Origin of the sequence: Streptomyces sp. NPDC050147 (assembly GCF_040660195.1) — a bacterium.
Lineage (GTDB): Bacteria > Actinomycetota > Actinomycetes > Streptomycetales > Streptomycetaceae > Streptomyces.
Window position 1 is genome coordinate 53,674 of record NZ_JBFALJ010000023.1, and the last position, 54,537, is coordinate 108,210.

The 54,537-nt window shown below is 70.5% G+C and carries 55 protein-coding genes, 1 tRNA gene and 1 pseudogene (2 of these 57 cut by a window edge); 30 read left to right on the top strand and 27 right to left on the bottom strand.

From position 1 onward, the window contains the following. Window positions 1-541: the 5' portion of a helix-turn-helix domain-containing protein gene (locus AB0I94_RS29960; protein ID WP_363312921.1), read on the bottom strand. Its footprint begins 101 nt before the window's first position; the window shows 541 of its 642 coding nt (coding positions 1-541); its start codon is at window positions 539-541; its stop codon lies off the left edge, out of view. Between the two features lie 310 nt (window positions 542-851). Between AB0I94_RS29960 and AB0I94_RS29965 the strand changes: the two genes are divergently transcribed. The 3 genes from AB0I94_RS29965 to AB0I94_RS29975 all read left to right on the top strand — a co-directional run bounded on the left by AB0I94_RS29965 (window position 852) and on the right by AB0I94_RS29975 (window position 4,237). Then, window positions 852-2,957 carry an AAA family ATPase gene (locus AB0I94_RS29965; protein WP_363312819.1) on the top strand — a complete coding sequence of 702 codons (2,106 nt, stop codon included), beginning with the start codon at window positions 852-854 and terminating at the stop codon, window positions 2,955-2,957. Window positions 2,958-3,056: 99 nt separating this feature from the next. After that, the gene (locus AB0I94_RS29970; protein ID WP_363312820.1) at window positions 3,057-3,374 is read left to right on the top strand and encodes a metalloregulator ArsR/SmtB family transcription factor; all 318 of its coding nucleotides are present in this window, start codon (window positions 3,057-3,059) and stop codon (window positions 3,372-3,374) included. Next, entirely contained in the window at window positions 3,371-4,237 is an 867-nt protein-coding gene (locus AB0I94_RS29975; RefSeq protein ID WP_363312821.1) for an SRPBCC family protein, read from the top strand. Before AB0I94_RS29970 ends, AB0I94_RS29975 begins: the two co-directional genes overlap by 4 nt. 24 nt (window positions 4,238-4,261) lie before the next feature. Here the strand turns inward: AB0I94_RS29975 and AB0I94_RS29980 are convergent, their stop codons facing one another. Next, window positions 4,262-5,737: a penicillin-binding protein 2 gene (locus tag AB0I94_RS29980; RefSeq protein WP_363312822.1), complete on the bottom strand. Its 1,476-nt coding sequence runs from the start codon at window positions 5,735-5,737 to the stop codon at window positions 4,262-4,264. Window positions 5,738-5,836: 99 nt separating this feature from the next. Then, a complete protein-coding gene (locus AB0I94_RS29985) occupies window positions 5,837-6,811 on the bottom strand; it encodes an NAD(P)-binding domain-containing protein (RefSeq protein ID WP_363312823.1) in 975 nt (324 codons plus the stop codon). A gap of 110 nt (window positions 6,812-6,921) precedes the next feature. On the opposite strand from AB0I94_RS29985, the gene AB0I94_RS29990 reads away from it, so the two are divergent. Both AB0I94_RS29990 and AB0I94_RS29995 read left to right on the top strand, forming a co-directional pair. Beyond that, window positions 6,922-7,938 carry a helix-turn-helix domain-containing protein gene (locus AB0I94_RS29990; RefSeq protein WP_363312824.1) on the top strand — a complete coding sequence of 339 codons (1,017 nt, stop codon included), beginning with the start codon at window positions 6,922-6,924 and terminating at the stop codon, window positions 7,936-7,938. 11 nt (window positions 7,939-7,949) lie between these two features. Then, a complete protein-coding gene (locus tag AB0I94_RS29995; protein ID WP_363312825.1) occupies window positions 7,950-8,411 on the top strand; it encodes a pyridoxamine 5'-phosphate oxidase family protein in 462 nt (153 codons plus the stop codon). Window positions 8,412-8,446: 35 nt separating this feature from the next. Here the strand turns inward: AB0I94_RS29995 and AB0I94_RS30000 are convergent, their stop codons facing one another. The 4 genes from AB0I94_RS30000 to AB0I94_RS30015 form a co-directional block, all read right to left on the bottom strand. Next, entirely contained in the window at window positions 8,447-8,863 is a 417-nt protein-coding gene (locus AB0I94_RS30000; RefSeq protein WP_363312826.1) for a VOC family protein, read from the bottom strand. Between the two features lie 10 nt (window positions 8,864-8,873). Further along, window positions 8,874-9,347 carry a helix-turn-helix transcriptional regulator gene (locus AB0I94_RS30005; RefSeq protein ID WP_363312922.1) on the bottom strand — a complete coding sequence of 158 codons (474 nt, stop codon included), beginning with the start codon at window positions 9,345-9,347 and terminating at the stop codon, window positions 8,874-8,876. A 67-nt stretch (window positions 9,348-9,414) separates the two neighbouring features. Further along, on the bottom strand, window positions 9,415-9,939 hold the full coding sequence (locus tag AB0I94_RS30010) for a hypothetical protein (RefSeq protein WP_363312827.1): 525 nt from the start codon (window positions 9,937-9,939) through the stop codon (window positions 9,415-9,417). A 545-nt stretch (window positions 9,940-10,484) separates the two neighbouring features. Beyond that, entirely contained in the window at window positions 10,485-11,315 is an 831-nt protein-coding gene (locus tag AB0I94_RS30015) for a class I SAM-dependent methyltransferase (RefSeq protein WP_363312828.1), read from the bottom strand. Between the two features lie 61 nt (window positions 11,316-11,376). On the opposite strand from AB0I94_RS30015, the gene AB0I94_RS30020 reads away from it, so the two are divergent. Together AB0I94_RS30020 and AB0I94_RS30025 are read left to right on the top strand one after the other, a co-directional pair. After that, entirely contained in the window at window positions 11,377-11,976 is a 600-nt protein-coding gene (locus AB0I94_RS30020) for a helix-turn-helix domain-containing protein (protein WP_363312829.1), read from the top strand. A gap of 16 nt (window positions 11,977-11,992) precedes the next feature. Beyond that, a pseudogene (locus AB0I94_RS30025) lies at window positions 11,993-12,109 on the top strand (VOC family protein); the annotation flags it as partial. Here AB0I94_RS30025 and AB0I94_RS30030 read toward each other — a convergent pair. The 4 genes from AB0I94_RS30030 to AB0I94_RS30045 are packed head-to-tail and all read right to left on the bottom strand — an operon-like array spanning window position 12,096 to window position 16,871. Continuing rightward, window positions 12,096-12,989, bottom strand: a complete 894-nt coding sequence (locus AB0I94_RS30030) for a hypothetical protein (protein ID WP_363312830.1) — start codon at window positions 12,987-12,989, stop codon at window positions 12,096-12,098. The pseudogene AB0I94_RS30025 and the gene AB0I94_RS30030 sit on opposite strands and share 14 nt — an antisense overlap. A 3-nt stretch (window positions 12,990-12,992) precedes the next feature. Beyond that, window positions 12,993-14,048, bottom strand: coding sequence for an ATP-binding protein (locus AB0I94_RS30035; protein WP_363312831.1), 1,056 nt, complete (start codon window positions 14,046-14,048; stop codon window positions 12,993-12,995). After that, window positions 14,039-16,123: a transposase gene (locus AB0I94_RS30040; protein WP_363312832.1), complete on the bottom strand. Its 2,085-nt coding sequence runs from the start codon at window positions 16,121-16,123 to the stop codon at window positions 14,039-14,041. Before AB0I94_RS30040 ends, AB0I94_RS30035 begins: the two co-directional genes overlap by 10 nt. Next, window positions 16,089-16,871 carry a TnsA-like heteromeric transposase endonuclease subunit gene (locus tag AB0I94_RS30045; protein WP_363312833.1) on the bottom strand — a complete coding sequence of 261 codons (783 nt, stop codon included), beginning with the start codon at window positions 16,869-16,871 and terminating at the stop codon, window positions 16,089-16,091. The genes AB0I94_RS30040 and AB0I94_RS30045 overlap by 35 nt, the downstream gene beginning before the upstream one ends. A 261-nt stretch (window positions 16,872-17,132) precedes the next feature. On the opposite strand from AB0I94_RS30045, the gene AB0I94_RS30050 reads away from it, so the two are divergent. The 3 genes from AB0I94_RS30050 (at window position 17,133) to AB0I94_RS30060 (ending at window position 18,706) form a co-directional block, all read left to right on the top strand. Further along, on the top strand, window positions 17,133-17,591 hold the full coding sequence (locus AB0I94_RS30050; RefSeq protein ID WP_363312834.1) for a helix-turn-helix transcriptional regulator: 459 nt from the start codon (window positions 17,133-17,135) through the stop codon (window positions 17,589-17,591). Window positions 17,592-17,642: 51 nt separating this feature from the next. Then, entirely contained in the window at window positions 17,643-18,245 is a 603-nt protein-coding gene (locus AB0I94_RS30055) for a hypothetical protein (RefSeq protein WP_363312835.1), read from the top strand. 125 nt (window positions 18,246-18,370) lie between these two features. Continuing rightward, window positions 18,371-18,706: a DUF2516 family protein gene (locus AB0I94_RS30060; protein WP_363312923.1), complete on the top strand. Its 336-nt coding sequence runs from the start codon at window positions 18,371-18,373 to the stop codon at window positions 18,704-18,706. Between the two features lie 65 nt (window positions 18,707-18,771). Here the strand turns inward: AB0I94_RS30060 and AB0I94_RS30065 are convergent, their stop codons facing one another. The 3 genes from AB0I94_RS30065 to AB0I94_RS30075 form a co-directional block, all read right to left on the bottom strand. Continuing rightward, complete coding sequence (locus tag AB0I94_RS30065; RefSeq protein WP_363312836.1) at window positions 18,772-20,112, bottom strand: SpoIIE family protein phosphatase; 1,341 nt, start codon at window positions 20,110-20,112, stop codon at window positions 18,772-18,774. 288 nt (window positions 20,113-20,400) lie between these two features. Further along, window positions 20,401-21,450, bottom strand: coding sequence for an NlpC/P60 family protein (locus AB0I94_RS30070; protein ID WP_363312837.1), 1,050 nt, complete (start codon window positions 21,448-21,450; stop codon window positions 20,401-20,403). 230 nt (window positions 21,451-21,680) lie between these two features. Continuing rightward, the gene (locus tag AB0I94_RS30075; protein ID WP_363312838.1) at window positions 21,681-22,478 is read right to left on the bottom strand and encodes a class I SAM-dependent methyltransferase; all 798 of its coding nucleotides are present in this window, start codon (window positions 22,476-22,478) and stop codon (window positions 21,681-21,683) included. A gap of 208 nt (window positions 22,479-22,686) precedes the next feature. Between AB0I94_RS30075 and mshA the strand changes: the two genes are divergently transcribed. From mshA to AB0I94_RS30095, 4 genes are all read left to right on the top strand, one after another. Then, window positions 22,687-24,033 (top strand): D-inositol-3-phosphate glycosyltransferase, encoded by a 1,347-nt coding sequence (gene mshA / locus AB0I94_RS30080; RefSeq protein ID WP_363312839.1) that lies wholly within the window; start codon window positions 22,687-22,689, stop codon window positions 24,031-24,033. Beyond that, window positions 24,026-24,529 carry a YbjN domain-containing protein gene (locus AB0I94_RS30085; protein WP_363312840.1) on the top strand — a complete coding sequence of 168 codons (504 nt, stop codon included), beginning with the start codon at window positions 24,026-24,028 and terminating at the stop codon, window positions 24,527-24,529. The genes mshA and AB0I94_RS30085 overlap by 8 nt, the downstream gene beginning before the upstream one ends. Before the next feature lie 157 nt (window positions 24,530-24,686). Continuing rightward, a complete protein-coding gene (locus AB0I94_RS30090) occupies window positions 24,687-24,902 on the top strand; it encodes a hypothetical protein (protein ID WP_363312841.1) in 216 nt (71 codons plus the stop codon). Window positions 24,903-25,032: 130 nt separating this feature from the next. Next, window positions 25,033-25,821: a spermidine synthase gene (locus AB0I94_RS30095; RefSeq protein ID WP_363312842.1), complete on the top strand. Its 789-nt coding sequence runs from the start codon at window positions 25,033-25,035 to the stop codon at window positions 25,819-25,821. 88 nt (window positions 25,822-25,909) lie between these two features. Here AB0I94_RS30095 and AB0I94_RS30100 read toward each other — a convergent pair whose 3' ends face one another. Beyond that, window positions 25,910-26,671, bottom strand: coding sequence for a phosphoglyceromutase (locus tag AB0I94_RS30100; RefSeq protein ID WP_363312843.1), 762 nt, complete (start codon window positions 26,669-26,671; stop codon window positions 25,910-25,912). Window positions 26,672-26,877: 206 nt separating this feature from the next. Between AB0I94_RS30100 and AB0I94_RS30105 the strand changes: the two genes are divergently transcribed. Beyond that, window positions 26,878-28,161: an MFS transporter gene (locus tag AB0I94_RS30105; protein WP_363312844.1), complete on the top strand. Its 1,284-nt coding sequence runs from the start codon at window positions 26,878-26,880 to the stop codon at window positions 28,159-28,161. On the opposite strand, the gene AB0I94_RS30110 is transcribed toward AB0I94_RS30105, so the two are convergent. Continuing rightward, window positions 28,151-30,142 (bottom strand): Ig-like domain repeat protein, encoded by a 1,992-nt coding sequence (locus AB0I94_RS30110; RefSeq protein ID WP_363312845.1) that lies wholly within the window; start codon window positions 30,140-30,142, stop codon window positions 28,151-28,153. The two genes, AB0I94_RS30105 and AB0I94_RS30110, sit on opposite strands and share 11 nt — an antisense overlap. A 248-nt stretch (window positions 30,143-30,390) precedes the next feature. On the opposite strand from AB0I94_RS30110, the gene AB0I94_RS30115 reads away from it, so the two are divergent. Beyond that, window positions 30,391-30,549 carry a hypothetical protein gene (locus AB0I94_RS30115; RefSeq protein WP_363312846.1) on the top strand — a complete coding sequence of 53 codons (159 nt, stop codon included), beginning with the start codon at window positions 30,391-30,393 and terminating at the stop codon, window positions 30,547-30,549. A 91-nt stretch (window positions 30,550-30,640) separates the two neighbouring features. Here AB0I94_RS30115 and phoU read toward each other — a convergent pair whose 3' ends face one another. Continuing rightward, window positions 30,641-31,321, bottom strand: coding sequence for a phosphate signaling complex protein PhoU (gene phoU / locus AB0I94_RS30120; protein ID WP_363312847.1), 681 nt, complete (start codon window positions 31,319-31,321; stop codon window positions 30,641-30,643). 282 nt (window positions 31,322-31,603) lie between these two features. On the opposite strand from phoU, the gene AB0I94_RS30125 reads away from it, so the two are divergent. Then, the gene (locus AB0I94_RS30125) at window positions 31,604-32,863 is read left to right on the top strand and encodes an ATP-binding protein (protein ID WP_363312848.1); all 1,260 of its coding nucleotides are present in this window, start codon (window positions 31,604-31,606) and stop codon (window positions 32,861-32,863) included. Further along, on the top strand, window positions 32,860-33,540 hold the full coding sequence (locus AB0I94_RS30130) for a response regulator transcription factor (protein ID WP_018527980.1): 681 nt from the start codon (window positions 32,860-32,862) through the stop codon (window positions 33,538-33,540). Before AB0I94_RS30125 ends, AB0I94_RS30130 begins: the two co-directional genes overlap by 4 nt. Window positions 33,541-33,647: 107 nt before the next feature. On the opposite strand, the gene AB0I94_RS30135 is transcribed toward AB0I94_RS30130, so the two are convergent. Beyond that, entirely contained in the window at window positions 33,648-34,373 is a 726-nt protein-coding gene (locus AB0I94_RS30135) for a DUF461 domain-containing protein (protein WP_363312849.1), read from the bottom strand. A 634-nt stretch (window positions 34,374-35,007) separates the two neighbouring features. On the opposite strand from AB0I94_RS30135, the gene AB0I94_RS30140 reads away from it, so the two are divergent. The 7 genes from AB0I94_RS30140 to AB0I94_RS30170 all read left to right on the top strand — a co-directional run bounded on the left by AB0I94_RS30140 (window position 35,008) and on the right by AB0I94_RS30170 (window position 41,881). Next, on the top strand, window positions 35,008-35,490 hold the full coding sequence (locus AB0I94_RS30140; protein ID WP_003953493.1) for a CarD family transcriptional regulator: 483 nt from the start codon (window positions 35,008-35,010) through the stop codon (window positions 35,488-35,490). A 290-nt stretch (window positions 35,491-35,780) separates the two neighbouring features. Continuing rightward, entirely contained in the window at window positions 35,781-36,518 is a 738-nt protein-coding gene (gene ispD, locus AB0I94_RS30145; protein ID WP_363312850.1) for a 2-C-methyl-D-erythritol 4-phosphate cytidylyltransferase, read from the top strand. Then, a complete protein-coding gene (gene ispF / locus AB0I94_RS30150) occupies window positions 36,508-37,014 on the top strand; it encodes a 2-C-methyl-D-erythritol 2,4-cyclodiphosphate synthase (protein ID WP_363312851.1) in 507 nt (168 codons plus the stop codon). Before ispD ends, ispF begins: the two co-directional genes overlap by 11 nt. 120 nt (window positions 37,015-37,134) lie before the next feature. After that, window positions 37,135-37,539 carry a PPOX class F420-dependent oxidoreductase gene (locus AB0I94_RS30155; protein ID WP_363312852.1) on the top strand — a complete coding sequence of 135 codons (405 nt, stop codon included), beginning with the start codon at window positions 37,135-37,137 and terminating at the stop codon, window positions 37,537-37,539. 91 nt (window positions 37,540-37,630) lie between these two features. Further along, window positions 37,631-39,031: a cysteine--tRNA ligase gene (cysS, locus tag AB0I94_RS30160; protein WP_363312853.1), complete on the top strand. Its 1,401-nt coding sequence runs from the start codon at window positions 37,631-37,633 to the stop codon at window positions 39,029-39,031. Window positions 39,032-39,155: 124 nt separating this feature from the next. Beyond that, window positions 39,156-40,115, top strand: a complete 960-nt coding sequence (rlmB, locus tag AB0I94_RS30165) for a 23S rRNA (guanosine(2251)-2'-O)-methyltransferase RlmB (RefSeq protein WP_363312854.1) — start codon at window positions 39,156-39,158, stop codon at window positions 40,113-40,115. A gap of 125 nt (window positions 40,116-40,240) precedes the next feature. Next, window positions 40,241-41,881, top strand: a complete 1,641-nt coding sequence (locus tag AB0I94_RS30170) for a DoxX family protein (RefSeq protein WP_363312855.1) — start codon at window positions 40,241-40,243, stop codon at window positions 41,879-41,881. 128 nt (window positions 41,882-42,009) lie between these two features. Here AB0I94_RS30170 and AB0I94_RS30175 read toward each other — a convergent pair whose 3' ends face one another. The 3 genes from AB0I94_RS30175 to ugpC all read right to left on the bottom strand — a co-directional run bounded on the left by AB0I94_RS30175 (window position 42,010) and on the right by ugpC (window position 44,647). After that, window positions 42,010-42,732, bottom strand: a complete 723-nt coding sequence (locus AB0I94_RS30175; RefSeq protein ID WP_363312856.1) for a nucleotidyltransferase family protein — start codon at window positions 42,730-42,732, stop codon at window positions 42,010-42,012. 76 nt (window positions 42,733-42,808) lie between these two features. Beyond that, on the bottom strand, window positions 42,809-43,264 hold the full coding sequence (locus AB0I94_RS30180) for a hypothetical protein (protein WP_363312857.1): 456 nt from the start codon (window positions 43,262-43,264) through the stop codon (window positions 42,809-42,811). 246 nt (window positions 43,265-43,510) lie between these two features. Then, window positions 43,511-44,647 carry a sn-glycerol-3-phosphate ABC transporter ATP-binding protein UgpC gene (gene ugpC, locus AB0I94_RS30185; RefSeq protein ID WP_363312858.1) on the bottom strand — a complete coding sequence of 379 codons (1,137 nt, stop codon included), beginning with the start codon at window positions 44,645-44,647 and terminating at the stop codon, window positions 43,511-43,513. A 202-nt stretch (window positions 44,648-44,849) separates the two neighbouring features. Between ugpC and AB0I94_RS30190 the strand changes: the two genes are divergently transcribed. Continuing rightward, window positions 44,850-44,923, top strand: a tRNA-Thr gene (locus AB0I94_RS30190). 55 nt (window positions 44,924-44,978) lie between these two features. On the opposite strand, the gene AB0I94_RS30195 is transcribed toward AB0I94_RS30190, so the two are convergent. Then, window positions 44,979-46,382: an FAD-dependent oxidoreductase gene (locus AB0I94_RS30195; RefSeq protein WP_363312859.1), complete on the bottom strand. Its 1,404-nt coding sequence runs from the start codon at window positions 46,380-46,382 to the stop codon at window positions 44,979-44,981. A 125-nt stretch (window positions 46,383-46,507) separates the two neighbouring features. Here AB0I94_RS30195 and AB0I94_RS30200 point away from each other — a divergent pair, with 125 nt between their 5' ends. The 3 genes from AB0I94_RS30200 (at window position 46,508) to AB0I94_RS30210 (ending at window position 48,796) form a co-directional block, all read left to right on the top strand. Next, window positions 46,508-47,269: a thioredoxin domain-containing protein gene (locus AB0I94_RS30200; protein ID WP_363312860.1), complete on the top strand. Its 762-nt coding sequence runs from the start codon at window positions 46,508-46,510 to the stop codon at window positions 47,267-47,269. Window positions 47,270-47,382: 113 nt separating this feature from the next. Continuing rightward, a complete protein-coding gene (locus AB0I94_RS30205; RefSeq protein ID WP_363312861.1) occupies window positions 47,383-48,270 on the top strand; it encodes an aminoglycoside phosphotransferase family protein in 888 nt (295 codons plus the stop codon). A 43-nt stretch (window positions 48,271-48,313) separates the two neighbouring features. Then, window positions 48,314-48,796 carry a GNAT family N-acetyltransferase gene (locus tag AB0I94_RS30210; protein WP_363312862.1) on the top strand — a complete coding sequence of 161 codons (483 nt, stop codon included), beginning with the start codon at window positions 48,314-48,316 and terminating at the stop codon, window positions 48,794-48,796. A 61-nt stretch (window positions 48,797-48,857) separates the two neighbouring features. Here AB0I94_RS30210 and AB0I94_RS30215 read toward each other — a convergent pair whose 3' ends face one another. After that, window positions 48,858-49,880, bottom strand: a complete 1,023-nt coding sequence (locus tag AB0I94_RS30215) for a zinc-binding dehydrogenase (protein ID WP_363312863.1) — start codon at window positions 49,878-49,880, stop codon at window positions 48,858-48,860. A 75-nt stretch (window positions 49,881-49,955) separates the two neighbouring features. Further along, window positions 49,956-51,152 (bottom strand): NAD(P)-binding protein, encoded by a 1,197-nt coding sequence (locus tag AB0I94_RS30220; protein ID WP_363312864.1) that lies wholly within the window; start codon window positions 51,150-51,152, stop codon window positions 49,956-49,958. 179 nt (window positions 51,153-51,331) lie between these two features. On the opposite strand from AB0I94_RS30220, the gene AB0I94_RS30225 reads away from it, so the two are divergent. Then, complete coding sequence (locus AB0I94_RS30225) at window positions 51,332-52,024, top strand: pentapeptide repeat-containing protein (RefSeq protein WP_363312865.1); 693 nt, start codon at window positions 51,332-51,334, stop codon at window positions 52,022-52,024. A gap of 565 nt (window positions 52,025-52,589) precedes the next feature. On the opposite strand, the gene AB0I94_RS30230 is transcribed toward AB0I94_RS30225, so the two are convergent. The 3 genes in view from AB0I94_RS30230 to AB0I94_RS30240 are tightly spaced (at most 44 nt apart) and all read right to left on the bottom strand, a layout consistent with a single transcriptional unit that may run on beyond the window. After that, window positions 52,590-53,087, bottom strand: coding sequence for a hypothetical protein (locus AB0I94_RS30230; RefSeq protein WP_363312866.1), 498 nt, complete (start codon window positions 53,085-53,087; stop codon window positions 52,590-52,592). A 44-nt stretch (window positions 53,088-53,131) separates the two neighbouring features. Continuing rightward, window positions 53,132-53,788, bottom strand: coding sequence for a response regulator transcription factor (locus AB0I94_RS30235; RefSeq protein ID WP_363312867.1), 657 nt, complete (start codon window positions 53,786-53,788; stop codon window positions 53,132-53,134). Beyond that, window positions 53,785-54,537, bottom strand: the 3' portion of a protein-coding gene (locus AB0I94_RS30240; protein WP_363312924.1) for a sensor histidine kinase. The gene runs 390 nt beyond the window's last position; only the last 753 of its 1,143 coding nucleotides appear in the window; its start codon lies beyond the right edge, outside the window — the gene reads right to left on this strand; the stop codon is at window positions 53,785-53,787. The genes AB0I94_RS30235 and AB0I94_RS30240 overlap by 4 nt, the downstream gene beginning before the upstream one ends.

Here is a 54,537-nt window from a genome sequence, read left to right on the forward strand (position 1 = left end):
TGCGGTGCCAGTTCTCCAGGGCGAGGATGCGTTGTACGGCGATGATCTGGCCGGCGGCCAGGCGCGCGGCGAGTGCCTGGCCGTCTGGCGGCGTCTCGCCGAGGGGTTCACCGAGCGTCTCGCCGAGGGGCTCACCGACGGTCTCGCCCAATGCCTTGCCGAGCGCCCGCTCCGACCGCTCCTGATACGCGTACAGCCGCGCCACCAGCGACGGTGTTCCGTACAGCAGACGGTGGAAGGCCAGTACGTGGGCGTTGTCGCACAGGCCGGTCACCGGATCCCGGCGCTCCAGGCCGTCGAGGAAGTGACACTGCAAGGCGTCCAGGGGTGAGCGTTTCGCGGGGCGCTCGGTCACCACGCGTGCCGCCTCGTCCACATGGTCCGCGAAACGGTGGAGTACGAGGTCCTCCTTGGCCGGGAAGTACCGGAAGAGGGTCGGCTTCGAGATGTCGGCGGCCGCCGCCACCTCCGCGACCGGCACCTTCTCGAAGCCCTTCTCCAGGAAGAGCGCGATCGCCGCGTCGGAGACCGCTTGGTACATCCGCTGCCGCTTGCGCTCGCGGAGGCCGGGGGTGGCGGGGGCGCCGGGGGCCTGGGGGACGCCGGGGGTGCGGGGGGCGTCAGCGCCGGTGTCGGCGCCCGTGCCTGCGCCCGTCCCAGCGCTCGCGCTCGCGCCCGTGCCCGTGCCCGTGCCCGTGCCCGTGCGAATCGTAGGGCCCTCTGCGTCCGTCATGGCGGGAGCCTATCGCACCGCTGATGCACGGTAATGAATTTAACCCGGGCATGAATCCGGCTCAGGCCTGAATATTACTCGGCGACAAACGTAACTCGGTTACATTATTCTCGACCGTATGACGCGCCTCGACGAAGCCCTGGCCCATGAACGCCGCTACCACGACACCTGCCGCGCCGCCCTCACCGGCATGGTCGACGGCGCCGAGGAGCACGTCGTCAACGGAGCCGACGTCTCCGCGTCCGGCGCCGACGCCGAAGTACTCGGATACCAGTTCCGCAGCCACGCCAAAGCGATGCGCGAACTCCCCGAAGCCCCGCTCTTCTTCGGCCGTCTCGACTTCGCCGCCGATGGTCCCGTAGCCGACGAAGCCGGTGATCACCGCGGGCAGAGCTACCACATCGGCCGCCTCCGCATCACCGAACACCCCTCGGCGCCTCCCCTCGTGGTCGACTGGCGCGCCCCCGTGTCCCGCGCCTTCTACCAGGCGGGGGCCCGCGGCCCCCAAGGCGTCGCCGTCCGCCGCCGGTTCGGCTGGGCGCCCGGCAGCAAGGGCGACTCCGCCGACCTCACCGGCCTGGAGGACGAACCGCTGGCCGATCCCACCGCCAACACCCCGCCCGCGCCGAGCACCCCGCCCGCGCCCAACACCCCGCCCGCGCTGCCCCCGCAAGGCAGCCGCATCCTCACCGGGGAGATCGAGCGCCCCCGCGTCGGCCCCATGCGCGACATCGCCGCCACCATCCAGCCCGAGCAGGACGACCTCGTCCGCGGTGAGCTGACCGCATCCGTCTGCGTCCAGGGCGCCCCCGGCACCGGCAAGACGGCCGTCGGCCTGCACCGCGCCGCGTATCTCCTCTACACCCACCCGCAGCGCGTGCAGCGCGCCGGGCTGCTCATCCTCGGCCCCAACCGCACCTTCCTCCGCTACATCGCCGAGGTGCTCCCCTCCCTCGGCGAGACGGGCGTGCGTCAGTCCACCGTCGCGGACGAGATCGCCAGGGCCACCGCGCCCGTGCGCGCCAAGGACGACGAGGCCGCGGCGAGCGTCAAGCACGACGTCCGCATGGCGGAGGTCCTGCGCCGCGCGCTGTACTCGCGCATCACGCCGCCCACTCGCTCCATCGCGGTACCGGACGGTTCGTACACCTGGCGGGTCGCGCTCGACGACCTGGAGCGGATCATCGCCGACGTGCGTGCCGATGAGCCCCCCTATGCCGTCGGTCGCGAGCGCGTGCGCACGCGTGCCGTCCGGCACATCCAGGAGCAGGCCGAGCGCCGCGCGGGCGCCGTGAACAACGCCTGGCTGCAGAAGATCTCCCGCGCCCGCCCGGTCTCCGCCTTCGTCGACGAGGCCTGGCCCAAGGCCGGACCGGAGGAGGTGCTCGCGGCCTTGCTCGCCGACCCGGGAGCGCTCGCAGCCGCGGCCGACGGCATCCTCGACGCCGCCGAGCAGCGGGCGATCCGCTGGGCCAAGCCCCCGCGCTCGTACAAGTCGGCGAAGTGGTCCGCCGCCGATCTCGTCCTGCTCGACGAGATCGCCGGGCTGCTCGAACGGCCCGGCGGGTACGGCCACATCGTCGTCGACGAGGCGCAGGACCTCTCCCCGATGGAGGCCCGCGTGATCGCCCGCCGCGCAGGTTTCGGCTCGCTCACCGTCCTCGGCGACCTCGCCCAGGGCACCACCCCCTGGGCGGCCCGCGGGTGGCCCGAGCTCCTCGCCCACCTCGGCAAACCCGACGCTACCGTCACCCCTCTGACCACCGGCTTCCGTGTCCCGAAGGCGGTCGTGGGGCTCGCCAACCGCGTCCTCGCCTCGCTCGACGTCGACGTACCGCCCGCGCGATCGCTGCGTACGGACGGCGAGTTGAGCATCCGGGAGGTCCGGGACGTCGGCGCCGCCACCGTCGACGCGGTGCGTGCCGCGCTGGCCCGTGAGGGCTCGGTCGGCGTCATCGCCGCCGACGCCGAGACCGCGCGGCTGCGTGCGGCCCTCACCGCCGCCGGCGTCGACAGCGCGGGCCCGGACGACCTGGGCGCGCGCGTGACGGTACTGCCCGCGTCCATGGCGAAGGGCCTGGAGTACGACCATGTCGTGGTGGTCGAGCCCGCCGCCATCGCGGAGGCGGAACAACGCGGACCCAGCCGCCTCTACGTGGCCCTGACCAGGGCGGTGTCCCGGCTCGACGTGCTGCACAGCAGGCCGCTGCCGTGGGAGGAGTGATCCGCCGACGAGGCGCGTGAAGTCGCCGTTCACGCTCTTCACGCTGATCATGCTATTCATGCTGTTGCGGTTATATAGCCGTCGGGTTATGTTCGGAGTGTGCCCATACCGTTCGATGTCCTCGCCGAGCCCAGCCGCCGCAAGATCCTCGACCTGCTGCTCGAACGCCCGCACCTGGTCGGTGAGATCACCGAGCGGCTCGGTCTGAGCCAGCCCGGCACGTCGAAGCACCTGCGGGTCCTGCGCGACGCGGGTCTCGTGCGGGTGCGGCAGGACGCGCAGCGCCGCTGGTACGAGCTGCGGCCGGAGCCCCTCGCCGAGCTCGACGCATGGCTCGCGCACTACCGGCACCTCTGGACGGGCAGGCTCGACGCCCTCGAACGGCACCTCGACGTCATGGACGGTGACCCCTCATGAACCCGCACTCCGACACCCTCGGCCCCGACGAGGAGGGCGACCGCAGCGTCCTGCGGATGGAGCGCCGCCTCGCGCACCCGCCCACCAAGGTCTGGGCCGCGATCACCCGCCCCGAGCACCTCGCCCAGTGGTTCCCCTCCGAGGTGACGTTGGAGCTGCGGCCCGGCGGCGCGATGGGCTTCCACTTTCCCGGCGACGAGGGCCCCGGCATGACCGGCGAGGTCACCGACGTGGACGAGCCCCGCCTCTTCGCCTTCAGCTGGGGCGACGACCATCTGCGCTGGGAGATCACGCCGGACGGTCCCGACGGCCGTGGCTCGCTCCTCACCCTCGTCCACACCTTCGGCGACCGCTTCGGCGCCCCGAGCTTCGCCGCGGGCTGGCAGCTGTGCGTCTCGGCGCTCGGCCAGTTCCTCGACGGCGGAAAGGCCGAGGTCAGCCGGGACGTGGGCGAGCTGCACGAGGCGTACCTGGAGCAGTTCGACCTGGGGCACGGACAGGTCACCGGCGACGGCATCCGCTTCGAGCGGCAGCTGGTGCGGTCCGCCGACGCGGTGTGGGCCGAACTCTGCGCGGGCGAGGTCCCGTTGGAGGGCGACACCGCGCCGGACGGCTTCCTGGCGGACGGCGTCTCCGCGGGCCCGGTCACGGCGCTGCGGGCGCCGGAGTTTCTTACGTACGCCGTGTATCCCAAGGGTGAGGTGCGCTGGGAGTTCGGCGAGGGCACGGGTTACGGCACCCGGCTCGTCCTCACGCAGACCGGCCCCTTCGACAGTGCCGGCGGTGCGGCGGCCACGGACGAGGCGCTCGCCGCCTGGCACGCCCGCATCGAACGGCTGGCGGGCAGGCTTCTGGAGGGCTGACACCGACCGCAGCGGGGGCGGCGCTCAGTCGTCAAGGACCGCTTCCATGACCGCCTTCGCGATCGGCGCCCCGAGCTTGCCGCCCGCGATCTCCGAGCGCGGGATGTTCATGTCCTTCGGGTCGACGAACACCGCGACCGCGACCGGCGACGAACCGTCGTCCTGCTTGGCGTATGAGACGAACCAGGCGTAGGGCCGCTCGTCGTTGACGTCCGAGCCGTGCTGGGCGGTGCCGGTCTTGCCGCCGACCGTGACGCCGTCGATCCGCGCCTTGTTGGCCGTGCCCTTCTCGACGGTGTGCTCCATCATCTCCTGCACCTTGCCCGCGGTGTCCTCGGAGACGGCCTGGGAGAGTTCCTGCGGCTTGCCCTTCTCGATCGTCGAGAGGTCCGGACCGCGCAACTCCTCCACCATGTACGGCTTCATCACCTTGCCGTCGTTGGCGAGGCCCGCCGCGACCATCGCCATCTGCAGCGGCGTACTGGTCAGGCTGCCCTGGCCCATGCCGGTCAGGGCGGTCTGCGGCTTGTCGAGGCCGTCCGGATAGCTGCTCGCGGACGAGCGCACGGGGACGAACTGCTCCTTGTTGAAGCCGAACTTCTCCGCCGTCTCGCGCATGTCGTCGTCGCCGACCTTGAGCGCGGTGTCCAGGAAGACGTTGTTGCACGACCACTGCATGCCGACCTTCAACGAGGCCTTGTCACAGGGGGCGCCCGGCACGTCGTTGCCGATCGTCGTCGAGCTGAGCGGCAGCTTGTAGGGGGCCTTGGCGTCGGTGCGGTCGTCGATGTCGTCGATCACGCCGTGCTCCAAGGCGGCCGCCGCAGTGAGGATCTTGAAGGTCGATCCGGGCGGATAGATCTCGCGCAGCGCCCGGTTGGACAGCGGCTTGTCCTTGTCCTTGCTGAGCCGCGTGAACTCCTTGCCCTCCTTCTGCGAGATCCCCGCGAAGACGGAGGGGTCGTACGAGGGGGTGCTGGCCATCGCGAGCACCTTCCCGGAGCGCGGGTCGAGCGCGACGACCGCGCCCCGGGCGTCGAGGTCCACCAGGCCCTGGTAGGCGGCCTTCTGGGCCTTGGGGTCGATCGTCGTGATGACGTCGCCGCCCTTGCGCTTCTCGCCGGTCAGCATGTCCAGGGTGCGGCGGATGAAGAGGCGGTCGTCGTCGCCGCTGAGCACGTCGTTCTCGACACCCTCCAGGAAGGTCGCGCCCTGGGCCTGCGAGAAGTAGCCGGTGACCGGCGCGTACATGGGGCCTTCCTTGAAGACCCGCTGGTACTTGAAGTCGGTGCCGCTGACTTCCTTCGAGCCGGTGATCGGCTTGCCGCCGACGATGATGTCACCGCGGGGGTGGGAGAAGGCCTCGATCTGTACGCGCCGGTTCTTGTCGTGCTTCGCCAGCGACTCGCCCTCGGCGAACTGCACCCAGGTCGCGCGCAGGAGCAGGGCGAGCGTCAGCACCCCGCAGAAGACGGCTATGCGACGCAGCGGCTTGTTCATCCGGTCCCCCCAAGACCCGTGACACCATGACACCGGGTTGTGATGAAGCTTCATCATGCGCCCGGAGTCGCGGATCTCCTGCCTGTTGTTGCCGAATGGTCACACTTGCATCGTGTCCCGCCGGCCCTCCCGCAGAACCTCGATCACGCTCGCATAGCTGTCCAAGCCGTGCCCGGCGGCACTCGCCCGCTCCATGGTGGCCTTCAGGAGTTCCGGCAGCGCGTTGTCGACACCGCGGTCGGCCGCCGCGTGGATGAGATGTCCGATCGCCGTGATCTGTACGTCGACGGTGGCGTCGTCGCCCGGATAGTGCCCGGCGTCCACCTGGGTCGCGTAGGTGTCGAGGAACCCGGCGACGGCGTGCCGCATCCAGCGGATGGCGACGGGCGTGAAGTCGGTTGCTTTGGTGCCGTCGGACTTGGTCGTGTCCGCGCCGACCAGGGCCGTGCCGTGCAGCCAGCCCGTGAACGTGGACCACATCAGGCCGAGCAGGGCGACGTCGTAGAGCGAGGCGCGGCCCGGTTCCGCGCCCAGGTACAGGGGGTCGCCAAGGGCGGCCAGAGTGGCGCGGTGCGCGTCGAACACCTCGGCCGAGCCGCTGTAGAGGAACATCATCTCCGGGTTCCCGACCCCCGGCGGCGTGGTCATGATCGCCCCGTCGAGATAGCCGAGCCCCAGGGACTCGGCCCACTTCGCCGCCTCGTCGGCCTGCTCCGGAGAGCCGGAGGCGACGTTGACCAGAGCTTTTCCGGCGAGGTTCTCGGCGGCGGGGTCCAGGACGGCGTGCAGGGCGCCGTAGTCGAGAACGCAGGCCAGGACCAACGGGCTCGCGGCGACGGCCTCTTCGGGGGTGGCGGCGAGGCGGGCGCCCCGCGCGACGAGGAGCTCGGCCTTGGCGGGGGAGCGGTTCCAGACGGTGGTGGGGTGGCCGTGCTCCAGGAGGGTGGCGGCGAGGGCGGCACCCATGTTGCCCAGGCCGATGACGGTGACGGGGGTCTTGTTCCCTGCGCTGATGCTGCCTGCGTCGGTGTTCTCTGCGTACGTGGTGCTTGCGTCGGTGTTCTCTGCGTTCATGCGGACCACGCTCGCAGCGGGCGGCGGCGCCGGACAGTGACAGGGGTGACGGCGGCCACCAAATTCCTGCCACACCCTGGCGCGGCTTCGTTGCGGCCTAGTCTCACCGTATGAGCGCTGGTTCCGTGGCCCTGGTCGTGACCGAGGAGATAGCGATCCCGTCATGGGATCTGTACGAACTGAGCATTCCCTGCACGGTGTTCGGCAAGCCGCAGCCGGATCTGTCGGACCACTGGTACGACTTCCGGCTGTGCAGCGCGTACGGGGGTGATGGCGCGTACGGGGATGACGGCGCGGGCGTGGCGGACACCGGCCTGACGGTGCGTACCCCGTACGGCCTCGATGACATCGTCGGGGCGGACACGGTCATCGTCACGTCGGTGCCGGACGCCTGCGTGGAGGAGGGCCGCCCGCTGCCGGACGGCCTGACCGCGGCGCTGCGTCGCGCGTACGACGGGGGTGCCCGCATGGTCTCCCTGTGCACCGGCGCCTTCGCGCTCGCCGAGGCGGGGCTGCTCGACGGCCGCCGGGCCACCGCGCACTGGATGCACACCGCCCAACTCGCGGCCCGCTACCCGAAGGTGGAGGTCGACGACTCCGTCCTCTACGTGGACGACGGTGACGTCCTGACCAGCGCGGGCGTCAGCGCGGGCCTCGACCTGTGCCTGCATCTGGTCCGCCGCGACCTGGGCGCGCACGTAGCCAACCAACTGGCCCGCCGCATGGTCGTACCCGCGCACCGCCCGGGCGGCCAGGCCCAGTTCATCGACCTCTCCGTGCCCGCGACGGACGACGAGGGCCTCGGCCCCGTCCTGGACTGGGCGCGCGCCCGCCTCGACCGCCCCCTGACGGTCGACGACCTGGCGCGGCGCGCGGCGATGAGCCCGCGCACCCTCTACCGCCGACTCCAGGCGGCCACCGGCACGACCCCGCTCCAGTGGCTGCTCAACCAGCGCCTGGCCCGCGCCCAGAGTCTTCTCGAATCGACCGCCGCCCCGATCGACAAGATCGCCGAACTGAGCGGCCTCGGCACGGCGAACAACCTCCGCCACCACTTCCTCAAGCAGGTGGGGGTCTCACCGGGGGACTACCGGCGGGCCTTCGGGGCGGGCGCGGCCAACCGTTAAGGTCTGCGCTCATGCGGAACACGGAGACCGTTCGACGTGAAGGACCCGAGCGCAGGCGCCAGACGCTGGAACGCCTCGACCGGGAGCGGGACATCTGGCTGTCGACGTCCCACCCGGAGCACGGGCCCCACCAAGTGCCCCTGTGGTTCTGGTGGGACGGCCGCGCGCTGTGGATGTGCACCGGCGAGACCTCCGTGACGGTCCGCAACGCGCGCCAGGAGCCCCGGGTGCGCCTCGCGCTGCCGGACACCTCCGATGTGGTGCTCGTGCAGGGCGAGGCGGAGTGCTTCCCGGCCCGCGACGTCCCGCGGGACGCCGGGGACGGGTTCGCCGCCAAGTTCGGCTGGGACCCGCGCAAGGAGGAGAGCTCCTACGTGTATCTGCGCGTGACCCCGCGAACGGTGCGTGCCTGGCGCGGCGAGCACGAGCTGAGCGGCAGGGTCCTCATGCGTGACGGGGCATGGGTGGCGTAACCGCTGTCTGGCCCCGCCGAGGGGCCTGACGCTCTCTACTTCTCGCGGGCCTGGTTGAACCGGAGCATGTTGCCGGCCGGGTCGCGGAAGGCGCAGTCGCGGACGCCGTACGGCTGGTCCATCGGCTCCTGCAGCACGTCGGCGCCCGCGGCGCGGATCCGCTCGAAGGTGGCGTCGACGTCAGCGGTGCGGAAGATGACGCCGCGCAACATGCCCTTGGCCATCAGCTCGGCCGCGGCCTGGCGGTCGGCGTCCGACGCGTTCGGGTCGGCGAGCGGCGGTTCGAGGACGATCTCCACGTCCGGCTGCGACGGCGAGGCGACGGTCACCCAGCGCATTCCCTCGAAACCGACGTCGTTGCGCACCTCGAGACCGAGCACGTCGCGGTAGAAGGCGAGCGCCTTGTCGTGGTCGTCGACGGCGATGAAGCACTGTGCGAGGTTGATTTCCATGCGTACGACGCTACGGACCGGCGTCGGGTTTCGCTTCTCCGTTCCTGATCGGCTCGTTCGGCTCGTTCCTGATCGGCCCGTTTTTGGCCGGTCCGTTTCTGACCGGCCTGGTGTGGATCTTGGCGACGCAGGCGGGGATGGCGGCGCTGTCGCCGTGGTCGCGGGCGCGGTACGCGCTCGGGCTCTCGCCGACCAGTTCGGTGAACCGTGAGCTGAAGGAGCCGAGCGACGTACAGCCGACCGCCATGCAGACCTCCGTCACCGACAGGTCTCCGCGCCGCAGCAGTGCCTTGGCCCGCTCGATCCTGCGGGTCATGAGATAGCTGTACGGCGTCTCTCCGTAGGCGGCGCGGAAGCTGCGCGAGAAGTGCCCCGGCGACATGAGGGCGGCGCGGGCCAGCGCCGGGACGTCGAGGGGCTCCGCGTAGTCGCGGTCCATACGGTCACGGGCCTGGCGGAGCCGGACGAGGTCGGGGAGAGACACAGACACACCGGGAACGTTACCGACCGCCGCGAGAAGCGGGCGGCCGGTGACGCGCCCGGCGCAGGGGTCAGGCCGCGGGGCAGAGCGCGGCGGGCGCCACGGTCGTGTGCACGGGGCGCACGGTGGGCGCGGTGCGGGCGGTGGCCGCGGCCTCGGCCGCGCTCCGCGAGCGGTTGCGGGCGAAGACGACCAGCCGCAGCACGGCGAACCGTGCGACACCGGCGAGCGCGGAGGCGGAGAGGTAGACGACCTGTTCGAGCACCGCGCCGGGCGCCGCCACCAGCTGCTGAAGGGCCAGCATCGCCAGGCAGGTCACCGCGTACGCGGCTGCCGCGGAACCGGCCGACTGCGCGTGCTGACGCCCGGTCGCCCGCCCGCCGGCACCGAAGGTGAAGCGGGCGTGCAGCTCGGTGGCCAGGAGCGTGGAGACCACCGTGATCAAGGCGTTGGCCAGGGCCCAGGGAACCCAGGAGGCCAGGGCGGCGACGGCGAAGCTGGAGACGACCCCCACCCCGCCACCACAGAGCACGAAGCGGGCGAAGGCGCTGAACGCGCCGGGTGCCGCCGACTGCTGACGCTGTGCTGATTCCATGATCGATCCCCTCCCCGGTTGCTTCAGGCGGCGGCGTTCTCCGCTTCAGTGGTGCCATGGTGGCACACTCATGGTGTCACGTCGAGGCATTATTGGCGTCAGGTGTGGCGCCGCGGGCGGCAACGACCGTCACTGCCCCATAAAGCCGCAGGTCAAGGGCTAGTCGCTGGTGGTGTCACGCGTGCGCAAATTCTCGGCATGTTCCCCTCGTCGGGCGGGAAAGGGCGACGTTGATGGCACCAAGTGGCACACCGTGGTTGTCCTGTCCCAGATAACTGTGGGCAGGGCGAGGTTCTGACCTGCGGTGCCTACGGTTGAGTGGGACAGGCTGGCCGTCGATGTCCCGCTCAACCGTAGGCAGCCGCCTCCTAGGGTGCTCATCGCGGAAGTCCACTGGTCGGCGCGGAGGTGCCGGGCCCGCCGAGGCCCGGCGGCAAGAAGTCGGGGAACCTTCCCCGCTTGCAAGTCCTCTTCCCCGCCTCCCTGGGGACGTCGCCGAGTTCACCAGTCTGCTCGCGCCCGGCGACGCCCGACGTTTGCGGCGGTCAGGCCGTATGGGAGCGGGTAGAGGTGATCACGACGGATGTGTAGGGCATGGTGGCGTGGCCGCCGAGCATGTCGATCGCAGTCCCGGCGCTGTCCAGGATCTCCGCCATTTTGTCTGCGGGAAGTTGGGTGAGGCCGCCGAAGGTGGGGAGCTGGTCGAGCCACTCCTCTCGGGAGTAGGTGCGCTCCCAGGCGAAGCGCCACTGTTCCGGCTCGCTGAAGCTGCCCGTCTGCCGGATCCCGTCGGCGATTCTCGTGAACAGTGGCTGGTAGGCGTCCACGGCCGATCCTCTCAGCAGGCCGGGGTTGAACGGGGAGTCGGGGGCGACCCGTTGGAGTGTTTCAGCGAGGGCGTCGATCAACTGGGCCGGGAGCTGGGGGACGTGGTGGAAGGGGGCGAGTCGGCCGCCGGGCCGGAGCACCTGGGCCGCCTTGGCCGCGCCGGCGACGGGGTCCACCCAGTGCCAGGCGGTGCCGGCGATGACCGCGTCGAACTGCCGCCCGGCCGGCTGCCAGTCCTCGAACCTGGCGACCTCGACCTCGACACGGCTGCGTCGCGCGAAGGAGGCCATCCGCTCGTCGGGCTCGACACCGAGCACCGTGCAGCCGGCCGCCTGGAATTGCCGGGCCTCGATGCCGGTCCCGGCTCCGACGTCGAGGACGTGCCGACCGGGGCTTGCCGCGACGATCCTGTCTACCAGGGCCTGGGGATATGTCGGTCGGGCGCGGTCGTAGCGTTCGGCGTCCACACCGAACGACTCGGCAGTCTGCCGGTGGCGGTGGGGCTCGGGTCCGGACTTGTCCGGCTGTCCCTGCGATAAAGTGGGCATGCGCCCACACTAATGGGCGGACGCCCACTTGTTAAGGCGGGCCGGCGCGGAAAGGAAGACAATGCCGTCAGGGGTGCACATCCACAACGTGCGCGGCCAGCTGTTCGAAGCCGCCGAGCGCGTCCTGCTTCGGGACGGACCCGACGCGTTGACCAGCCGGGCGGTCACAGAGGAGGCGAACTGCGCCAAGGGTGTGCTGCACCGGCACTTCACCGACTTCGACGCTTTCCTGGCGGAACTGGTCCTCGACCGCGTCCGCGGCATCGAGGACCGAACCACGACTCTGCGCGCGGCCGCCGGCACCGGGGGCGTGGTGGACAACCTCGCCGACGCACTGCAGGGCCTGTTCGGGCCGGTCACGGTGGCAATCGTCGCGCTCATCACCTTCCGCGACGGCCTCCGCGCCCGGCTGCGCGAGGCCGGTCTGACTGGCATCCCACTGGCCATGCAGGGCACCGCCATGATCGCCGCATACCTCACCGCCGAGCGGGAGTTGGGGCGTCTGGCCGGTGACGCCGACATCGACACACTCGCCCCCACCCTCGTCGGGGCCGGGCACCTGCTGTTCGCCGACCGGACAAGCGCCCCACCGCAGACCACCGCCATCCGCAAGATGGTGACCACCGTAATCGCCGGCGCTTTGCGACCACCCCAATCGTGACCTGAGCGCCCAGGTCGCGAATGCCCGGCTGCTGGAGCTGGGTGCGGGCAAGTCGGATCACCAGCCGCATGGGGACAAGGCGCGGGTCCTCCCCGATCCGGTTGGGCATCCCATTTGTATCAGCCTGCGCTGATTGCCGGATTCACGAGGCCCTCGACCTGTCTGGCAGTGGCCTCGATGGTGGTGCTGAGCCATGTGCGGCTGGTGCCTCGCAGGGGCGCTTGCAGCGGGAAGCGGCGGTGGAATTCGGTGATGGCCCGGGTGACGACGAGGAGGTCGTCACTGAGGATCGACCGTCGCCAATGATCTGACGCGAACAGGCTGATCAGCGTGATGTGTTCGGGGTATCCAGCGGCTTCCAGCCATGGGGCCTTTTTGTCCGGTTCGACGGTGGGTGCCTTGACCACGACCAGGTCGTGGAGGAGTTCGGCGCGGTGGGTGAGCCGGTAGTGGCGGTGGGCCAGACCGCTCCAGAGCTTGCCGGTGGCGACGTAGCAGGCGTCGATGTGAGTCGGGTCGTATCGCTGTCGGAGTCGCCAGTAGTGGCGTTGAGCGCGAATGACGTCGGGGGTTCGGGACAGGTCAAGTTGCTGTTCGGGGGCGAGGACGTTCTTGCCGATCCAGAGGTTGTGGCGGATGCAGACGTCGTCGTGGATGGAGGCCCAGACTTGGGCGGGCAGCGTCGAACCGGTGCGGGCGACGACGCAGCGGCGGCAGGCCCAGCGAAGCACGTGGCCGGGGGCCGGGACGTGTGTCTCCGTCGTGGGTGAGGCGTCGTCCGTGCGGAGGTCGGGGATGGCTTCGGCCAGGGTCTTCCGAGACTGGCCGCTGAGGACGCAGAGGGTGTCGAGGCTGGTGAGACGGGAGTCCAGCCAGCGTGAAGGAGAGCGCAGGCGGGCCAGGGGGACGTGGTTCGCCAGGGCCAGCCGGTTCCAGTAGGACGATTCGCACTCGCCGGGGAACGGCGGCAGCGTGATGGGCAGCGGGCGGATGAGTGCCGGGCGGAACGTCATGGTTCAGCCGGTGGGAGGCAGAGAGGTGGTGCGTCCACGGGCGGAGGATTCACTGCTGTGGTCGATGCGAATGTTCTTGACCGTGGTCCGGGTGATGCGCTCGGTGCTGTCCAGGATTGCGGAGATCGCCGCCGCCCGGATGAGGTGGGAGAGGCTTCCGATCATGCCGCCCGTCCGCTGGTGCAGGTGTTTCGCCATCTTCACCAGGGAGTTCGGCTCGTGCCGGTGGAGGCGGAGGGTGTTCTCCATGGAGGCGATCAGGGACCGCCACTCGGAGTTGAGGGGAAAGGGGCCGGTGCGGATGAGGACACAGCGGCCGGCGAGTTGCTTGCCGCGGATGCCGGTGAACAGCCCGGACTGTTCGACGTTGATGCCGGCATAGACGAATGTCGCGGGCAAGTGCTCGGTGAAGTACTTCAGGTGATCGGAGAGGTCCTCGCCGGCGATGGTGGCGTGGTTGAGCAGGTGGATCTCGTCGACCAGGACCAGGTCCGTGCGTGCCTCGATGAGCACCTGGCAGACGGCGCTGGTGACGTCGATGGTGTTGTGCCTCGGGCCGATCACGGGCAGGCCGAGGAACCGGGCGAACTCCATGGCGAGTTTGCGCGGGGAGCCCTTGGGCGGGGCGGTGATGTAGACGACCGGAATGCGGTCGCTCCCCGGATAGCGCTGCCGGACGCGCAGTTCGTGCAGGCGGCCGAGCTGCTTGAGCGCGGTCGTCTTCCCGGTGGTCCACTCCCCGGAGACGACCATCCCGCGGCGGGCGCCGTGCTCGCGCTGGTTGAGCAGGGTCAGCAGCCGTCCCTGGTGGGCGATCTCCTTGACCGCGGACGTGCGCACGACCTGGAGTTCGGAGTGGTAGGCGATGCGAGCCTCGTCGTAGGCGCCCCGCAGCTGCGGGCTCAGGGCCTGCCACTGCTGCTCGGGCAGCAGGTCGAAGGCGGCCGGGTCTTCCTCGACGAACCGGCGCCAGCCCTCCAGCCGCGTGGACGGGTCCGTGCGGTCCTCGCCGGGCTCGGGTACTTCCTCGCCGTCCGGCTCCGGCGTGTTCACCACCACCGTTCGGCCTCCTTGCGTGCGTCGAAGATCTCCAGTGGGATCACGTCGGCGAGTTCGTCCTCGTCCGTCTCCACCGGTTCGGCCGTTGACTCGCTGGCCGGCTCGTCCGGCCGGGGCCAGGAAGGTTCGGCGGTGGCCCGGGTCCGGGCGGCGACCTTGCGGTCCCGGCCGCTGCGGCGCGATGCGTCGGACGGTTTCGCGGGTTTGTCCGCCGGGCCGTCGGCGGCGCGGTCCAGCAGGGCGACGGCGGCCTGGGCGATCTCGTCCTCGGTCACTCGATCGGTGCCGCGCTGGGCCAGGATGCGGCGGGCGTGGTCCCAGGCCAGTTCGCCCATCGGCATCGGGGCGGTGCGAAGGTGCCGCCAGATGGCGGTGATCCAGCCGCCTTCGAGGTGGTTGCGTACCCAGATGCGGGAGATGTCGTAGGGGTCGTAGTGGACCTCCCAGCTCCGCCCGTCCGGGCCGACGCCGGACGGCTGGCGGCGGAACGGGTTCAACTCCGCGCTGTCGTAGGTGCGGTGGGCCAGGCGGATGCCGTAGGAGTTGATCCTCCGTCGGCAGCGGGGCAGCAGCTCGATGTACTCCTCCGGGCTGAGCGCGACCGGGACGTGCCCGGCCGCCGCGACCAGCGCGGCGTACTTCTCGCTCGGAGTCAGCGCTTTGCCGGGCATCAGCGGGTCCCGCAGCCCGTCGTGCGGCCGGTTCTGCCAATGGACGATCCACTCCTGCAGCAGCTCCTGGAGCCGGTGGATCGTCCAGAGGGCCTCCGCGGCCGGATCGGTGCCGCGGTGTTCGGTGCTGCGGCCCTTGTGGCCGGGCAGGTGCTGGACGAACATCGTGGCCACCGAGCCCAGCGTCGTCTCGATGTGCGGCTTGTCCGTCGGGGTGTCGGGATGGGCGGGCTGGAAGGAGATGCCCAGCGACTGGCAGGCCGAGCGGAACGTGTCGGAGATGTAGGCCTTGCCCCGGTCGCAGACGATCGTCTCCGGCGTGATCACCGGAACCGCCGCCGCCTGGGCCAGCCGTTCGTCCAGCGCCATGAGCGAGGCGTGCGGCATCACCGAACGGGACATCCGCAAAGCGTCCGCCCAGCCCGGCCGCATCGGCTCCGGCGTCATCGCCCGCGCCAGCAGCAGCGCGGCGTCCACCGCCTTCGTCGACGGCCGCAGCACCGCCGCGGCCAGCGTGCGGGTCGCGATGTCCACGATGCCGGTCAGCTCGACGGTGTCCACCGTGCCGTCGTCGTGAACGACCAGCACATCCAGCGGAGTCGAGTCGATCTCCATCACCTCGCCCGGCCGGGTCGCGGTGAGCTGGCCGAACATGCCGTCCGGCTGCTTGGCCAGCGACCGGCGGGTGCGGGCCGAGCCCAGCGTGTGACGGCCGGAACTGACTCCCTTCAGCAGCCGGTAGAACGCCGTGCGCGACGGCAGCGGGACCACTCCGGACCCGTGTTCGGCCTCCAGGACGCGTTCCATCCGGCGCCGCAGCACCTGTGCGGAGACCGTGGACCGGCCCGTTTGCTCGTCCACGACCCTGTGCAGGGCTTCGACCACCCGCCGGTCTGCGCGGCCCGTTCCGTCCGAGACGGTCCGCAGCCGCGGGTCGATCAGGCCCAGCACCCCCTCGTCCTCGAAACGGCGTCGCATCCTCTGGATCAGCGCCAGCGACGTGGTGTGTCCGGCCGCCGCCAGCTCGGCGGCCTTGGCCAACTCCCGCTGCCGCAGCGACTTCACCGCCGGGTCGTACTGGGTTCGAACCGGCCCCTGCGGATCATTCAGCGGACGGCCGGTGAGCATCTCCACCAGGTGCCGCTGCCACCACTCCGCCCGCTCCACGGCCTTGGCGGGAAGCCCCTCCAGCACCCCGGCCGCCGGCACCACCGTCCGCACCGAGGCCGGTGTGACCACCTCGAAGCCCTCCGAGGACAGCAGATGGGCCAGCATCACCACGCTCGCCGACTGTGTCTCGTCGACCAGCCGGACCGCGGTCCCCTCCAGGGCGGCCACCGTGTGCAGGCGCCCATCGAACCGGACCAGGTCACCCGACCGCAGCAGCCGAGGACGCGACGCCATCCCCGCCCCCTTCCCGCACCATGCCGGGCCGAACCCAGGAGTCCGCCGATAACAGATCGGCCTCCAGGTCCACGGCCAGGATCCGATGCCAGAGCAGGTGAAACGGCACCGGCAGCACCGCGATCTGATCACCCGCCCGCAGGGCCCCGGCCAGAAGCCCGCCACCCTCGGTGAACACCTCCATCAGGCGGGCAGCGACCTCCGAGCGGTGCACTCGCGGATGCCGGTAGCCGCCCAGCCACCGCACGTTCGCCATCAGCACTGCCTCCGGTGTGCCCACCCGTTGGAAGTCCCAGCCCACCGCTCGGCAAGCCGCCGCCGTCACGGCGAACTTCGCCGCGTCATCCGGCTCGATCCGCTCGTCCGGACGCACGTCCATCACCAGGCCCGTGCCGTCGGCCCGGCGCACGAAGAAGTCCGGCGTATGCCGCACCCGCTTCCCATCCGTGCTGGTCCACGACAGCCGGAACGGCTGCGAAGCCATGCCAGTCACCATCGGATCGAAGTCGAGCAGCATCAGATGGTCGCGCTCCAGCCACGACTCATATCCCACATGCCCGCAGCAGGTTGCCGACCAGTACCAGCCGCACCAGTTGCCCTGGCCTCGGAAAGCCGGGAACCGGCGCTCGGGCCGTACCGACTCGAACCGCACCGGCCATAACCGGCTCAAAGGCCCCCGTTCGCGGACCCCGGCCGTGCTGACGTACTCCAGCTCGATGTCCTCTGCCGACACCTCATCCGCATCCATCCCGGGCCTCCGGTACGACGTCGACCAGCCGCTTCGACCGTAGAAGCACCGTGACCGCCGTACCTACACATGACCGGAACTCTCCAGAACTTGCCTACACATGACCGGGATACAGCCGCACACGCCTACAGAAGAGCGGGACTGCCTACACATCGCAGAGACAGGACAACCGTGGTGCCACCCGTCGCGCCCGAAGTGGCGTGGCGCACTTTTGCAAGCAGGTGCTTGCAATAGTTAGCAAGGGGTGTGCAGTATCGACGCATGGCATCACTCAACGTCGGCAATCTCGGTGAGTATCTGCGCGAGCAGCGGCGCAACGCGCAGCTCTCGCTCAGGCAGCTCGCCGACGCCGCCGGGGTGTCCAATCCGTATCTGAGCCAGATCGAGCGCGGCCTGCGCAAGCCCAGTGCCGACGTGCTGCAACAAGTGGCCAAGGCGCTGCGGATCTCCGCCGAGACGCTGTATGTCCGGGCCGGGATCCTCGACGAGAAGGAGCGGGACGAGCTGGAGACGCGCGCCGTCATCCTCGCCGACCCCTCCCTCAACGAGCGGCAGAAACAGGTCCTGTTGCAGATCTATGAGTCGTTCAGAAAAGAGAACGGCTTCGAGGTCTCGGAGTACGCGCAAGACGTGGACGCGGATGACGTGGACGCCCCCGCTGACGGCCCCCGCACGGCCGACGGCAGTGATGCCGGCACCAAGGACCACCCAACAAGCTGACCGAGCTGACCGAGCTGACCGAGCTGACGCGAATCCGGGAGGACCATCGCCATGGCCATCAAGGACGACCTGCGCAACACCCTCACCGACACCACCCCCGCCTACTTCGTCGTCGGCACCGCCGACCTGGCGTTCCAGCAGGCGAAGAAGGTGCCGGGCGCCATCGAGCAGCTGATCGCCGAGGCGCCGGCCCGTATCGACGCCGTGCGCAACACCGACACCAAGGCCGTCCAGGACAAGGCCGTCGCCCGCGCCAAGGAGGCGCAGGAGACTCTTCAGACCAGGTTCACCGAGCTGCTCGGCACGCTCGACACCGACCTGAAGAAGCTGGGCGAGAGTGCCCAGGGCTTTGCCCTCAGCTCGGTCGGTGTCGCCGCCGAGTACGCCGTGAAGGCGCGCGAGAAGTACGAAGAGGTCGCCGAGCACGGCGAGCAGGCCGTGCGGACCTGGCGCGGCGAGGCTGCCGAGGAGATCAACGAGCTGGCCGTTGCCGTCGACCCGGACGCCGAGGAGAAGTCGGGCGCCGCCCAGTCGGGGACGTCGGGCTCCACCGAGGCGAGTGCCGCCGCGGCTCCGCCGAAGACGCCCGCCGCCAGGAAGGCGCCGACCGCCCGCAAGCCCGCGGCGAAGAAGACCACGCCGCCCGCGAAGTAGGCGCGCGGTACGGCAGTTGTCGTGTTGAGGGGCCGGGCACTCTGGAAGTGCCCGGCCCGTTCTCCGGGTAGCGGGTACGGTGTCCGCGTACTCAAGAGCCGAGACTGGTGGTGGACGTTGTGCTGATGCAGGGGTTCGCGAACTTCATGTGGCTGCTGTCGTTGGCGTTGATCGTCTTCAGCGGCTTCGCGCTCGTCGACGCGGCCGTCCGGCGCGAGGACGCCTATCGTGCGGCGGACAAGAAGACCAAGCCGTTCTGGCTGATCATCCTCGGGCTCGCCTTCATCGTGAATCTGATCTTCAACATCCTGTCGTTCCTGCCGATCATCGGGCTCATCGCGACCATCGTCTACATGGTCGACGTGCGCCCCGCGCTGCGGCAGATCACCGGCGGGGGCGGCGGCGGACGCCGCGGCTCCAGCAGCGACGGTCCGTACGGGCCGTACAACGGCGGCCGGTAACCCTCAGGCGCTGACACGCCACCGCCGCCCGCGTCCACCCGCGCCCGCGCCACCACGCCCCTCCGCTAGCGGTCCCGGTCGAGCAGCAGCACCGCCACGTCGTCGGTGAGCTCCCCGCCGTTGAGCTCGCGCACCTCGTTCACCGCGGCCTCCAGGAGCTCGTCGCCGCGCAGGCCCGCCGCGAGCTGGCGGCGGAGCATCTCCACCATGCCGTCCTGGCCCAGACGCTGATTGCCCTGGCCGATGCGCCCCTCTATCAGGCCGTCCGTGTAGAGCATCAGGCTCCACTTGCCGCCGAGCTCCACCTGGCGGCGCGGCCAGCGGGCGTTCGGCAGGAGCCCGAGCGCCGGGCCGTTGGTGTCGTACGGCAGCAGTTCGGCGAGGTGGCCGTCGCGGGCGATCAGCGGTGACGGGTGTCCCGCCAGGCAGAGCCCGGCCCGGCGGCCGTCCGGGGCGATGTCGACGGTGCAGAGCGTCGCGAAGATCTCCTCGTCGGCACGCTCGTGCTCCAGGACCTTCTGCAGCGTGCTGAGCAGTTCGTCGCCGCACAGACCCGCGAAGGTCAGCGTCCGCCAGGCGATGCGCAGCTCGACACCGAGCGCCGCCTCGTCAGGCCCGTGGCCGCAGACATCGCCGATCATGACGTGCACGGAGCCGTCGGGGGTGCGCACCGTGTCGTAGAAGTCGCCGCCGAGCAGCGCCCGCGAACGCCCCGGACGGTAGCGCGCGGCGAACCGCAGCGGTGAGCCGTCCAGGAGCGGCGTCGGCAGCAGGCCGCGCTCCAGGCGGGCGTTCTCCTGGGCCCGGAGGCGTGACTCCGTCAGCTGACGCTGGGCGGCGTCCGCGCGCTTGCGCTCCACGGCGTACCGGATGGCGCGGCTGAGCAGCCGCCCGTCCAGCTCGTCACGGAAGAGATAGTCCTGGGCGCCGACCCGCACGGCCTCCGCGCCGCCCTCGGTGTCGCCGCTCGCGGTGAGCGCGAGGACGGCGTGCCGGGGTGCGAGGCGCAGGACGTGCTTGAGCGTGGCGAGCTCGTCCTCTTCCTCCTCCGGGCCGGTGGCGGGGCCCGGGAGGGCCAGGTCGAGCAGGATGCAGTGCACGTCGTCGGTGAGCAGCCGCTCGGCCTCGGTGAGGTTGCGGGCGGTGCGGACCCTGATGGGCTTGCCCGCGGAGTCCAGCATCTGGGGGACGCTCAGGGAGCCCACCGGGTCGTCCTCGATGACCAGGAGGCTGAGGCCGGGGCCGCTCGCCTGCTGGTCCATGTCCGTGGACGACGGCAGATGCCCCACGGGGGCGGATTCGGTTTCGGGCGCCCGCACGGGTGCGGACGTCGGCGTCGGCAGAGCGGGAGCCTGACCGCCTTCCGCGGCCGGGATCGCTCTCTGCCGCGGTATGGGTACGGGCATGGCTTCGGTTTCCTTCCCTCCCCCCGAGGGCATGGTGGATCGACGGTCGAACGCTCCACCGACGGGGACCATAGCGTTAGCCGAGCCTCGATTGGAATGGCGCGAGGCAAACAGCCACCGTCATATGCCGCATCAGGGGCCGCAATTGGGCACGACGGCCCCCGACAGGGATGACGAACATCACGCCCGGAAGGTTGAGAGACGGGTCAGGGGTGCGGTGGGTCACATGACGTGGCACACAGGGCGGCCGCCGGGAGGACTCCGGATGCCTGCTTGTCGGGCCGATTCCTACTTGTCGGGCCGCACGACCCCGAGGATCTTCATCGAACCCGCGCCCGCGACGGTGACATCGCGGCCGGGCCGCGGCGCGTGCACGATCGCTCCGTCACCCACGTACATCCCGACGTGGCTGGCGTCCGCGTGGTAAATGATCAGGTCACCCGGGTGCATGTTCTTGACGTCGATGTGCGGCAGCTGCTTCCACTGCTCCTGTGACGTACGCGGGATTCCCTTGCCGGCGGCAGCCCAGGCCTTGGAGGTGAGCCCCGAGCAGTCGTACGAGGACGGGCCCTCCGCGCCCCAGACGTAGGGCTTGCCGATCTGCGCGGTGGCGAACTCGACGGCCTTCTTGCCCGGACCGGTCGCCTTGCCCTTGATGTCGTCGAGGACACCCGAACTCACCCACGCCGACTGCTTCTTGAGCTGGGCCTCTTCCTCGAGCTTCTTGAGCCGTTCGAGCTCCTTCTTCTCGAGCTTGGACTCCATCTCCTCGGCGGCCGCGATCTTCTTCTTGATCTTCTTCTTCGACGCGGCCTTCGCCTTGCGGTTGGTCTCCAGCTTCTTCCACTGGGCGGTGGCGTCCTTGGCGTAGATCCGCAGGTCTTCCTGCGTCCGCTCCATCTCCGTCATCATGCCCTTGGTGGCCTTCTGGCCCTGCCGCATCCGTCCGGCGCCGTCCAGGAACTCCTGGGGGTCGTCGCTCAGCATCAGCCGGGCCTCGGAGGAGACCCCGCCGCTGCGGTACTGGGCGCGGGCGGCGGCGGCCGCGCGGGACTTGAGCTTGTCCAGCTTCTGCTCGCCCTTGGTGATGGAACGGGCGAGCTTCACGATCTGCTTGGACTGCTTCTCGCTCTTCTCCTCCGCCGCGTTGTAGGCGTCCGTGGCTACGCCCGCGTCGTGATAGAGCTTCTCGATCTCCTTGCGCAGGTCCTCAAGGGACTTCGTACTGCCAGGCGTTGGCTTCGCCGGACTCGCGTAGGCCGCGCCCGGGGCGCTCAGCACTACCGCCGCGCAGATCAGCGCCAGGCCAGCCACAGTCGAACTCCGCTTGCCGGTCACGTCCGCCTCCCCCAGAGCCGATATCCAGAGCTGATTTACCGTCAGTAACTTATGGGTGCCCCGGGGATGGTGCCATGTCGACGCGCAATACGACAGAGCACAGCGGCAACTCCGATCCCTACCCGCCTCATGTGACGAACGGCACTCGTAGATCGTTCCCTCCGCGGCGCGCCGCACGCGGAGTTCACCCGCCGCCGCCTCGCGAATTCACCCGGAGGCACCCCGCGCGTTCATCCCTGACGCGGCGCCAACGCTTCCCACCGCACCGTCACTTCGCCCTGCCGCCACCGCGCGGGGCGGTCCGCCACCGGCCAGTCCGCGGCCAAGGCCCGCGCCGTCCTGATCCACCGCTGCCGGGCGCCGTAGGAGGCGTAGGGCGCGGCTGCGGCCCAGGCGCGGTCGAAGTCGCGCAGGAACGCGTGCACCGGTTCGCCCGGCACGTTCCGGTGGATCAGCGCCTTGGGCAGGCGCTCGGCGAGATCGGACGGCCGGTCGAGCGATCCGAGGCGGGTCGCGAAGGTGACCGTGCGCGGCCCCTCGGGCCCGAGCGCGACCCAGACGTGCCGCCGCCCGATCTCGTCGCACGTCCCCTCGACGAGCAGTCCGCCAGGTGCGAGGCGCCCGCACAGCCGTTCCCACACGGCGGCGACCTGCTCCTCGTCGTACTGCCGGAGCACGTTCGCGGCCCGGATCAGTGCGGGCCTGCCCGGCAGCGGGACCTCGAAGCCGCCGTGCCGGAAGGAGAGCCCTTCCCGCTCGTACGGCTTCGCGGCCGCGACCCGGGCCGGATCGATCTCGACGCCGACCACGCGCGCGTGCGGGGCGGCGGTCCTGAGCCGGACCAGCAGCTCCACGGCCGTCCAGGGTGCGGCCCCGTAGCCGAGGTCGACCGCGACGGGGTCGGCCGCGCGCCGCAGCGCGGCGCCGTGCGTGGCGGCGATCCAGCGGTCCATGCGGCGCAGGCGGTTGGGGTTGGTCGTCCCGCGCGTCACCGTTCCCACGGGGCGGGAAGGGGTGCGGGAGGCCATGAGGAAAGGGTATGCGCCCTGGTGCCGGGGGTACTGGCCGAGCGCCGCGAGGGCATGGGCCGAGCCGTGGGCGGCAAGAGGTTGAGCCCTGTCCGGTAATCATTTGGCAAAGAGGAAATGGAGTCGGCCCTTCCGATGTTCTCCCTGCGGAGGACCGTGCACGCCCTCCCTTGAGACATGCCCGCGCGCGCACAAGGAGGACCGCCACGTGAGCCAGTACGTGACCAGGCTCGGCCGTCGCTCGCCGGCAGCGCCGGGCAGGCTCCGGCTCCCCGGCGCCCACCGGCGCCCCCGCCGGGTGGCCATGCTCAGCGTGCACACGTCACCGCTGCACCAGCCCGGCACGGGCGACGCGGGCGGCATGAACGTCTACATCGTGGAGCTGGCCAAACGCCTGGCGGCCATCAACATCGAGGTCGAGATCTTCACACGCTCGACCACGGGCGCACTGCCGCCGGCCGTCGAACTCGCGCCGGGCGTCCTCGTGCGCCATGTGGACGCGGGGCCGTACGAAGGCCTGGCCAAGGAGGAGCTGCCCGCCCAGCTCTGCGCCTTCACGCACGGCGTGATGCAGGCATGGGCGGGCCACCGCCCCGACTACTACGACCTGGTGCACTCCCACTACTGGCTCAGCGGCCATGTCGGCTGGCTCGCCGCCGAGCGCTGGGGCGTGCCGCTGGTGCACGCGATGCACACCATGGCGAAGGTCAAGAACGCGGCGCTCGCCGAGGGCGACACCCCGGAGCCCGCGGCACGGGTGATCGGCGAGACACAGATCGTGCGCGCCGCCGACCGGCTGATCGCCAACACCTCGGAAGAGGCCGACGAACTCGTACGCCACTACGAGGCCCACGCGGGCAAGGTCGCCGTCGTCCACCCCGGCGTGAACCTCGACCGCTTCCGCCCCGCCGACGGCCGCGCGGCGGCCCGCCACCGCCTCGGCCTCCCGCAGGACGCGCTGGTCCCGCTCTTCGCGGGCCGTATCCAGCCCCTGAAGGCGCCGGACGTCCTGCTCCGCGCGGTCGCGGTCCTCCTGGAGCAGCGCCCCGAGCTCCGCTCGAACATCGTCGTCCCCGTGGTGGGCGGCCCGAGCGGCAGCGGACTCGCGAAGCCGGAGGGCCTGCAGAAGCTGGCCGCGAGGCTGGGCATCGCGGACGTGGTCCGCTTCCAGCCGCCGGTGGGCCAGGAGCAGCTCGCGGACTGGTTCAGGGCGGCCTCGGTCCTGGTGATGCCCTCGTACAGCGAGTCGTTCGGCCTGGTGGCCATCGAGGCTCAGGCGGCGGGCACCCCCGTGCTCGCCGCGTCGGTGGGCGGTCTGCCGGTGGCCGTACGCGACGGGGAGACGGGCTTCTTGATCGACGGCCACGAACCGGCCCACTACGCGCGCGTGCTGCGCGATTTCGCCGAGTCCCCACACCTCGTGGACCGCATGGGCGACGCTGCCGCACGGCACGCGCAGTCCTTCGGCTGGGACACGGCCGCGTCCGCCACGGCGGACGTCTACACGGCAGCGGTGTACGAGCACAGGGGTCGCGTACGCTCGCATCATGGCTGATCAGACGTGTGCGGCGGCGATCGAGATCATCGAACAGACGCTGGGCGAGGCGGAACTGGAGTGGCAGAGCCCTGAGAGCGGCTCCTTCGTCGTGACGCTTCCGGGCACCCGCAAGCTGTCGACGACGCTCTCGCTCCGGGTCGGCAAGCACGCGTTGACGCTGACGGCGTTCGTGATCCGGCACCCCGACGAGAACCACGACGCGGTGCACCGCTGGCTCCTGGAGCGGAACCTGCGCCTGTACGGCGTGAGTTACGCGATCGACTCCCTCGGCGACATCTACCTCACCGGAAAGCTGCCGCTCTCGGCGGTCACCCCGGAGGAACTCGACCGCCTGCTCGGCTCGGTCCTGGAGAACGCCGACGGCTCCTTCAACACGCTCCTGGAGCTGGGCTTCGCCTCGGCGATCCGCAAGGAGTACGCGTGGCGGGTGTCGCGGGGCGAGTCCACGCGGAACCTGGACGCGTTCACTCACCTGACCAAGCCGCAGGACTGACGGGAGGCCTCCGGGCCTGGCATACCCGTCAGGCACGAGCCGATCCAGCCCCGGATGCGCACTATGCCGCCAACCGTCGGTAACCGTGTGACCGCACCACGTGGTGCGGGCTACACAGGAGGACTGGATTGTTCTTGCCTGACGGGAGGACTCGCCGGTGGTTCTATCGATCAACGTGGCGGTTCTGCTGGCTGTCGTCATCGTCTTGCGACTGCGCAGACGCACGCAGGCCCGGAGCCGGAACGACGAGCAACTGACCGTGCTCATCGTGCTCGTCTTCGGCGTGCTGATCGCCCCGACCGCCTTCGGCCAGGGGATCCAGGACGTCGTCGGCGAAATCGCTCAGGGAATCACGGACTCGGGCAGCCCATGAGGCCCAGCGGAAATCCAGGACGCTGAAGCCTGTCAGCGCATTGAGCCCCGCCCCGGCCAGTACGGTGCTTCCCTGCGGCGCACATCAACCAGCCCGCGGCTGCCGACAGGAACGCGGAGACGAACACCGGATGAGCGCACGTTTCGAAGAGATCGACTGGCGGACGACCCCCATGGGCGAGATCAGCCTGCGGCGCCGGCGTGACCCGGCATCGGGGGAGGACGTCTACGAGGTGAAGCTGGACGACGAGTACCTGATGTCCAGCCTCTTCACCGCGGGGGAGGTCGAGCTGACCCGGCTCGGCCTGGCGGAGCTGCCCGACGGCCCGCTCGATGTCGCCGTGGGCGGGCTCGGTCTCGGGTACACGGCCAGGACCGCGCTCGATGATCCACGGGTGCGCTCGCTGATCGTCGTCGACGCCCTGGCCGAGGTGATCGACTGGCACCGGCGCGGGCTCGTACCGCTGGGCGCGGGGCTTGCGTCGGACCCCCGGTGCCGGCTGGTGCGCGGGGACTTCTTCGCCATGGCCGCGGGGAGCGCGGCGGCGGGCGGCCCGGTGCCTGCGGACGGGGCGAAGGCGGACGACGGCTCCGAAGCGGTTCCGCACGGCCTGGACCCCGAGACTCCCGGCCGCCGTTTCCACGCGATCCTGCTGGACGTCGACCACTCACCCCGCCACGTGCTGCACCCCGGCCACGCCGCGCTGTACCGCCCGGCGGGCCTGACCGCTCTGGCCGAACTGCTTCACCCCGGCGGAGTGTTCGCACTGTGGTCGAACGATCCGCCGGACGAGGAGTTCGGCGCGGTGCTCGCAGAGGTCTTCACGGAGACCGCCGCGCACGTGGTCGACTTCGCCAATCCGCTCCAGGGCGGGACGGCGACCAACACCGTCTATGTCGCCCGCAGGGGCGAGGGCTGAACTGCCTGAGGGCTGAACTGATGGGCCGCCCAGCTAAAAGCCCCCCGCCGGCCGACAAGCCGCAGGCAGGGGGCTTCCACGTGGGTGCTTACTTCTTCTTGCCCTGATTCTTGACCGCCTCGATGGCCGCCTTCGCGGCCTCGGGGTCGAGGTAGGTGCCCCCGGTCTTCACCGGCTTGAAGTCCGCGTCCAGTTCGTACGCCAGCGGGATGCCCGTCGGGATGTTCAGGCCCGCGATGTCCTCGTCCGAGATGCCGTCCAGGTGCTTGACCAGGGCGCGCAGCGAGTTGCCGTGGGCGGCGACCAGGACCGTGCGGCCGGTCAGGAGGTCCGGGACGATGCCGTCGAACCAGTACGGGAGCATGCGGACGACGACGTCCTTGAGGCACTCCGTCTGCGGGCGCAGCTCCGGCGGGAGCGTCGCGTAGCGCGGGTCCTCGAACTGGGAGTACTCGGCGTCGCGGTCCAGGGGCGGCGGCGGAGTGTCGTACGAGCGGCGCCAGAGCATGAACTGCTCCTCGCCGAACTCGGCGAGCGTCTGCGCCTTGTCCTTGCCCTGGAGCGCGCCGTAGTGACGCTCGTTCAGGCGCCACGAGCGGTGCACGGGGATCCAGTGGCGGTCGGCCGACTCCAGGGCCAGCTGCGCGGTGCGGATCGCGCGCTTCTGGAGCGACGTGTGGACCACATCGGGGAGCAGGCCGGCGTCCTTGAGCAGCTCACCGCCGCGGACCGCCTCCTTCTCGCCCTTCTCGTTGAGATTGACGTCCACCCAGCCGGTGAACAGGTTCTTCGCGTTCCACTCGCTCTCGCCGTGGCGGAGGAGGATCAGCTTGTACGGTGCGTCGGCCATGCCCCTGAGCGTAATCGAACCGCCGGGTGCCCCGCGCGTCCGCCCGGACCACGGACGGTCGGCCCCGGGGGCGGCGCCAGTTGACGGGTTCTGCTAATCCACTGGCTCTTCCCGGCCCACGAGCCGTAACGTTCGCTCGTCGCCAGAGACACTTACATGCGCCGACGGCGGCACTGACACATCTGCCTGATCCTGTGGGGGACCCAATGCCACTCGCCGCCCTGAGACGCGCCACCAAGGAGTCCGTCTCCGGTCTTCCCCGCGAGTTCTGGTGGCTGTGGACCAGCACCCTCGTCAACCGCCTCGGCGCCTTCGTCGCCACCTTCATGGCGCTCTACCTGACCCTCGACCGCGGCTACTCCGCCACGTACGCCGGTCTCGTCGCCGCCCTGCACGGACTCGGCGGCGTCGTCTCCTCGCTCGGCGCGGGCGTGATGACCGACCGGTTGGGGCGGCGCCCCACGCTCCTCATCGCCCAAGTCTCCACCGCCCTGTCCGTCGCCCTCCTCGGCTTCATGAAGGACCCCCTGGCCATCGCGGCCGTCGCCTTCCTCGTCGGCATGGCGAGCAACGCCTCGCGGCCGGCCGTCCAGGCGATGATGGCCGACATCATCCGCCCCGAGGACCGGGTGCGGGCCTTCTCGCTCAACTACTGGGCCATCAACCTCGGGTTCGCGATCTCGTCCGCCGGCGCCGGATTCATCGCCGAGTTCAGCTACCTCGCCGGGTTCCTCATCGAAGCCGTGATGACCATGGTCTGCGCCGTCGTCGTCTTCGTGAAACTCCCGGAGTCGCGGCCCGTGCGCACCGCCCTGGAGAAGGCGTCGGAACCGGACGTAGGCCTCGGGACCGTGCTGCGCGACGGGCGCTTCATGGGCGTCGTGGGGCTCTCCTTCCTCATCGCCCTGATCTTCCAGCAGGGCGCCGTGGGACTGCCCGTCGCCATGGGCGAGGCCGGGTTCACGCCCGCCGACTACGGCATCGCCATCGCCGTCAACGGCGTCCTGATCGTGGCACTCCAGATCCCCGTCACCCGGTTCATCGAACACCGCGACCCACAGCGGCTGCTGATCATCTCCGCGCTGCTCGCCGGCTACGGCTTCGGGCTCACCGCCTTCGCCGGGTCCATCGGCGTCTTCGCCCTGACCGTGTGCGTGTGGACCGTCGCCGAGATCATCAACGCCCCCACCCAGACCGGCCTCGTCGTGCGCCTCTCACCGACCCAGGGCAGGGGCCGCTACCAGGGCATGTACATCCTGTCGTGGGCCGTCGCCTCGCTCGTGGCCCCGCTGATGTCCGGCTTCGTCATCGACCGCTTCGGGGCCCCGTGGCTCTGGGGCACCTGCGCGGTCATCGGGACGGTCGCCGCCGTCGGCTACTGGTCGCTGATGCGGGGGCTCCCCGAGGAGGAGACGGCGGGCGTGGCACCCGCGCCCACCGTCCCCGCGCCCGACGCGGTCGCCGACCGCGTCCCTGGCGTCACCGGGTGAAGTTGAGGTACTTCCAGGACCCGTGCGTCGTCGAGTTCACGTTGTCGCCCGACGACCCGTTGATGTAAGAGGCGCGCATCCGGGCCCGGATCCCCGACTCGCCGGGAGCGTCCAGGCGTACGGCGGACGTGCCGTCGGTGCCGAGCGCGAAGTACTCGGAAGCGCCCGCCGAACGCCACTTGCCGTCCACGCGCACCTCCAGCTGGAAGCGGTGCTTGCGGCCCTTGTAGTACGTCATCGACGTGGTGAGGACCGGGTCGGTGTTCTTGTGGAAGTAGTGGTACTTCGTGGAGCCGATCGTGCCCGTCTTGTAGTGCTTGGAGACGGAGGTGGAGACCTTCACCTTGGCGTACGCCGTGGACGTGGCCTTCTTGGGTGCGTATCGCGCGTCGCCCGCGAAGACGGCCGTGACGTCCGTGTCGCGCTTCATGTCGACGGTGGCCGACAGGTCGCCGCGGGAGTTCACGACGCCCTTCTTGATCAGCTTGTTGGGCTTGTCGGAGCCGTAGGGGTTGGCCCAGATCTCGACGGTGCGGTTCTTGTACGTGGTGCCGAGGTGCGCGGTGAAGGAGACGTCGGCGCCGTAGGAGTAGACGTTTCCGTTCTTGTTCACGGTCACCTTGGGCGTGGACCGCGCGACGTCGACCGTGTCCGACCCGGAGGCCGCCGCGTGCGTGGCGTCACCCGCGTACGCGACGCTGTACTTCACCTTGCCGCCGGCCGGCGGGGTGTCGGCGAGCGAGAAGGAGCCGTCCGCCTTGGTCTTCACCGCGGGCAGCTTCTTGCCGTCGGGGGACTCGACGTCCGTGCGCGTGACGGTCAGTTCGGCCCCGGCGGGCAGCGGCGCCGACGTGTCGGTGAGCTTGCCGGTGACAGTGAGGGACTTGGCGCGCGGGGCCTTCGCGGGGGCCGTGACCGTGAGCTTCGGCAGGGACTTGCCGGGCTCGCTCAGGACCCGCAGCGAGAAGACGCCCTCGCTGTTCTCGGAGACCGCGAACAGCCTGCTGCCGTCCGGCGCCCAGGCCAGGCCGCCCTCGGCGAGGGTGTCGGCGCCACTGCTGTTGCCGGTGTTCGGGAAGTCGTACTCCCGCACCTTGGACCACTTGCCCTGCTGGTAGATGTGCACGTCCGGCGCGTACCAGGAGGAGGTGCCCGCCGCCACGGTGCCGTCAGGGGCGATGTCCACGGCGGCGCCGTAGTCCCCGGAGTCGTAACGGCCCACAGGGGAGAGGTCCTTGGTGGAGTACACCGGGTGGTAGTACGGGGCGCCGCTGGCCGTGACGATCTGCGTTCCGTCGGGCGAGACCGCGATGTCGTCGAAGAAGCCGCCCTCCACGGACTTGGAGACCCTCAGCTCCGGCTTCGGACCCGACACGTCGTACACCGTCAGGGCATCGCTGCTGGTCGCCTTCTCACCGGCGACGAGGATGCCGGAATCCGGGTCGGAGCCGAGCTCGGGCGCCGCGTAGAAGCTCGCGTCGCCGTCCTGGCCGAGCGCGACGACGGGTTCGGCGCCGGAAAGGTCGAGCGAGCCGATGCCGCCCCCGGCGTCCGGGCCGTAGCCGAACCACAGCTTGCCGCTCGCCAGGGCGAGCGTGCGCGGCTTCTCGGCGCCGTCGAGGGCGTAACTCGCGCTCTGCGTGTACGAGGACGTCTCCACGGAGACGATGCGGTTGAGCCCCGCCACAGCCGCGTACACCTGGCCGGAGTCGGGCGAGAGCGCGAGGCCCTCGACGTCCGGCAGCCCGTCCAGGGTGGCCTTGACGGCGCCCGAGTAGTCCGTGACGACGATCTTGCCGCCCCGCGGGTCGGAGACGTAGACGCGCTGGTGCTCGCCGTCCACGAGCACGTCACCCGCCGACTTCACGTCCAGGAGCTTCGCCGAGTCCGCCGCGGCCGGGGCCGATGTGACCGCGACGAGAGCCGCGGAGCTGAAGAGGACCGCGAGCGCTGTCGCGGTCGAGATGGTGCGCGTACGCACGGTATGTGACCCCCCACATAAGAAGAACCCAGGTCAGACGCCTGGGCCTTGATCCCCCGTTACAGCGACCTCACAGTAAGGCATCTCCGTGAAGGTTGCGGAGGGAGTTTCGGCAGTGAGTTGGGGGGTGGCGTGTCCGTCGGCGTCCCGCGCGGCGGGGCCTCGGCGCGCGCATGTGCGCCGTTGCTGCGCCCCTCCCTCTGGGAATGGAATGGGCATCAGGCAGTACGCCACAGAGGAGGAGACCCATGGCCGAGTCCCCCATGACCGAAACCGCCCCCGAGCAGTCGGCGAAGACGCCCGGCCTGCCCGAGCTCGTGCTCCTTGGCTCCTGCGGCTGCGGCTCGGGCTGCGGCTGCGGCTGTCAGTCGGGCGGACCGTGCCAGTGCGGCGGCTGCTGCGGCTGACCCTGAACGGCCCCGGGCGCGGCTCCCCGGACACGGCTGTGCCCCGCACGAACTGACCGTGCGGGGCACACCCTTGCGTACGAGAACGGCCTCAGGCCCCTTCCACGGGCGTCCCCGTCTGCTGCATCTCGTCCGCGTGCTCACCGGTGACCAGGTAGACGACCCTCTTCGCCACCGAGACCGCGTGATCGGCGAAACGCTCGTAGTAGCGGCCGAGCAGCGTCACGTCCACGGCCGTCTCGATGCCGTGCTTCCAGCGGTCGTCCATCAGGTGCTGGAACAGCGTGCGGTGCAGCAGGTCCATCTCGTCGTCGTCCTGCTCCAACTGGAGCGCCAGGTCGACGTCCTTCGTGATGATGACCTCGGCCGCCTTGGCCATGAGGCGCTGTGCAAGCTGCCCCATCTCCAGGATCGTCGCGTGCAGATCGTGCGGAACGGCCGACGCGGGGAAGCGCAGGCGAGTCAGCTTCCCGACATGCTGGGCGAGGTCGCCCGAGCGCTCCAGGTCGGCGCTCATCCGCAGCGAGGTCACGACGATGCGCAGGTCGGTGGCGACCGGCTGCTGCCGTGCGAGGAGGGCTATCGCGCGCGCCTCCAGCTCGTGCTGCAGATCGTCCACCTTCTGGTCGGCGGCGATCACGCTCTCGGCCATCTTCAGATCGGCGTCGAGCATGGCCGTGGTGGCGCGCCCGATCGCGGAGCCGACAAGGCGGGCCATCTCGACCAGGCCTTCGCCGATCGAGTCAAGTTCCTCGTGGTACGCGTCCCGCATGTGGATGTCCCTCTCTAGTACGTCCGGGGGGTGACCCCCACGCTCCCACGGTGCCGCTCCGACGCGTCCGTTTCCGGCACCCCGAATGAACCGACCCTGTCACCGAGGTGAACTGTGGGCGACGCGGAACGCCCCGCCGGGAGCCGTGCTCGTACGGCCTGGCGTAACCCGTTCAGCCGAAGTGAACCAACCCCGTCTCCTCGGTGAACTCTGGGCGACGAGTGTTCGAGCGGGCCCCCGGATGGCTGGGGCAGGTACTCATCCGGCGCATAACCTGGGGGCATGGACGTGAACGCGGCGGTCGCCGCAGCGGCAGCGATCGCCGGGGTGTGCACCGGCGTCATCGCCATGCTGGCGTTCCGCTGGAGCGAGCGCGACCTGAAACGCCCCACCCGGACCTCCCTGCACACCGACCCCGTACTGCCACCGGGCGTGGACACGGTGCTCTCCGTGCTCCGCTCGTCCGCCGTCGTCCTCGACGAGGCGGACAGCGTGGTGAAGGCCAGCTCGGCCGCGTACGCACTCGGCCTGGTCCGCGGCGGCAAACTCGCCGTCGAGCCCATGCTCCAGATGGCCCGCGACACCCGCCGCGACGGCGAGATACGCCAGGTCGAGCTGGACCTGCCACGTCGCGGCACCGGCCGTGGCGAGGCCCTCGCCGTCTCCGCACGCGTGGCCCCCCTCGGCTCGCGCCTGGTCCTGCTCCTTGTGGAGGACCTCACGGAGGCCCGCCGCATCGAGGCCGTACGACGCGACTTCGTCGCCAACGTGAGCCATGAGCTGAAGACCCCCGTAGGAGCGCTCTCCCTGCTCTCGGAAGCTGTCATGGACGCCTCCGACGAGCCCGAGGCGGTCGAGCGTTTCGCGGGCCGCATGCAGATCGAGGCGACCCGCCTGACCAACCTCGTCCAGGAACTCATCGACCTCTCCCGGGTCCAGAACGACGACCCACTGGAGGACGCCGAACCCGTCCGTGTCGACGAACTGGTGGCGGAGGCGATCGACCGCAGCCGTCACCAGGCGTCCCACAAGCAGATCACCATGGCCGCCGGCGGCACCGCCGACCTGCAGATATGGGGCAACCGCGGGCAGCTCGCCGCGGCGCTCGGCAACCTCGTCGAGAACGCCGTGAACTACTCGCCCGCCCGCACCCGGGTGGGCATCGCCGCACGCCGGGTCACCGCGCCCGGCGGCGATCTGATCGAGGTGGCCGTCACAGACCAGGGGATCGGCATCACCGACAAGGACAAGGAGCGCATCTTCGAGCGCTTCTACCGCGTGGACCCGGCCCGCTCCCGGGCCACCGGCGGCACGGGCCTCGGCCTCGCCATCGTCAAACACGTGGCCGCCTCGCACGGCGGGGAGGTCACCGTGTGGAGCTCCGAGGGACAGGGCTCCACCTTCACCCTGCGGCTGCCCGAAGCAGCCGCGAACCGCGACCGCGGAACCGGTCACGGCGGAGACGGCAGCGAAGCCGGCACCGCACGGCCCGACGAGACCACTGCGTACGAACCCATTCCTGCCCCGGAGGTCCTTCCGTGACCCGAGTGCTCGTCGTCGAGGACGAGGAATCCTTCAGCGACGCCCTGTCCTACATGCTCCGCAAAGAGGGCTTCGAGGTCGCCATCGCGGCGACCGGCCCGGACGGTCTCGACGAGTTCGAGCGCAACGGCGCCGACCTCGTCCTGCTCGACCTGATGCTGCCGGGCCTGCCCGGCACGGAGGTCTGCCGTCAGCTGCGGGGCCGTTCGAACGTCCCGGTGATCATGGTCACCGCCAAGGACAGCGAGATCGACAAGGTGGTCGGCCTCGAAATAGGAGCCGACGACTACGTCACGAAGCCCTTCTCGTCCCGCGAACTCGTGGCCCGCATCCGCGCGGTCCTGCGCCGCCGCGGCGAGCCCGAGGAGGTCGCCCCGCAGGCCCTGGAGGCGGGCCCGGTCCGCATGGACGTGGACCGTCACGTCGTCACGGTCTCCGGCTCCAAGGTCGACCTGCCCCTCAAGGAGTTCGACCTCCTGGAGATGCTCCTGCGCAACGCGGGCCGCGTCCTGACCCGCATGCAGCTCATCGACCGCGTCTGGGGCGCGGACTACGTGGGGGACACCAAGACCCTCGACGTCCACGTCAAGCGCCTGCGCGCCAAGATCGAACCGGACCCGGGAGCCCCGCGCTACCTGGTGACGGTGCGGGGTCTCGGCTACAAGTTCGAGCCGTAGAGGGCCCCTCAGTAGCCGCCTGAGCTTTTAGCGGGCACACGAAAGGGCGGGAACCCGGCACCGGGTTCCCGCCCTTTCGTGCGTACGCCGAGGCGTACGTACGTCGATCAGTGCTCGGCGGCGTCACCCGCGCCGTGCGACTGCGCGCCGCCCCCGGCCGGCGACGAGGCCGCGCCGGACGGTTCGGTGTTCGCGCCGTCGGCGGGCGTGCCCGAGGAGTTCGAGGAGGGCGAGCCCGAAGGGTCGGCCGACGCGCTGCCGGACGGCTCGTTGGAGGGCTTCGAGTCCGGCGCCTCGGGCACCTCGGCCGGGCCCCACTTCTTGAAGTAGCTCTCGGCCGGCACGACGAAGGTCTTCATCTTCACGTCGCCGGTCTCGCTGAAGGCGAAGGTGACCGGCTGCGCGTTGCCGTCCTTGACGGCCTCACGGCTGCTGGGCAGGACCGCGGTGGCGTTGTCCTTGCCGCCGATGACGACCGAGCCGCCCGCGGGGATGGTCAGCGAACCGCCCCGCTTGGAGGTCTTGTCGTCCTTGGCCGGCGTGATCTTGGCCTTCTTGCCGGTGCCGTCGACCGCGATCTCGTCCAGCGTCTGGTCGGTGCTGCCGTCGTTGAAGATCGTGGCGGCGATCACCGCGGGGCCCGTCGACTTCAGGTCGGGCTGGGTGATCACCATGGCGTTCTGGATCTTGATGTCGCCGACGGCGGTCGCGGCGTTGTCCGGCTTGATCTCGTGTGTCTGGGCGTTGTTACCGGCGCCGCACGCGGCGAGCGACGCGAGCGAGAACGCGATGGCGGTGGCGGCGATGGCGCCACGTCGAAGGCTGCGGCTCACGGCGGCGGCAACTCCTTGAACGAGGGCGGAACGGGAGGGCGGGCGGCCGTGAAGCCGCCCTAAGTGTGTGTCAGCGGGCTTAGGTTACCGAGCCGTTCCCGCGACACCGCACCCGACCCGCCCCTACGGGCGGTGAGCCGCTCTCCCGCGGCTCGTGTGTCGTCGCACACAACCCTGCCGTCACGTCCGTTCCATTGGCCCCACGTTCACCATTGAGTTAAGCGCCGTCAAGAGTCATCACGGCTGGTCCCGCGGATTTTCGGTAAGAAATGCATGGCGATCCGGGAAGTCCGGGAATTGATCACCAGGGCGCTTGATCAATTCCGGATTCACGTCGAACGACGGCTCGCGTGTCTCTCCGGACGCCGAACGGAGTAGCGGAAGTTCACCGCTTGGAATCCGGCAAACCGGGACGTTCAGCCTGGTGGAGCGCTCTCGGAGGGGGTGTGACGGGCATGTTTCCGCTTCCCTGAAGAGCCGCTCCGACCTGCGAATACCTCGCTCCGGAAGCCCTTCGCAGCACGTTCCTGTTGCTGTTGTCAAGCCCCGAGATATGCCCTGACCTGCGAAAACGCCATTCAGAAGAGGCGATTCTCGTGTTAGGATGGATAGCCACGGAAGGGGTACCTGTCACATGACGTTCAAGGTTGGCGACACCGTGGTCTATCCCCATCACGGGGCCGCGCTGATCGAGGCCATTGAGACTCGCCAGATCAAAGGCGTGGACAAGACCTACTTGGTGCTGAAGGTCGCTCAGGGCGATCTGACGGTACGTGTGCCTGCGGACAATGCGGAGTTCGTCGGCGTGCGTGATGTGGTTGGTCAGGACGGGCTCGACCGGGTCTTCGAAGTGCTGCGCGCGCCGTACGCCGAAGAGCCGACGAACTGGTCCCGTCGCTACAAGGCAAATCTCGAGAAGCTCGCATCGGGCGATGTCATCAAGGTCGCGGAAGTCGTGCGTGACCTGTGGCGTCGTGAGCGTGAGCGCGGACTGTCCGCGGGTGAGAAGCGCATGCTCGCCAAGGCTCGCCAGATCCTGGTGAGCGAGCTCGCCCTCGCGGAGAACACGAACGAGGACAAGGCCGAGGCCCTGCTTGACGAGGTCCTCGCGTCCTGATCGCGTCCTGACATACGCACACGTCTTGGCGCCAGAAATGCCGCGGTGCCCGCTGACCCTCATGGTGTCGCCGGGCGCTGCGGCATGTTCGTACCCAGACCTGCCCAGCCTGCTCAGGCGTAATCCTTGACGTTTCGTACTCGCGTCGTACTCGGTGCTGCTGGTGTGCGTGTGTGTGCCGGGCCGCCGACTCGACCAGATGTCACGGAAGGGTCCGGTCAAGGCTCGCGCCCGGCACTCTGCCAAGGCCATACCCAGCCCTCCCGAGCACACAAACCTGAACGGAAGCGATGTCTGAGGAATCCCGCACCGCGGTCGTGATCCCCGCAGCCGGACGCGGCGTACGGCTCGGCCCGGGCGCCCCCAAGGCGCTCCGCGCGCTGAACGGCACGCCCATGCTCATCCACGCCGTACGGGCCATGGCCGCCTCCCGCGCCGTCTCGCTCGTCGTCGTCGTGGCCCCGCCGGAGGACGCCGCCGAGGTCAAGTCTCTCCTGGCCGACCACGCGCTGCCCGAACGCACCGACTTCGTCGTGGTCCCCGGCGGCGAAACCCGCCAGGAGTCCGTGAAGCTCGGCCTCGACGCCCTGCCGGACGGCATCGGCGTCGTCCTGGTGCACGACGCGGCCCGCCCGCTGGTTCCCGTCGACACCGTCGACGGCGTCATCGAGGCCGTACGCGAGGGCGCCCCCGCCGTCGTCCCCGCGCTGCCCCTGACCGACACCGTCAAGCAGGTCGAGCCGGGTGACCCCAAGGAACCGGGCCGGCCCGAGCCCGTGGTGGCCACGCCCGAGCGGGCCCGCCTGCGCGCCGTGCAGACCCCGCAGGGCTTCGACCGCGACACCCTCGTACGCGCCCACGCGACCGTCAGCGACAACGTCACGGACGACGCCAGCATGGTCGAGCAGCTGGGCCTCCAGGTCGTCGTCGTGCCCGGCCACGAAGAGGCCTTCAAGGTCACGCGGCCCCTGGACCTCGTCCTCGCCGAAGCCGTGCTCGCCCGAAGGAGGGCCAACGATGGCTTCTGAGGACCGGGCCCAGCGGATCCGCCTCCCGCAGGTCGGCATCGGCACCGACGTGCACGCCTTCGAGGAAGGGCGCGAGCTGTGGTGTGCCGGGCTCCTCTGGGAGGGCGAGAGCGCGGGCCTCGCCGGGCACTCGGACGGTGACGTGGCCGCGCACGCAGCCTGCGACGCCCTGTTCTCCGCCGCCGGCATCGGCGACCTCGGCGCGCACTTCGGCACCGGCAGGCCCCAGTGGTCCGGCGCCTCCGGAGTGACGCTGCTCGCCGAGGCGGCCAGGATCGTGCGCGCCGAAGGCTTCGTGATCGGCAACATCGCCGTCCAGGTCATCGGCGTACGCCCCAAGGTCGGCAAGCGGCGTGACGAGGCGCAGAAGACGCTGAGCGCCGCCGCGGGCGCCCCGGTCGCCGTGTCCGGCACGACGACCGACGGACTCGGTCTCACCGGCCGCGCCGAGGGGCTCGCCGCGATCGCGACGGCGCTGGTCGTGCGGGCGCACTGACCGGCGTACCGGCGACGGGGTGGCGAAATCCCGCTGCGGCGGGGTGCGTTGGAGGAGTATCGGGAAGGCATCCCGACATCGGAACAGCGACAGCCACCCACGTACGAGAGAGGCGACCTCATGTCCGCCGAACTGTCCGACAAGCTCAAGGCCCTGCTCGACACCGCCGTCTTCATCTCCGTCGCCACGATCCAGCCCGACGGCAGCCCCCAGGTCTCACCGGTCTGGGTGAAGCGCGACGGCGACGACCTGCTCTTCTCCACCACGCTGGGCCGCCGCAAGGAGAAGAACCTGCGCCGCGACCCGCGCGTGACGGTGCTCCTCCAGCCCTTCGACGCCCCGTACACGTACGCCGAGATCCGCGGCGAGGCGACGATGACCACCGAGGGCGGGCAGGAGCTCATCGACGAGCTGGCGCTGAAGTACACCGGCCTCAAGTACGCGGAGTTCAACCCGTCCTCCGGGAACGACGAGCCCCGCGTCGTCGTCCGCGTCACTCCGCGCAAGGTCGTCGGCAGGATCTGACGCCCGGTGCGCGCCCGCCCATGACACAGTTCCGTGCCCTGTTGACCCGGGAGGTCACAGGGCACTGTCCCGCGACCACTACCCTGGAGTGGTGACGATTCGCCTGTACGACACCAGCGCCCGGCAGATCCGAGACTTCAGCCCGCTCATCGACGGTTGTGTCTCGATCTACCTGTGCGGTGCGACGGTGCAGGCGGCCCCGCACATCGGCCACATCCGGTCGGGGCTCAACTTCGACATCATGCGCCGCTGGTTCGCCCACCGCGGATACGACGTCACGTTCATCCGGAACGTCACGGACATTGACGACAAGATCATCCGGAAGTCGGCCGAGCAGGGCCGCCCGTGGTGGTCGATCGGGTACGAGAACGAGCGCGCCTTCAACGACGGCTACGACGCCCTCGGCTGCCTCCCGCCCACGTACGAGCCGCGCGCCACCGGGCACATCACCGAGATGGTCGAGATGATGCGCGGCCTGATCGAGCGCGGCCACGCGTACGAGTCGGAGGGCAACGTCTACTTCGACGTCAAGTCCTTCCCGGGCTATCTGGAGCTGTCCAACCAGGAGCTGGACAACCTCTTGCAGCCCGAGAGCGAGGGCGAGACCGGCAAGCGCGACCCGCGCGACTTCGCCATGTGGAAGACGGCCAAGGAAGGGGAGCCCAGCTGGGAGACCCCCTGGGGCCGAGGCCGCCCGGGCTGGCACCTGGAGTGCTCGGCGATGGCCCACAAGTACCTCGGCCGTGAGTTCGACATCCACGGCGGCGGCATCGACCTGATCTTCCCGCACCACGAGAACGAGATCGCGCAGGCCAAGGCCTTCGGCGACGCGTTCGCGCGGTACTGGGTGCACAACGGCTGGGTCACCATGAGCGGCGAGAAGATGTCGAAGTCGCTCGGCAACTCGGTCCTCGTGTCCGAGATGGTCAAGAAGTGGCGCCCGATCGTCCTGCGCTACTACCTGGGCACCCCGCACTACCGCTCCATGATCGAGTACAGCGAGGAGGCCCTGCGCGAGGCGGAGTCCGCGTTCGCGCGGATCGAGGGCTTCGTGCAGCGCGTGGTGGAGAAGGCCGGTGGCGTCGTGGAGCCAGCGGCCGACGTGCCGCCCGCCTTCGCGGACGCGATGGACGACGACCTGGGCGTCCCGCAGGCCCTCGCGATCGTGCACACGACGGTCCGGCAGGGAAATTCCGCCCTCGCCGCCGACGACAAGGAAGCCGCGGTGGAGCGGCTCGCCGAGGTGCGGGCCATGCTGGGCGTCCTCGGCCTCGACCCGCTCGACCCGCTGTGGGACGGCGAGGGCGACCGCGGAGAAGACCTCCACGGAGTCGTCGACACCCTCGTGCGCCTCGTGCTCCAGCAGCGGGAGGCCGCGCGTGGCCGCAAGGACTGGGCCACCGCCGACGCCATCCGCGACCAGCTCAACCAGTCCGGACTCGTCATCGAGGACGGCCCGACCGGACCGCGGTGGACTCTCGGCCCGCGCTGAGCGTCTGACCTCGCGATGTGCCGCCCGGCGACCCGGGCGGCACACTTCATATACGTACGCAGTCACGCAGTGGGCAGCCATGCAGCACGCAGGCAGCCGCACGCAACACAGAGACAGGTAGGTCATGGCCGCTAACAACCGCCGCATGTCCGGCAAGAAGGGCGCGCAGGTCGGCAGCGGCGGAAATCGACGCCGCGGCCTTGAGGGCAAGGGCCCGACGCCGCCCGCCGAGGCACGCAAGGGACACAAGAAGAACCGCATCGCCAGCGCCGTGGCCAAGAAGTCCGCCGGTGGCCCCGGTGGCGGGCGCCGTCCCGGCGCCGTGAAGGGCCGCGGCAAGGGCACCTCCGAGATGGTCGTCGGGCGCAACTCCGTCGTCGAGGCGCTGCGCGAGGGCGTGCCGGCCTCGATGCTCTACGTCCAGCAGTTCATCGACAACGACGAGCGCGTCCGCGAGGCGCTGCAGATCGCCGGTGAGCGGGGCGGCATCCACCTCATGGAGGCCCCGCGCCCCGAGCTGGACCGCATGACCAACGGGCTCAACCACCAGGGGCTCGTGCTCCAGGTGCCGCCCTACGAGTACGCGCACCCCGAGGAGCTCGCGGCCGCCGCGTACGACCAGGGTGAGGACCCGCTGATCGTCGCGCTCGACGGCGTGACGGACCCGCGGAACCTGGGCGCCGTGGTGCGTTCGGCCTCCGCCTTCGGCGGGCACGGCGTCGTGGTTCCCGAGCGGCGTGCCGCCGGGATGACCGCCGGTGCCTGGAAGACGGCCGCCGGTGCCGCGGCGCGCACGCCGGTGGCGCGGGCCACGAACCTGACCCGCGTCCTGGAGTCGTACAAGAAGGCCGGGCTCGCGATCGTCGGCCTCGCGGCGGACGGCGAGCACAAGGTCGGCGACCTGGAGGCGCTCTCCGGTCCCGTCGTCATCGTCGTCGGCAGCGAGGGCAAGGGCCTCTCGCGCCTCGTCGGCGAGACCTGCGACTACCGCGTGCGGATTCCCATGCCGGGCGGCACGGAGTCCCTGAACGCCGGTGTCGCGGCCGGCGTCGTGCTCTACGAGGCGTCCCGGCGCCGGAGTTAGCCGTCACCCCGGACGTCGGCCGGCCCGGATTCCGCGGGCCGGCCGGCATCCGGCGTAGATCTTGACGCGGTCCGGACATTTCCGCACGGTCAAGGCAGTGTCCTAAACACACATCACTCGGTTAGATGAGTGTGGACACCAGAACGCCCCGCAATCCCACGGGGGGAAGCTCGTCAGGGTTCGACGAAGCTCCCGCGCTGAGCATGGTGAAGGTGCCGAGCGACCCGGCCCAGGTCATCGTGAACCACGCGAGCTTCCGCGTGCAGCTCCCCACCGCGCAGCGGACCCAATCCCCGCGTATCGCACGGCACTTGAGAAATGCCGATGACACCGTGCGCATCCCCGCAGCCGGCTCGGCCGCACGGCGCCGCACGCCCGTCGTCTGGAGCGGGAAGTCCGAGCCGGGCGACCCCGGAGCCACCGGACTCCTGCAGGCGGTGCGCGGCACCGGCGTGCGTCATTCGGCCGAGGTCGGCGGCTCCTCCTACGACGACGGAGGTGCCACGCAGGTCATTCCCCGCATCGACGTCGACGACGACCTCGAGAGTACGCAGGCCACGCCTGCCGTCATCGGTCCTCGCCACCCCGGCTCCGAGACCCGGCTCATCCCGCGCATGCCGATGCCGGAGAGCGACCTCGACGAACAACTCCCTTACGAAGACGAAGAGTTCGACGACGACTTCGACGACGAGGGTGACCGCCGGGCCGCGCGGCGCCAAGGGTCCGACCCGGTGCGCCACGCCTACTACCCCGGCCGGCGCATGAACCTCGGCGTCGTGCTGCTTCCGCTGCGCGTCTTCCTCGGCTTCATCTCCATCTACGCCGGCATGGGCAAGCTCTGCGACCCCGTGTACTTCGACGGCGGCGACCGCGGCTCCATGGTCAAGTGGCTCAACTCGCTGCACCCCTGGGCCCTCGCCGAGCCGCTGCGCGACTTCGCCCTCTCGCACCCGGTGGGCGCCGGGCTCTTCATCGCCTTCCTGCAGATCATCGTCGGCGTGCTCACGGTGCTCGGGCTCTGGCAGCGGGTCGCGGCCGGCGTCGGCGTCCTCCTGTCCGCGGCGCTCATCGTCACCGTCAGCTGGAAGACCGTCCCCGCCTACGACGCGCCGGACATCATCTACCTGGCCGCATGGTCGCCGCTGATCATCGCGGGCGCGCCCGTCTACTCCGTCGACGGACGCCTGGCCGGTGAGGCCTGGCGGACGCTCGGGCCGCGCGTGGACATCTGGGAGCTGCGGCGCCGCGTGCTGCGGCGCGGGGCGCTCGTCGGGGCGCTCGTCGTCGGGCTCACGCTGCTGATCGGTTCGCTGCTCGGCGGCGCGGTGCGCGATGCCGACCGCGTGACCGTGCCGGGACCCGGCGAGGCCCCGCGCAACGAACTGCCGGGCTCACCGCTCCCCGAGGAGCCCGGGAAAAAGCAGCGGCAGCGCCAGAGCGAGTCGCAGAGCCCCACGGCCCCCGGGTCCGGGGCGCCGACGCAGGGGAGTTCCGCGAGCCCCACGCAGGGCGCCGCGGCGACCACCCCGGGCGCGGCGCGCGAGACCGCGGGCACGGGCGCGGGCCAGGGGCAGCCCAGCCAGACGCAGGGCACCACCGGTCAGGCGCCGCCCCAGCAGTCCTCGCCCCAGCAGCCTCCGTCGTCGGCGACCGCGGGACCCACGTCGAGCGGCGGCAGTGGCGGCGCAGCGCCCGAGGGCGGCGCGAGCGGCGGCAGCACGGGCGGCGGCGGCAACGACCGACTGGTGGGCGGCCTGCTCGGCTAGGCCGGGCGACTGCGCGACCTGCCCGCCCGTACGCTTCGGGGCCCCGCACAGACACTGTGCGGGGCCCCGTCGGCGTACGCGTCGAAAGGCTCTCGGTCTCAGTCGTGAAACTCTCGGTCGAAAGGCTCTCAACCGCTCTGTGCCGCGAGCTCCTTGGCTGCTTCGGTGAGGTCCTTCGCGGTGTCGATCGCCCGCCAGTACGCGCCCTGCGGCAGCGGGAAGCCCGCCAGGCTCTTCTCGCGGGCCAGGCGGGGGAACGTGGTGCGCTCGTGGTCGCCGCGGTCGGGCAGCAGCGCGGTGAAGGAGGAGGAGAAGACGTACACGCCCGCGTTGATCAGGTACGGGGACGGCGGGGACTCGATGAAGTCCGTGATGTGGCCGAACGCGTCCGTCTCGACGGCGCCCCACGGAATGCGGGGGCGGGCCAGGGCGAGGGTCGCGGTGGCGTCGCGCTCGGCGTGGAAGGCCGCCATGTCACGCAGCGAGAAACGGGTCCAGATGTCGCCGTTCGTCGCGTACCAGGGCCGGTCCGCGTGCGGGAGGTGGCGGGCGGCGTACTTCAGACCGCCGCCGCGGCCCAGCGGTTGGCTCTCGACGACCGTGGTGACGTTCAGGGGCAGGTCGGCCGAGTCCAGCCACTCCTGGAGCACTTCGGCGAGATGACCGCAGGAGACCACCGCGTCCGTCACGCCCTCGGCCGCCAGCCAGGAAAGCTGATGGCCGATGATCGGGGTCCCCGTGCCGGGGATCTCGACCATCGGCTTGGGCCGGTCGTCGGTGTACGGCCGGAGGCGCGAGCCTTGGCCTCCGGCCAGGACGACGGCTTGGACAGGGTGCGGGTCAGAGGTCATGCACCGCACGATATGCGGACGCCGCGCGGCTGTGCCCCTGACCCCTGCCCTCAGTCTCCGGACGGCTCAGGACCGCTCAGGACGACTGCGCGGCGACGCCCGACGCGAAGGACGTGTCGCAGACCGGGCGGGCATACGACTGGGCGCGTGTCGGGCCGTACGCCCGGACGGCCGCGCGGCCGAGTGCACGGGCGATGGCGACGCAGTGCTTGGCGAGCGACGGGTGACGGTTCACCTCCTGCTGGAGGTGGGTGAGCGCGACGCCGGGGTTCTTCTCCTGGAGCTCCAGGAGAAGCCGGTCGCGCAGGACGTCCTGCGGTGCGCGGGACTTGGCCGGTACGGAGAGGTCGTCGGCGGATGCGGTGAGCATCGAATCCGAGGAGTTCCCGGACCAGTTGACGCTGGTGACCGCGAGGGTCCCGGAGAGCACCAGCATCACGGGCAGGACGAGGGCGAGCGTGCGGCCGATGCGTCGGGCGGGGCCTCGGTGGGCTCGGCGCGGCTTCTGGGTGTAGTTGGCGGAGTGCGTCACGCGAGTGAGCGTAGCGCTCGGTGATGATTTGGCGACATTTAGTCACTCGGTCGAGCGACGGAGAATGAGGTTTTTCTGGAGCGGTGTTGACGGGGCCGAGGCGAAATGGGCGGTCTGCCGGGGTATTTGTCGACAACGTGAGCGACGCCGGGCCCCGGCGGGGCGACACCGGGCCGACGGTGGGGCGGACGCACAGGGCCCCGCACCGGAGTGCGGGGCCCTGTGATGCTGGTGAGGCGGCGGTCGTCAGTCGGTGAGGCGCTCGCCCGACGACGTCGAGAACACGTGCAGCTCGCCCGGACGCGGCACGACGTGCAGTTGCGTGCCCTTCTCCGGGACCCTGCGGCCGTTCACGCGCACCACGAGGTCCTTGTGCTCGCCGCCGACCTCCGCGGAGCCGTAGACGTACCCGTCGGCGCCGAGCTCCTCGACGACGTTCACGGAGACGGCGAGGCCCGCCGGAGCGTCCTCGGTCGCCTTGGAGAGAGACTTCGCGGTGCTGCCGTCCTGCTCGACGATGTCGAAGTGCTCCGGGCGGACGCCGACCGTGACCGTGCGGTCGCCCTTGTCGGCCGCGGCGGACAGCGCCTCGCGGTTGACCGGCACGACGGAGTTGCCGAACTTCACGCCGCCGTCGGTGATCGGGACCTCGACGAGGTTCATGGCGGGGGAGCCGATGAAGCCCGCGACGAAGAGGTTGACCGGGCGGTCGTACATGTTGCGCGGCGAGTCGACCTGCTGGAGCAGACCGTCCTTCAGTACGGCCACCCGGTCGCCCATGGTCATGGCCTCGACCTGGTCGTGGGTGACGTACACGGTGGTGATGCCGAGGCGGCGCTGAAGACTCGCGATCTGCGTACGGGTGCTCACACGGAGCTTGGCGTCGAGGTTCGACAGCGGCTCGTCCATGAGGAACACCTGCGGCTCACGCACGATGGCGCGCCCCATCGCCACACGCTGGCGCTGACCACCGGAGAGGGCCTTCGGCTTACGGGCCAGGTAGTCGGTGAGGTCGAGGATCTTCGCCGCGTCCTCGACCTTCTGGCGGATCTCGGCCTTGTTGACGCCCGCGATCTTCAGGGCGAAGCCCATGTTGTCGGCGACCGTCATGTGCGGGTACAGCGCGTAGTTCTGGAACACCATGGCGATGTCCCGGTCCTTGGGCGGCAGATGCGTGACATCACGCTCACCGATGCGGATGGCGCCGGCGTTCACGTCCTCCAGGCCCGCGAGCATGCGCAGGGAGGTGGACTTTCCGCAGCCGGACGGGCCGACGAGAACGAGGAACTCGCCGTCCGCGACATCGAGCTGGAGCTGGTCGACGGCGGGCTTGTCGCCACCCGGGTAGATGCGGGTCGCCTTGTCGAACGAAACAGTGGCCATGGTGAGGGCCCCCTTCACCGGCAGGAACGTGCCGGACGATCCGTTGTAAAGAGAGGAGTGGTGTAGTCCACCTGAGTGAACTGCTCGGACGGTACCCCGGGGGGGACCGGTCTGTCAGTAGTCCTGCGCATGCGAGCTTCGAGATAATTTTCGACGGGGGCACGGGCGGCGTTGGTTACACTGCTCGGGCACCTCGGTGCACGCCTCCTTAGCTCAGATGGCCAGAGCAACGCACTTGTAATGCGTAGGTCGTCGGTTCGAATCCGACAGGGGGCTCTTGAATCTCCCTAGGGCCCTTCTCTTACGGGGATCTGTCAGAAGGGCCCGGGCCCTAGTGCCGCCCCGACAGGCGGTCCGCGATGCGGGCCAGGCGGGGGGTCTCGGCGGTCGGGGCCGTCAGTTCGTGGCGGTCGGCGCTGCGGTACGTCGCGTACATGCCCTGGACGCCGAGCCAGCGGAACGGCTCCGGCTCCCACTTGCGGACCTTGTGGTTGACCCAGGGGAGCGTGGTGAGGTCCGTGGGGCCTGCTTGCCCTGAGTCCTGCTGGACCAGGTCGCGCAGGGTGCGGGCCGCGAGGTTGGCGGTGGTGACGCCCGAGCCGACGTAGCCGCCCGCCCAGCCGAGGCCCGTCGCGCGGTCCAGGGTGACCGTGGCGCACCAGTCGCGGGGGACGCCGAGTACGCCGGACCAGGCGTGGGCCACCTCCACTCCGGCCAGCTGGGGGAAGAAGCGGGTCAGGATTTCGCGCAGGGCCTCGATCGTGGCCGGTTGGGTGCGGCCTGCGTTTGCCGGGGTATCCGTTTTCGAGCCGTAGCGGTAGGGGACTCCGCGACCGCCGAGCGCGATGCGGCCGTCCGCGGTGCGCTGGGCGTACATGTACGCGTGCGCCATGTCGCCGAGTGTTTCGCGGCCCTCCCAGCCGATCGACTCCCATTGGGCGTCGGTGAGCGGTTCCGTCGCGATCATCGAGGAGTTCATGGGGAGCCAGGTGCGGCGCTGGCCCTTGAGGGAGGCCGTGAACCCCTCCGTGCAGCGCAGGACGTAGGGGGCGCGGACCGTGCCGTACGGGGTGATGGCGTGTTTCGGCTTGATCTCCGTGACGGGCGTCGATTCGTGGATCGTCACGCCGAGTGCTTCGACCGCCGCCGCGAGGCCCTTCACCAGCTTCACCGGGTGCAGGCGTGCGCCGTGCGGGGTCCAGGTGGAGCCGACTGCGCCGGACACGCGCACCCTGTCGGCGGTCTCCCGTGCGCCGTGCAGGGTGCGGTCCTTCTCGCCGTACGCGAGCTCTGTGGCGTGGAACTCCTTCAGGCGGGCCAACTGGGCCGGGGTATAGGCGACTTCGAGTACGCCGCCGTGGTGGATGTCCGCGTCGATCTGTTCTGCGGCGGCGGTGCGGATCACCTCGTCGACCGTGTCGTTCATCGCCTCTTGGAGGCGGACCGCGGCTTCCTTGCCGTGCAGGCGGGCGTAGCGGTCGCGGCCCGCGATGCCGTTGTAGAGCCAGCCGCCGTTGCGGCCGGAGGCTCCGTAGCCGCAGAACTTCTGCTCCAGGACGGTGATGCGGAGGAAGGGGGCGGCCTTCTTCAGGTAGTACGCGGTCCACAGGCCCGTGTAGCCGCCGCCGACTATGCAGACGTCGGCACTCTCGTCGCCGGGCAGGGGCTCACGGGGGCTCGGGATGCCGTGGTCCGCGTACCAGTACGAGATGCCGCCGTTGATCGTGCTGCTCATGCGCCGGACGTTACTGCGCTGGTGGGGGCTTTGGGGAGGGGTGTGGGGGCGGGCGTTCCGATACGTTGATCCGGCACGTGGCGATGTCGAAGCGTCATGTGCCCGGATTCAGGAGGACTGTTCAGATGGCCGTACGCAAGGCCGAGCGCAAGGCCGGGCGCATCGTCGCCGCGGTGGCCGCCACCGCACTCGTCGTCGGGGGCGCAGCCGCCTGTGGGCCCGAGGACCTCACGGGCGGGAGCGACGACAAGGCGTCGGCCTCGGAGTCGGCGTCCGCCGGCGGCCCGGAGGCGAAGGAGCCGCCGGCCGGTACCGACGGGCTCGCGAAGGTGCCCGCCACGGTGGAGGGCGGCGTGATCACGGTCGGCGACCCGAAGGCCGGGCACACGGTCAAGCTGTACGAGGACGCGCGCTGCCCGATCTGCAAGAAGTTCGAGGAGACGGGCGCGCAGGCGTTGGTGAAGCCGGTGGCCGAGGGCAAGGTGAAGGTCGAGTACACGCTCGCCTCGTTCCTGGACAAGAACCTCGGTGGCAGTGGCTCGGTGAACGCGGCGAACGCGTTGCGGGCCTCGGTAGACGCGGGCAAGTTCCCGGAGTTCCACGCGGCGGTCTTCGCCAATCAGCCCGAGAGGGAGACCGAGGACGCCTACACGCCCGCCTTCCTGTTGAAGATCGCCGACAAGGTGGACGGGCTGCGGGGCGCCGAGTTCGACAAGGCCGTGCGGAAGGTGACGTACAAGAAGTGGGTCGGTGAGGCCATGCAGTCCTTCACCGACGACGGCATGCAGGGCACGCCGACCGTCGTCATCGACGGCAAGAAGGCGGGCTCCGACTCGCTGTTCGACCAGGACGCGTTCGCCAAGGAGCTCAAGGCCGCGGGGATCTGACAGGGCCTCGGGGGACGGACAGTGCTTCGGGGAACTGTCAGTGCCTCGGGGGTCTGAGGGGTCGCCCGGATAATCCCATGCGGTGATTCACCCACGCCGGTAGCGTCACGGGTGTGATCGACATTCGCGTTCCGGACGAGCTGATCGAGTCGCAGTACGCGTGCGCGGGGGAGCCGGGCCGTGCCTTCATCGCGGCGTTGCCCGCGCGCGTGGCCGAGTTCGTCGAGCGGTGGGAGCTGAGGATCGACGGGCCCTCGATGCACGGCATGGCGGCGCTCGTGCTGCCGGTGGTGCGGCGCGACGGCACCCCCGCCGCGGTCAAGTTCCAGCTCCTGGACGAGGAGACCGAGGGGGAGCCGGTCGGACTCCGGGTGTGGGACGGCGACGGGGCGGTGCGGTTGCTGGATCACGACGACCGGACGGGCACGATGCTGCTCGAACGCCTGGACTCCGCGCGGATGTTGTCGTCGGTGGAGGACACGCACAAGGCGGTGCTCGTCATCGCCGAGCTGCTGGCCCGGCTCACTTCCGTGCCCGCGCCCGCGGGCATGCGGCGGCTCGAGGACATCGCGGGGGAGATGCTCGACGACCTGCCGGACGCCCTGAGGGCGATCCCCGATCCGGTCGAGCGCGCGCTCGTGGAGCGGTGTGGGGGCGCGATGCGCGAGGTCATGGGGGAGCCCGGTGACCGGCTGCTGCACTGGGACCTGCACTTCGAGAACGTCCTGGCGGCCGAGCGCGAGCCGTGGCTCGCCATCGACCCGAAGCCGCTGGCCGGGGATCCCGGGTTCGACCTGTGGCCCGCGCTCAACAACCGTTTCGACGCGGACGACGTGCTGTGGCGGTTCGACGCGATGAGCGAGGTGCTGGGATTGGACCGGGAGCGGGCGCGCGCCTGGACCTTGGCCCGGGTGCTGCAGAACGCGCTGTGGGACATCGAGGACGGGGAGTCGCCGGACGAGGAGGACCTGGAGGTCGCGCGGCGGCTGCTCGGGTCGTGAGACGCGGGTTGGGCCCGGCGGGCGGACTGGTTAGCCTGCGGCCATGATTCGTGATGCCACGCCCGCCGACGTCCCCGTCATCCACGCCATGGTCCGCGACCTCGCCGAGTACGAGAAGGCCCTCGACGAGGCCAGGGCCACCGAGGAGCAGTTGCGGGACGCCCTCTTCGGTGAGCGGCCCGCCGCGTTCGCGCACATCGCCGAGGACGACGCGTCGGGAGAGGTCGTCGGGTTCTCGCTGTGGTTCCTGAACTTCTCCACGTGGCGCGGAGTGCACGGGATCTATTTGGAGGACCTGTACGTACGGCCGGAGGCGCGCGGTGGCGGGCACGGCAAGGCACTGCTGACCGAGCTCGCGCGGATCTGTGTGGAGCGGGGTTATGAGCGGCTGGAGTGGTCCGTGCTCGACTGGAACGAGCCGTCGATCAACTTCTACAAGTCGCTGGGAGCGTCGCCGCAGGACGAGTGGACCGTGTACCGGCTGACCGATGGGGCGTTGGCCGGGCTGGGGGCGGCTGCGGCTTGATCCAGGGAAGCTTGATCCAGGGAGGCCTGATCCAGGGAAGCCTGATTCAGGGAGGCCTGATCTAGGGGATCAGGACCACCTTGCCCGTGGTGCGGCGGTTCTCCAGGTCGGCGTGGGCGGCTGCCGCCTGCGCCAGGGGGTAGCGCTGGATCGCCGGGGTGAAGTGCCCCTTCGTCGCTTCGGTGAGCGCCGCGAGCTCCAGGGTGCGGATCGGGTTGTCGCCGCCCGCCCTGCGCATCATCTCCGGTCCCAGGACGTTGAGTTGCGTGATGCCGCGGGCGGCCAGCTGCTCGTCGGTGAACATGAGGGGCTCGCCGTCGTGCAGGCCCTTGCCCGACCAGCCGAAGATGAGGTGTGCGCCACCGGGGGCGAGGAGGTCCACGGCGGCGCGGCCCGGCTCGCCGCCGACTCCGTCGAAGACGACGGTGGCGCCCGGCACGCCGCTGCCGCCGAGCTTCGTCAGGTACGCGCGGACCTCGTCCGGCCAGTCCGGGTTCTTGTAGTCGACGGCGAGGTCCGCGCCGTTCGCGCTGACCCGGGCCGTTTTCTCCGGGCCGCCGGCCAGGCCGATCACCGTGGCGCCCGCGTGCTTGGCGTACTGCACCAGGAGCGTGCCGATGCCGCCCGCCGCCGCGGGGACGACGGCCACGGACTCGGGGGTCAGCTCGGCGAACTGCAGGATGCCCAAGGCCGTACGGCCCGTGCCGATCAGGGCCACGGCTTCCGCGTCGTCCAGGTCTTCGGGGATCTCGTGCAGGCGGGACGCCTCCGTGACGGCGAGCTCGGCGTATCCCCCGGGGGCGAAACCGATGTGGGCGACCACGCGCTTGCCGAGCCAGCTCTCGTCGACTCCCTCGCCGAGGGCGTCGACCGTGCCCGCCACCTCGCGGCCCGGGATCGTGGGCAGTTCGGGGAGTTCGGGGAGCGGGCCCTTGATCCCGGAGCGGATCGCGGTGTCCAGGAGGTGCACGCCCGCCGCGGTCACCTTGATGCGGACCTGGCCGGGGGCCGGTGCCGGGTCCGGGGTCTCCTCGTACGTGAGGTGTTCGGCGGGGCCGAAGGTGTGCAGGCGGATGGCGTGCATGCTCGCTCCTTGGGGGAGGGGGGTGGGTTTCGGTGGTGGCTTTCGGTGGTGGCTTCCGTCCACCACCCTCGTACCTCAAGCGGACTTGAGGTCAACCCTTGTGGGGGTCAGTGCGAGCGTCACCGCCTCCAGCGCGCTGTTGAAGGAGACCTCGGAGAGCAGGCCGGGCGCCGCGACCTGGTCTCCGGCCAGGTAGACGCCGTCGCCGCGGTCGATCGCCGGGCGGTCGCGCCAGGTGGTGCCGGGCAGGTCCACCGCGCCGGTGCGGCCGTTGGACACGGCGTCGCGGCGCCAGAGCAGGCGGTCGCGCCAGTCGGGGAAGCCGAGGTCGAGGAGGTGGTCGGCGCGGGCCACGCCGTCCGCCTTGGACTCCTCGGGGGAGAGCGGGATCTGTCCCTGGATGAGTTCCTGGCCCGCGGGGGCGAGGCTGCGGTCCTGGGTGGTGAACCGCTCGATCCACCCGGTCCCGTCCAGGTCGGAGATCGCGAAGGGGTCGCCCTTGCGGGACGTGAGGGCCACGTCGACGAGGGTCGTGCGGGCGCTGTCCCAGCGGAGGCTGTCGTCCTGGAGGAGTTGGCGGGCCCCGGGGAGGGAGGTGGCGACGACGACGGGGCCCTTGGCGCGGAGCGGGGCGAGGGAGTCGACGCGGGACAGCGTCTCGACGCGTACGCCCAGGTTCCAGGCGAATGTCGCCATGCGATCGATGACCGAACCCCAGCCGCCGCACGGATAGTGCGCCTCCGGGGGCAGCTTCGTGGAGCGGCGCAGGCGCTCGTGCACGAACCTGGCGGAGAGGGAGCCGGGGTCGTGGTGGAACGTCGCCACGGCGATGTAGTGCGCGGCGGCGCGTGCGCCTTCCGCGCCCACCTCGCCGGTGGCCCACGTCATGAAGTCCGTGTCCACGGGCGCCTGTTCGGCCTTGCGGCGCAGCAGCTTCAGCATGGCCAGGGGCGGGGTGCGGCGGAGCCCGCCCTGGTGGTGGAAGCGGAGCCGGGTGCCCTCGATGGGCGGGATGGCGGCGAGGGGGCCGATGAGGTCGCGCTGCTTGAGCCAGGTCCAGTGGGGGCCGCCGTTGTAGAGGGCGTGCGGGCCTTCGTTCGTGCGGTACGTGCCGTCGGCGGTGCGGGCTCGGCCGCCGAGGGTGTGGTGGGCCTCGTGGACGGTGACCTGGGCGCCGGCCTCCGCGGCGGTGATGGCCGCGGTGAGTCCGGCGAAGCCGCCGCCGATGACGGTGAGGGTCTTGCGGTTGAGGGTCTTGCTGTCGGTGGGCATGGGGTGGGCTCCTGCCTTGTCGTGGTGGGGGTGGTGGGAGTGGTTGGGGGGGATCGGTCTGGTCGAAGTGGGTGGCTTGGGTGGGCGTGTGCTCCTTTCTCGGTACGACGGATGAGGGCGTCCCGGATGTGACATCGGGGCGCGGCGGTGTTGTCAGTCGGTGGGTGCACGATGGGGGCATGGGACAGAGGGACGGTCAGCGGGGCGGTCAGCGGGACGCGGCAGGAGTGAAGAAGGCTCGGCGGCCCGGGGTGCGATTGCCCGCGCTGCGGAGTTTCGAGGGGGGTGAGTTGGAGCCCGACGGGGATTACGACGGGGTCGAGTTCCGGGGCCTCGATCTCGCGGGGCAGGACGGCGGGGGCGCGCTGTTCCTGGACTGTGCGGTGACGGGCTGCGGGGTGACGGAGACACGGCTCAGCCGGGCGCGGTTCGTGGACTCCGTGCTGACGGAGCTGCGCGGGGTCGGCACGGAGCTGGCGGAGGCTTCGCTGCGGGACGTGGAGGTGGTGGACGCGCGGCTGGGGGGTGTTCAGCTGCACGGGGGCGTGCTGGAGCGGGTGGTCGTGCGGGGCGGGAAGATCGACTATCTGAACCTGCGGAAGGCGCGGTTGAAGGACGTCGTCTTCGAGGGCTGCGTGCTGGTGGAGCCTGACTTCGGGCAGGCGGTGCTCGAGCGGGTGGAGTTCGTGGGCTGCGTGCTGAAGGGAGCGGATTTCAGCGGGGTCCGCATGAAGGACGTCGACCTGCGGGAGGCGGCCGAGGTGGACATCCTGCGGGGGATCGACTGCTTGGCGGGTTCGGTGATCAGTGCGTCGCAGCTGATGGACTTGGCGCCGGCGTTTGCTGCGCAGGTGGGGGTACGGGTGGACTAGCGTCCGGCTTTGGCGGTGGGGCGGTGGGGCGGTGGGGCCCTGCGGGGTGCGGTGCGGGGCCCTGCGGGCGGGGCTTGGGTGGGGGCGCGGGGCCTGGCTGGGGGTGCGTGCGTACTGCGGTGTCGGTGCGTGTGTGGGGCGGGGCCGCGCCGGTATGTCCGTCCTCGCTATCGTCCGGTGGCCGCCTGGTTGCTTCGGCTCCGGAGTGTTGCGAGCTGTGCTCCGGGCGGACAAACCGGCACGTCCCCTTGGGTTTCGGTGCCGGGTGCGGGTGCGTGCGGGCCTGCGGAGTCTCCCGTCGTCGGGGGCGGGGCCGCGCCGGTGTGTCCGTCCTCGCTATCGTCCGGTGGCCGCCTGGTTGCTTCGGCGCCGGAGTGTTGCGAGCTGTGCTCCGGGCGGACAAACCGGCACGTCCCCTTGGGTTTCGGTGCCGACTGCGGGTGCGTTAAGGGGGCCGTTCCTCGTCTGTTCGTGCGAGGGCCGCTGCGGGGCAATCGGGCGGGTGGGCGGGAAAGGTCTGTACGGCGAGGGGGCGTGCGGGGTGCACGTCCCACCCGTCAGGCGCCTACGCCCGGGGAAAGCGGGACTGGAGGGTCCAGATCGCCGGGTTCTCGGACAGGGGCTCGTGGAGGTCCGTCAGGTCCGCCAGGAGGTCCTGGAGAAAGTCCCGTGCCTCGCGCCGGAGCTCGGAGTGGGAGAACGTGAGAGGAGGTTCCTCCGTCCGCATCCAGTCCGCCTCGATGTCGACCCACCCGAAGCGGCGGGTGAACAGCATGCGGTCCGCCGACTCCGTGAAGTCGAGTTCGGCGTACTGGGGGCGGGAGGCCCGGCTCCCCAGGGGGTCCTGGTCCAGGAGCTCGACGATGTCGCACAGCGCCCACGCGAAGTCGAGGACGGGCACCCACCCCCAGGCTGTGGACAGCTCCCGGTCCGCCTTCGTGTCCGCGAGATACACGTCCCCGCAGAACAGGTCGTGCCGCAGCGCGTGGACGTCCGCACGGCGGTAGTCGAACTGCGGGGGGTCCGGAAAGCGGTGGGAGAGGGCGTAGCCGATGTCGAGCACGTGGTCGATGGTGTCATGGGCCGGGGGCCATGGCCCGCCGCTCCTCAGGGCAGCAGCCGCTGCTCCTTCGCCACCGCCACCGCTCCCGCCCTCGTGTCCACGCCCAGCTTGTCGTAGATCCGGCCCAGGTGTGTCTTCACCGTGGCCTCGCTGATGAACAGCGCGCGGGCGATGTCACGGTTCCCGAGGCCCTGGGAGAGCTGCGCCAGGATGTCGAGCTCGCGGTCGGTGAGGGTGGGCAGCGGCTTGCGCATGCGGGCCATCACGCGGGACGCGACCGGCGGGGAGAGCGTGGTGCGGCCCTGCGCCGCGGCGTGGATCGCGGCGAAGAGCTCCTCGGGGCGTTCGGCCTTCAGGAGATAGCCCGTCGCGCCCGCCTCGATGGCGCGGGTGATGTCGGCGTCCGTGTCGTACGTCGTCAGGACCAGGATGTGGGGCGCGGGGGCGGCGGACGCCGTGATGCGGCGTGTCGCCTCGACGCCGTCCATTCCCTCGCCCAGTTGCAGGTCCATCAGGACCACGTCCGGCATCAGCTTCGCGGCGAGCGCGATCGCCTCTTCGCCGGTGCCCGCCTCGCCGACCACCTCGATGTCCGGCGCGCTGCCCAGCAGGGCGAGCAGTCCGGCGCGTACGACGATGTGGTCGTCGCAGACCAGGAGGCGGACCGGGGGCGGGGGCGTAGGAGGAGTAGGCGGCGTCATGAGGTCTCCTGCGGGGTCAGTGGGATCGCGACCGAGAGGACCGTGCCCTCGCCCGGCGCCGACTCGATCGTCAGTGTGCCGCCGAGCTGCCGCGCGCGGGCGCGGATCGCCGGCAGCCCGTGCCCCCGCCGGTCGGAGGCGGGCGGCTGTTCGGTGGGCGTGAAGCCGCGGCCGTCGTCCGCGACGTCGAGCACCACCTGATCGTCCAGGTGTGTGAGCGTCAGCGCCGCCGTGGTCGCGTCCGCGTGCTCCGCCACGTTGGCGAGCGCGCCCTGCGCGATGCGCAGGAGCGCGGACTGCGTCCGGTCGGGGAGCGGGCCGGGCGTGCCCTCGGAGTGGAAGCGGACCGCGAGGCCGGTGTCCTGCGCGGTGCGCGCGGCCAGCGTCCGCAGCGCCTCGTCGAGGCCGCCGCCGTCGGCGAGATCGGCGGGCGCCAGGTCGTGCACGAAGCGGCGGGCCTCGGTGAGGCCGAGTTCGGTGATCGACTCGGCGGTACGGACATGGGTGCGGGCCTTGGCCGGGTCGGTGTCCCAGACGCGGTCGGCGGCCTGGAGCAGCATCTGCTGGCTGGACAGGCCCTGGGCGAGGGTGTCGTGGATCTCCATGGAGATGCGCTGGCGCTCGGCGAGGGTGCCCTCACGGCGCTCGGTGGCGGCCAGCTCGCGGCGGGTGCGGATGAGGTCGTCGATGAGGGTGCGCTGGCGGGCCGCCTGGCGCTGCATGTACAGGAAGACCGCGGTGGCGACCGC

Bases quoted from the DNA above. Each gene is read 5' to 3' on its own strand.
- AB0I94_RS29965 (WP_363312819.1), top strand. From the start codon at position 852: ATGACGCGCCTCGACGAAGCCCTGGCCCATGAACGCCGCTACCACGAC.
- AB0I94_RS29975 (WP_363312821.1), top strand. From the start codon at position 3,371: ATGAACCCGCACTCCGACACCCTCGGCCCCGACGAGGAGGGCGACCGC.
- AB0I94_RS29980 (WP_363312822.1), bottom strand. From the start codon at position 5,737: ATGAACAAGCCGCTGCGTCGCATAGCCGTCTTCTGCGGGGTGCTGACG.
- AB0I94_RS29985 (WP_363312823.1), bottom strand. From the start codon at position 6,811: ATGAACGCAGAGAACACCGACGCAAGCACCACGTACGCAGAGAACACC.
- AB0I94_RS29990 (WP_363312824.1), top strand. From the start codon at position 6,922: ATGAGCGCTGGTTCCGTGGCCCTGGTCGTGACCGAGGAGATAGCGATC.
- AB0I94_RS29995 (WP_363312825.1), top strand. From the start codon at position 7,950: ATGCGGAACACGGAGACCGTTCGACGTGAAGGACCCGAGCGCAGGCGC.
- AB0I94_RS30000 (WP_363312826.1), bottom strand. From the start codon at position 8,863: ATGGAAATCAACCTCGCACAGTGCTTCATCGCCGTCGACGACCACGAC.
- AB0I94_RS30010 (WP_363312827.1), bottom strand. From the start codon at position 9,939: ATGGAATCAGCACAGCGTCAGCAGTCGGCGGCACCCGGCGCGTTCAGC.
- AB0I94_RS30015 (WP_363312828.1), bottom strand. From the start codon at position 11,315: ATGCCCACTTTATCGCAGGGACAGCCGGACAAGTCCGGACCCGAGCCC.
- AB0I94_RS30020 (WP_363312829.1), top strand. From the start codon at position 11,377: ATGCCGTCAGGGGTGCACATCCACAACGTGCGCGGCCAGCTGTTCGAA.
- AB0I94_RS30030 (WP_363312830.1), bottom strand. From the start codon at position 12,989: ATGACGTTCCGCCCGGCACTCATCCGCCCGCTGCCCATCACGCTGCCG.
- AB0I94_RS30040 (WP_363312832.1), bottom strand. From the start codon at position 16,123: ATGGCGTCGCGTCCTCGGCTGCTGCGGTCGGGTGACCTGGTCCGGTTC.
- AB0I94_RS30045 (WP_363312833.1), bottom strand. From the start codon at position 16,871: ATGGATGCGGATGAGGTGTCGGCAGAGGACATCGAGCTGGAGTACGTC.
- AB0I94_RS30050 (WP_363312834.1), top strand. From the start codon at position 17,133: ATGGCATCACTCAACGTCGGCAATCTCGGTGAGTATCTGCGCGAGCAG.
- AB0I94_RS30055 (WP_363312835.1), top strand. From the start codon at position 17,643: ATGGCCATCAAGGACGACCTGCGCAACACCCTCACCGACACCACCCCC.
- AB0I94_RS30060 (WP_363312923.1), top strand. From the start codon at position 18,371: ATGCAGGGGTTCGCGAACTTCATGTGGCTGCTGTCGTTGGCGTTGATC.
- AB0I94_RS30065 (WP_363312836.1), bottom strand. From the start codon at position 20,112: ATGCCCGTACCCATACCGCGGCAGAGAGCGATCCCGGCCGCGGAAGGC.
- AB0I94_RS30075 (WP_363312838.1), bottom strand. From the start codon at position 22,478: ATGGCCTCCCGCACCCCTTCCCGCCCCGTGGGAACGGTGACGCGCGGG.
- AB0I94_RS30085 (WP_363312840.1), top strand. From the start codon at position 24,026: ATGGCTGATCAGACGTGTGCGGCGGCGATCGAGATCATCGAACAGACG.
- AB0I94_RS30095 (WP_363312842.1), top strand. From the start codon at position 25,033: ATGAGCGCACGTTTCGAAGAGATCGACTGGCGGACGACCCCCATGGGC.
- AB0I94_RS30100 (WP_363312843.1), bottom strand. From the start codon at position 26,671: ATGGCCGACGCACCGTACAAGCTGATCCTCCTCCGCCACGGCGAGAGC.
- AB0I94_RS30105 (WP_363312844.1), top strand. From the start codon at position 26,878: ATGCCACTCGCCGCCCTGAGACGCGCCACCAAGGAGTCCGTCTCCGGT.
- AB0I94_RS30115 (WP_363312846.1), top strand. From the start codon at position 30,391: ATGGCCGAGTCCCCCATGACCGAAACCGCCCCCGAGCAGTCGGCGAAG.
- phoU (WP_363312847.1), bottom strand. From the start codon at position 31,321: ATGCGGGACGCGTACCACGAGGAACTTGACTCGATCGGCGAAGGCCTG.
- AB0I94_RS30125 (WP_363312848.1), top strand. From the start codon at position 31,604: ATGGACGTGAACGCGGCGGTCGCCGCAGCGGCAGCGATCGCCGGGGTG.
- AB0I94_RS30140 (WP_003953493.1), top strand. From the start codon at position 35,008: ATGACGTTCAAGGTTGGCGACACCGTGGTCTATCCCCATCACGGGGCC.
- ispD (WP_363312850.1), top strand. From the start codon at position 35,781: ATGTCTGAGGAATCCCGCACCGCGGTCGTGATCCCCGCAGCCGGACGC.
- ispF (WP_363312851.1), top strand. From the start codon at position 36,508: ATGGCTTCTGAGGACCGGGCCCAGCGGATCCGCCTCCCGCAGGTCGGC.
- AB0I94_RS30155 (WP_363312852.1), top strand. From the start codon at position 37,135: ATGTCCGCCGAACTGTCCGACAAGCTCAAGGCCCTGCTCGACACCGCC.
- rlmB (WP_363312854.1), top strand. From the start codon at position 39,156: ATGGCCGCTAACAACCGCCGCATGTCCGGCAAGAAGGGCGCGCAGGTC.
- AB0I94_RS30170 (WP_363312855.1), top strand. From the start codon at position 40,241: ATGAGTGTGGACACCAGAACGCCCCGCAATCCCACGGGGGGAAGCTCG.
- AB0I94_RS30175 (WP_363312856.1), bottom strand. From the start codon at position 42,732: ATGACCTCTGACCCGCACCCTGTCCAAGCCGTCGTCCTGGCCGGAGGC.
- ugpC (WP_363312858.1), bottom strand. From the start codon at position 44,647: ATGGCCACTGTTTCGTTCGACAAGGCGACCCGCATCTACCCGGGTGGC.
- AB0I94_RS30195 (WP_363312859.1), bottom strand. From the start codon at position 46,382: ATGAGCAGCACGATCAACGGCGGCATCTCGTACTGGTACGCGGACCAC.
- AB0I94_RS30200 (WP_363312860.1), top strand. From the start codon at position 46,508: ATGGCCGTACGCAAGGCCGAGCGCAAGGCCGGGCGCATCGTCGCCGCG.
- AB0I94_RS30210 (WP_363312862.1), top strand. From the start codon at position 48,314: ATGATTCGTGATGCCACGCCCGCCGACGTCCCCGTCATCCACGCCATG.
- AB0I94_RS30215 (WP_363312863.1), bottom strand. From the start codon at position 49,880: ATGCACGCCATCCGCCTGCACACCTTCGGCCCCGCCGAACACCTCACG.
- AB0I94_RS30220 (WP_363312864.1), bottom strand. From the start codon at position 51,152: ATGCCCACCGACAGCAAGACCCTCAACCGCAAGACCCTCACCGTCATC.
- AB0I94_RS30225 (WP_363312865.1), top strand. From the start codon at position 51,332: ATGGGACAGAGGGACGGTCAGCGGGGCGGTCAGCGGGACGCGGCAGGA.
- AB0I94_RS30235 (WP_363312867.1), bottom strand. From the start codon at position 53,788: ATGACGCCGCCTACTCCTCCTACGCCCCCGCCCCCGGTCCGCCTCCTG.